The sequence below is a fragment of the Bacillus norwichensis genome (genome assembly GCF_014836955.1).
Lineage (GTDB): Bacteria > Bacillota > Bacilli > Bacillales > Bacillaceae_C > Siminovitchia > Siminovitchia norwichensis.
Map to the genome: position 1 here is coordinate 1 of NZ_JACSPV010000029.1, position 55769 is coordinate 55769.

Here is a 55769-nt window from a genome sequence, read left to right on the forward strand (position 1 = left end):
TTGCACGCAACTCCAATCTTTGCTTGTTTCTAGACAATTCAAGTATAAAAGAATTGGATGTTTGCGTGTGTTTTTTTGTGCAAATTGTGTGGTAACCCCAACATTTAGTATAGAGCCCGAAAACATAAAAGCCGGCACGCTGCCGGCTTTTATTTAAATTCTATATTCGTTCACATATGACGCCGTTGCGTCTGATTTTACGTATTATTCCTCAGATTTCAATGAAGCGATAAATTCCGCTAGCTTGTCTAGATCTTCATCAGACCCTTGATACTGATCTGCTGGCATCGTTCCAGTACCATTATGAGCAATATCTTTAATCTCATCTGCAGAGAGATCTAAATCAACTAAAGCTGGGGCAGCAGGACCGCCTTCAAGGTTTTCACCATGACAGTTAATACAGCTTTGGCCTGCATAAACCTGGTAGCCTTCAGAATCCTGATCAATTTCTACATCTGTTCCCTCTACAATTTTACCTTGTTGTTCAGCAGCAGCCCAGTCATGAGTTACCACAGATTCCCATGTCAGATAAAAAACTGCAGCGATACCTAATAGCATAAACCCTGTAGCAAATGGGCGCTTTGAGGCACGGCGTTCTGGACTACGATCCAAGAATGGTGCAAGCAGCAGGCCACCGAATGCAAGGCCAGGAATAATTGCAACACCAATGATGTTGAATGGACCAGAAGCAAATTGGTATTTGATTAATTGATAAAGAAACAAGAAGTACCAGTCAGGCATTGGGATATAACCAGCATCCGTCGGGTCAGCAATACGTTCAAGTGGTGCCGGATGGGCAGCAGTCAAACATAAGAAACCAATCAGGAAAACAGCCCCTACCATCCACTCCTTTAACAGGAAGTCAGGCCAGAACGCTTCGGTTTTACCCGGGTATTCGGAATAATCTTTAGGAGTGTTCGGCATCTTTTCCGCTGGAATACGGGAGTCGCCGACAAACTTCATTCCTTTTCCTCGTTTCACAATGTCCCCTCCTTAATACATCGATTAATTAAATCTGCAATAATGGGCCAGTTTTTATAGTGGACCAGAAATCCCTTGTCTTCTGATTAACACAAAGTGAACTCCCATTAAAGCAAGCAACGCAGCAGGTAGGAAGAAAACATGAATCGCAAAGAAACGAGTCAATGTTTGAGCCCCAACAATGGTTGGATCTCCTGCTAGTAAAGTTTTCATAGGAACACCAATGAATGGAAGTGATTCGACGATATCCAATGTAACCTTTGTTGCAAATAGAGCTTTCATATCCCATGGAAGCAAGTAGCCTGTCAGTCCAAGGGCTAACATGACAAAAAAGATAAGGACTCCGACAACCCAGTTAAGTTCACGAGGCTTTTTATATGCTCCTTGGAAAAACACTCGCAGTGTATGTAAAAACATCATAACGATAACAACACTGGCTCCCCAGTGATGCATCCCGCGAACGATTTGGCCGAAAGCCACTTCGTTTTGAAGATAATAAACGGATTCCCATGCGTTTTTGATATCAGGAACATAATACATCGTCAAAAACATTCCTGATAAAATTTGGATAACTGTAACAAAAAATGTTAACCCGCCAAAACAGTAAACAAACGCAGAAAAATGATGTGCCGGATTAACATGCTCAGGCACCTCATGGTCTGCAATGTCTCTCCATATCGGCGTAATATCCAAACGCTCATCAATCCAGTCGTACATTCTGTTCAGCAATGATTACGCCTCCTTTACTTCTTTCTTACAAATGGGTTTTCTACTGGATTACCCAACATTAAAAAGCCGTCTTTTTCCTTAACCGGATAAGCGTCAAGAGGCCCCCTTGGCGGTGTTCCCGGAATGTTGTTACCGTCTTTTGAATAAAGACCGTGGTGGCATGGACAGAAGAACATATCTGGGTGATCTTCATTTCCCGCCCAGTTAACCGTACAGCCTAAATGTTTACAAATTGGAGAAAGTGCTACTATTTCGCCTTCCTTGTTTTTATAAACCCAAGCTGTTTGTGTAACGTCGGAAGTGTACCAGGCATCTTTCTGTTCATAGCTAAAGTCTACTCGAACAGGCTCTTCAGTAATGTCAGCAATCTTTTGGTCAGTCATTTTAAAATCACCGCTAGCTTTCGCTGATAAAACAGGATCCACTGCAAACCGAACCATCGGCATCAGCATTCCAGCCGCCATGAATCCGCCCACCCCCGTCAGCGTATAGCTGAGAAATTGGCGTCTTGTTACAGGATTCTTGCTCATCCTTTTCCCCCCTCTGTCAGTAAGGTAAGTCCATCGGACAAATTATTGCGCACATTTACAAACTGGGACATAATTATGATATATCAATACAACTGGAAGGTCAATAATATACCATTCCAATACGTGTCAACTATGTGGCGATTTAATAGGATGACTGCCACCCCTTAACAATCTCTTTCATCAATTGTTTAACTTGGTCTTCCATGATAGATTGCTTATATTGATCATCCATATTATTTAGCGGTATAGATGGGATGAACAATAAAGATTCAGGTGCAAGTTGTTCCATACTTCGCCAAATTTGGTCAGATGTCAGGAAAAAGACAAATTTGAACCCGCTGTCTTTAATCATTTTCTCCCATTCAAGCAGATCTCCGAATTTCTTACTCTCCTCGTGATCACTGAGATATGTACACGCCGGTAAAAAAAGCATCCTGCCTTTGAACTGCCTTTCAAGGTGCAAAGACAACAGCTGTATGAATTCTCCTTGCTCAACCGATTGCTTTATGCTACGACCAAGGGAAATCGGAATGAGCGGAACAACCGCTGTGTCAATATATTCCTTCTCCTCCAAATAGACCTCAATATCATTTGTCTTCCATTGCATTTTCAACACTCCTAGTATGCTCTTTATAACTGCTTACCATTCTAACAGAATTAAAAATACGAAACAAAAAAAAGCTAAGAGCTTTTGAGTTTGGAGAGCATTTTCAAAAGTTCATACCTCTTCATCTAAGCATGTATGATTTTCTAGAGTCTAACCACAATGGTTGATGAGGAACGACCCCTACGGAATTTTCCTTATGCTTGTCTCTGCTTCTCCATGTTTTCTTTATCTCGTCCGGATGCGTCAGTCTGTACGTCGCTATACGAGCGCTTCCGCTTTTCTTATTGTCCAGCTCCAGCGCTCAGCGACTAGCAGACTTCCTCTTCCTTCCTACGATAAGTCAACATCGGCTCGCCTCTGGCCTCGCCGTGTTTCCTTTATCTCGTCACGATGCGTCCAGTCTGTACGTCGCTATACGAGCGCTTCCGCTTTTCTTTTAAAACACAATAAATCCTCCAGTCACACCGGAGGATTTATTGCTGGTCTCTTAGTTCTTTCAGTCTTAGGGACAATTCATTAAAGCTCTGTTGATCATATTGGTCAAGCGCTTCGTCAATTGCTTTCAACAGTTTGTTTTCCTGGTATTTTCTCAGGCTTTCTTTTAAAAATTGTTCCGCGATCGATTTATCTTGTTCACTTATAAAAACGGTTTTCTTCACGAATGGATTTTCTTCCAATACCGCGGCGTATTGGTGGCTTGTATTGGATGCGCGAAAATTGATCTGGATATAAATGTCCTCATCCCTGTTCAAACGGATATCATGAAACGATTTTTCCGCGTCTGTCGTCATGATATTATCTTTGTAAAAACGGAATGGGACCTCCTTTGTACAATGAGTAGACATGATCAAACCTCTTGGGCAGAATTGCGCTTCCTCAACAAAGTGGACTTTTTCCATTAACTGATCATGACTCATTAAATAGTTCAGAATCCAGACAGATTCCCTTCTTTTTAATTGATACCTATTTAAAAACCAGCGAATAAAATCTTTTTTCTCGTTGACAGATACAGGGGTGGCCATTATAATCCCTCCTCTGCGATTTTTATTCTACGGCTACTCCTCAAGTCGATCAATAATTGCATGCCATTCTTCATTCGAAGGATCCAATGAGCTTAAACGCCTGAACACAGCTGCCGCCTCGCTCCTCATTCCTTCTTCCATTAGAAAAAATCCATAGTCCTTTAGAAAATCAGCGTTGTTTTTAAGTTCATTATATGCAAGCTTGTATTCATTTAATGCCTCTGAATAATTTTCTACCCGCTGGTAACTAAAAGCAGCATCCCAATGAAGCTGAGAATCATCTGTATCTTTGATATTCGATAAGACTTCCAATACATCTTCATATCTTTCCTGGTGCAACAAGAGTTTGTTGAGAAGACTAGCCGCTTTTGTTGACTCGGGATCCAGGGCAAGCGCCTGATGAAGAGCATCTTCCGCTTTTTCCCCTCTGCCGGCTTTCATTAACAAACCAGCAAGGTAAATGTATAATTCAGCATTATATTCATCTGCTGCCAAACCATGTTCTGCTGTTTCGATTGCCTTGTCTAGATCACCCAGCTGATCATGAGATTTTGCCAGGTATAGATAAAGGGCGTGATATTCATGATCCAGCGTTTTTAATTCTTCAAAAGCATTTTTCGCCTTCTTGTATAGCCCTGCCTGAAAAGATGTCAAACCATAGCCGAAGAGGACATTTAAATCTTTATAATTTTCCAGCGACTTCTCATAATAAGGAATAGATTCCTCAAAAGCACCTCCAGCACTCAGTGCCTCTGCCAGCCTTGCATTTATATCATTGCCGCCTACCGTTTCTTCTCCAGCTTTCAACAGTCTTTGATAAGATGTGACTGCTTCAAGAAAACGTCCCAGCGACATATATAGTTCTGCCAGCGCAAAATCAATCACAGGCTCTTGACTGTACATTTCCTTTGCTTTGAGAAGCTTTTGCTCACTGACTTCATATAACCCCTGCATTTGATATAAATCAGCTTCCAAAAGCAACGCCGCTGCATAGTTTGGATCAGTTGGATCAACCGTCTCCAAATATGGATAGGCTTCCTCATCTTTTCCCAGGTCAATCAGTAACTCGGCCAATAATATCCTTAACTCATTTTCTTCGGGAAACTCTTCAAGCAATGCTTCATATAGTTCCTTCGCTTCTTCCAGGAATCCATATTGGGCCAACTGTTCCGCAAGGTAAAATTTTTCTTCCGGAGAACCGGATTTCTTTACTTTATTAAAAACTTCTTTTGCCTTTGACAGATCCTGCAATTCAATATATTTGAGCACTAATTCGGCATCATTCATTCAAATAATCCTTTCAGAGAAAGTGAATGTTTAATAATATTTCTACAACAAATATGAAATATCCTCTTTTTTATAGTTGAAAATAATGAAAAACAATTAAGTTTTATTTTTTAATATAGTTGTTCATTGAGTCAAATACTTGTTCAAGCACATCTTCTTCCACTTCTTTTAGTACTGGTTTTCCTATAGCTTCCAGTAAAACAAAGCGCGGACGCTTGGCAATTGTCTTTTTATCCCGTTGCATGCCCGTATAGGCTTCTTCAAAAGAAAGATCCTGCGGAATCTCCAATTTATAACCAAGGCCTTTCACCCATTCTTCAAAACGTTCGATAGCGAAAGACAGCCCAAGCACTTCCTTACTCACATGCAGGGCAAAAACGATTCCTACCATGACTGCCTCACCGTGGGTGGTTTTTCCATATCCAAGAGAGGATTCTATAACATGTCCCAGCGTATGGCCTAAGTTGAGGACAGCTCGAAGTCCATTCTCTTTTTCATCTATCGAAACAATGTTTGCTTTTATTTCCATTCCTCTTTGCAGCACATGCGTTAGTTGTTCGTCATTCATTTCATGCAGATTTTGTATTTCGTTCATGAGCAAATTTAATAGATCGGAATCGGCAATCAACGCATGTTTTACTGCTTCGGCAAAACCGGATCGTATTTCATGATCAGGAAGGGTCTTAATAAAATCTGTATGATAAATGACAGCTTCAGGCTGATGAAAAGCTCCGATCATATTTTTACCAAGAGGATGGTTAATGGCAGTCTTTCCTCCGACCGCACTGTCGTGCGCCAAGATCGTTGTCGGAACCTGAATAAATGAAATGCCCCGCATATAAGTCGCAGCAACAAACCCGGCAAGATCACCCACTGCACCGCCACCAAAAGCTATGATACATGACCTTCGGTCAAGCCCTTGTTTAAGAGCGAAAGTCTGGCATGATTCATAGACGGACATTTGTTTTGCTTTCTCTCCAGATGGAACTGTGTAGACTGAATGATCCACAGTGTCAGGCAATGCTGAACGGAGTTTGTCCAAATGAAGACGACCGACTGTTTCATCTGTAATGATCAAAAGGTTTGTAAAATTATTTTTTTGAATCACTTTTGGAAGCTCATCTAAACCATTTGGTTTTATATAGATTGGATAGCTTTTTGATGCTGTTTGAACTGCAATTTCCATTCAGATCACCTCGTTATTCATTCTATTTTACGACTTTCCGACAAAATTTGAAAGAATAAAAAACCACCTGCCACGAAGCAGGTGGAGTGAAAATTAATAAATCCAGTTATTGCTGAGTTTAGAATACTCGATCAGTTCACTTTCATTGAAGAACAGACCAATTTCTCTTTTCGCACTTTCAGGAGAATCAGATCCGTGAATAATATTTTTGCCAACTGTTACGCCAAAATCTCCACGGATTGTACCAGGAGCCGCATCAGCCGGATTTGTAGCTCCCATCATTTGGCGAGCTGTCGCAATGACATTTTCACCTTGCCATACCATTGCAAAGACTGGTCCGGAAGTAATGAATTCTACTAATTCACCAAAGAAAGGACGCTCTTTATGTTCACCGTAATGCTCGGCAGCTAATTCGTTTGAGATGTTCATCAATTTTGCTCCAATTAGCTGAAAGCCTTTCTTTTCAAAACGTGAAACAATCTCACCAATCAATTCTCTTTGAACCCCGTCGGGTTTAACCATTAAAAATGTTTTCTCCATGAATGTCACTCCTGCCATAATATCTGTATCTTTTTCCTTAAAACTCAAGAAAGATAATATCATTTTTTTTATCAGCTGGCAAATATTGAAAAACAGCTCAATATCTTCTTTTGCCAATATAATGAGCAATTTCCTTCAGAGGCCTTTTAGCCTTGCTTTCAGGAAGCTCAGCTAAAATATCAAGGGCTTTGTCAAGATATCTTTTACTAAGCTCGCGAGATTGCTCAATAGCTCCTGTATCTTTGATCAGCTTAATAATACGACTCATTTCTTCTTTACTGGTTTCATGAGTTACTTTTTCAATTTCCACTTTAGCATGAGGATCGCACATTGCGTATAAAGCTGGAAGTGTCACATTTCCCTGACGCAAGTCGTCACCAGCGGGCTTACCCAATTCCTCCTCGCTGGAAGTGAAATCTAAAATATCATCGGTTATCTGGTAAGACATGCCAATAAAATACCCGAATCTATAGAGTCGGCGGTAAATGGATTCATCTGTGTCTCCTGCAACCGCGCCCAGCTCACAGCTAACTGCAATCAGAAGAGCCGTCTTTCTCTTGATTCTTCTTAAATAATTTCGTAAAGACTGATCAAATTGGTATTTATCTTTTATCTGTTCAATTTCTCCAATACAAACCTCTACAATGGCCTTGGATAGTTTCTTATGTAAGAGCGGATTTGGAATGTCGGTCATATATTCCAACGATCTAGCCAATATATAATCTCCAGTATACATGGCCGCGCGATCATCCCATATATAATTAATAGTCGGCAGACCTCTTCTCATGTTTGCATCATCGATGATATCATCATGAACAAGCGATGCCATATGAATCAACTCAAGAGCCATTGCTACATTTTTGACTGTTTCAATGCGATAGTCTCCAAATTTTGCAGACAATAAGACAAATACTGGGCGTATTCGCTTGCCTCCTGCTTTAAGCAGCTTGAGAGATGCATTCTGCACCAATTGAGAATTTGAAGAAACAGCTTCTTCAAGCTCTTTTTCAATTAAGTCTAAATCAGATTTAAAATTCCTATAAAGCCAAGTCAGTTTCATAAAATTTCCACCCAGTTAATCTAATTTCTGCTTTACGCCGATATGTGCTGCTGCAGCTCCTCCGCTGAAAGGTTTATAAATAACATCCACAAAGCCGGCACGCCAGAACATTTGAGCTAGCTCATCCATCCCCGGAAAATCTCGCGCCGACTCTTGCAGCCACGAATATTCTTTATAGCTTTTGGCAAAGACCTTGCCGAACAGCGGCATAAGAAAACGGAAATAGGCATAATAAACCTGCCTGAATACCGGAAGGGTTGGTTGAGAGGTTTCCAGACAAACAGCCATTCCGCCAGGTTTTGTCACACGATACATTTCTTGTAGCACCTGCATGTAATCAGGAACATTGCGAAGTCCAAATCCAATAGTTACATAATCAAAGGTGTCATCATCAAACGGAAGCTCCATCGCATTACCTTGAATTAAAGTCACTTGTTCCAAGCCTTTTTCTTCCATCTTTTCTTCGGCAACCACAAGCATGTTCTTACTGAAATCAAGACCGACCACACGTCCATCTTTTCCTGCACTCTCCGCAAGCGCAACAGTCCAATCACCGGTTCCGCAGCAAACATCAAGGGCACTGCTTCCTTTTTGAACATTCATTTTTTCCATCGTAATCCGTCGCCACTTTTTATGCTGCTGAAAACTGATAATTGAATTCATCCTGTCGTAATTTTTGTGTATGTTTTCAAATACATTATGTACGCGTTCTTCTTTAGACTGCATTTTTCGTGACCTACCTCCGACTGTTTATGTTGCTAAACGCTTATAATTATTAGTCAATTCCTTTATGCGACCCAGGAAAATGTCCGGCAGGCCCGAAACCCGTAACGATTCTTCCAATAGCACTGTTTTGCTCTGAGCTATATAACTTGAGCAAATCTCTTTTAAGGCATGTAGGTCGCGCTGGGACAAATTAGATAGAGGGATAGATTTTTTTTGAGGCAAAGAGAAGTGTTTAAGGCCTTCAAAAAGTATTGAATAGTGGCCACTGTTAAAACTCTCCATCTCTGCAAGCAGTTTTTTCAAGTATAAATGCTCTACAAAAAGATGAATATGCCGAGTTGTTTTGAAATGTCGGCAAAATTTATCAATAACAGTTATTACAATTTGTTTGAAACCTGCCATAAACGAATCCAAATTAGCTGCTTCCAGCCTATAGATGGATATTTTATGTTCGTTGATCAGTTTGATCGCGTTAGCGAGAGTTCTGATCAAATCCGAGTCTTCAATTTCAGCGAGGGTTTGATAATATAAACCACTGAAATAATCTCCTGCCAGAACAGATAACTGTCTTTCCGTAAGTGTTTTCTGCTGGTGAGCTACCTTATCATGTATATCAAGCGCAATCTGAACAAGCATAGCAGAAATAACTTGTTGTTCGTATCTTTCAACGGGGATCCGTGTTTCTTCCATGGCTATTAACAGCATAAGGATACGGTCTTCGTCTATTTCCGGAGATTCGATATGTTCAAAAAGAAAATGATGATACATTTTACTTTCTATCATTTTCTTTATCGAGTCCGTCTTTTGTTCATACAAACATAGAGCCATTTCCGTAATCCCCATTTCTTTGCATTTTAATTCCCAATTTAATTCTATTCATTATAGCATAACAAAAGCATATAGCACGTATCTACACCGGCTATAAAATGTGCCGTTTTAAAGACATTTCATAAACTGCTCATACCTTTAGCTGCCGCTTTGAACATTATTCACAACAGCTCAACTGCCTTACAGTTTTGTTTCAGAGCTTAAAAAGACCAGTATCTAAAAAAGTCTCATTCTACTCTCTCTTCTTTTTGGACATTTTAATTACTTTTTTCACTATCCACTTCTCCGTAAGCAGTGAAAATTTTTGCATTTCCTCTAACCTTTATAGCAGAGGTATGGTCGGTGAATTGGGCAATGAGCACTTCTCCTTGATCAAGCTTTTCCGCATGATGAAAGCGTGTGTCTGTTCCCCTCGTCAGCCCCATCACGTTTACTCCGTTTTCAAGTGCTTTAATTACTACAAAGTCAGTTTGATTGTTTGAGCTCTTCATTAATTTTCACCCCAAAACTCATTGCTTAATCAATGTCAAAACTTCATTGCGGGATTGGCTGTCCTTCAGGAAGATTCCCCGAACAGCGGACGTAACAGTTTTGGATCCCGGCTTTTTCACACCGCGCATCGTCATGCACATATGTTCGGCCTCAATGATGACCATGACTCCATGTGGCTCCAGTTTCTTCATGACCGCATCCGCTACTGTAGAAGTAATCCGCTCCTGAAGCTGCGGACGTCGCGCCACTGCTTCTACGGCACGGGCCAGCTTGCTCAATCCGGTTACCCGACCGTTCCTTGGTATATAAGCGACATGTGCCTTGCCGAAAAAGGGAACAAGGTGGTGTTCACATAATGAGTAGAAAGGAATATCTTTCACAAGAACTAATTCCTCGTGATCCTCTCCGAAGATCGTTTCAAAATATTGTTCCGGATCAGTGTTGATTCCTGAAAAAATTTCCTCATACATTTTAGCGACACGCTTCGGTGTATCGAGCAAACCCTCTCTTTCTGGATTTTCTCCAATTGCATCCAAAATCATTCGAACCGCTTCTTCGATTTTCTTCCGATCAATATTACCCATATTAAAATCCTCCCGCAATAGTAAAACACTAATAGAGCAATATTAACACATATGATGGATAAATAAAAAGGAATCGCCACTTGGCAATTCCTTTTTAAACACTCAAACAATGTATGTAATTATTTCACAGCGTCTTTAAGAGCCTTACCTGGTTTGAAAGCAGGCACTTTGCTTGCTGCGATATCAATTTCTTCACCTGTTTGAGGGTTACGGCCTTTACGGGCAGCACGCTCACGAACTTCAAAGTTACCAAATCCGATCAAAGAAACTTTGTCGCCACTTGAAAGTGAGTCTTGAATGGATTGGAATACAGCCTCAACAGCTTTTGTAGCATCTTTTTTAGATAGCTCAGCTGCTTCCGCTACGGCATTGATCAAGTCAGTTTTGTTCATTATGTTCACCTCCTCCAAAAGGAATAATTACCTTTACTACTACCTCTATTACATGTGTAATCAATTTTTTAGATTTCTAAACATCTTTATGCTAGAAATCGTAAGAAATGCTTTTGAATCAACGCTCTAGGAGCATTTCTGCTTAAAAGATTATCATAATCAAATAGTGATAGCAAGAATAAATCGCGGAATAATTGAAAAGACACCGAATTACTGTCATTTCGGCGTCTTTTTCTATATATATATTCGTTTTTCTGAAAAAACCTGATAGTTTTCATGGACTGTCCTTACAAGATAATAGCGATTAGGCCTCCAGATCCTTCATTAATGATTCTTTCTAAGGTTTCTTTAAGTTTATATCGTGCATTTTCAGGCATCATAGCAAGCTTTGCCTGGATACCTTCCCTGACTAAAGAGCTTAAACTCCGGCCAAATATATCGGAATTCCAAATGGAAAGGGGATCGTCTTCAAAGTCCTGCATCAAATACCGGACCAGTTCTTCACTTTGCTTTTCAGTTCCAATAATTGGCGCGAATTCAGACTCAACATCAACCTTAATCATATGGATGGAAGGAGCAACAGCTTTTAACCTTACCCCGAACCGGGCCCCCTGCCTGATGATTTCCGGTTCATCCAAGCTCATATCTTCTAAGGAAGGAGCTGCAATGCCATAACCTGTCTGTTTCACCATGACTAGCGCATCGGAAATTTGATCATATTCTCTTTTAGCATCGGCAAATTCCTGCATCATTTCTAGCAAATGATCTCTACCTTTAACTTCTGTGCCTACGATTTCTGTTAAGACTTGATCGTACAGTTCATCTGGCGCAAACAAATCTATTTCAGCAATCCCCTGCCCCATATCAACTCCGGCCAAACCAGCACTTTCAATGTATTCAAAATCATTGAAGTTTTGAACCACCAAATCAACATCTCTCAGTCTTTTTATATCTTTGACTGTTTCCTTCACAGCCTCCTGATAATCCATCCGAAGCCAGTGATTTTCTTTTAAGACCATTACCCAGCTCGGAAGGTTTACATTTACTTCAAGTACAGGGAATTCATAGAGTGCTTCCCTTAACACGTTTAGGACATCCTGTTCCCTCATATTTTCCACCGACATACTTAATACTGGAATATCATACTTCTCTGCCAATTCGACGCGTAAGCCTTCGGTTTCAGGATGATGCGGCCTAGACGAATTCAGAATCATAATATACGGCTTTCCCACTTCATTAAGTTCAGCAACAACTCTTTCTTCTGCCTCAATATAGTCATTCCTTGGTATTTCCCCAATCGTACCATCGGTTGTGATTACAATTCCGAGCACTGAGTGCTCCTGGATTACTTTACGCGTTCCAATTTCCGCTGCCTCGTGGAAGGAGATTTCTTCTTCGTACCACGGTGTGCGGATCATTCGCGGCCCATTTTCATCCTCATATCCTTTGGCTCCGGGAACAGTATACCCTACACAGTCCACCAAACGAACATTCACTTCCAAGCCGTTATCCACTTGGACTGATACTGCTTGATTCGGAACAAATTTCGGTTCAGTTGTCATAATGGTTTTCCCGGCTGCACTTTGAGGCAATTCATCCTGCGCCCTTGCCCTGTCTGCTTCGCTTTTTATATTAGGCAAAACGGCAAGTTCCATAAATTTTTTAATGAACGTGGATTTTCCAGTCCGGACGGCCCCAACGACCCCCAGATAAATATCCCCGCCCGTTCTTTCTGCGATATCTTTAAAAATATCTACCTTTTCCAAGAGATTCCCTCCTAACTTTAAGTTCAAGGGACAACATGATCCCATGCCCGTATATCATCAAGTCAATATATTTGTATGATGTTGTCCTAATCAAATATAACTTCAATAATAAAAATCCTTCTTCCACAGTATATTTTGCAGAAGAAGGATTATGACTATTTCCCCATATAAACAGGTTCATTGTTTTCATCGACTGTATAAGGCATTGAAAAAGCAGGTACAATCGGAGAATCCTTATATAGTATCTTTCTAATATCTTCACCAGGTGAAAAATCTTTCTTTTCATCTTTCAAAACCTGATAGAGATCAGAAATATAATCAACATAAATTTCGCCTTTTCCGTTAATCACAAACGGCAAATTATTATTTGTATAAGGTGACGTGTAATATTGCTCCTCTTTATATCCCAATTTTTTCTGATCAAGAGAATATACATTATCGGCAACCTCTTCTTTAAAAGGCGGATAGCCCTGCGACCGGATTCGCATGTAAAACTCATTTACTTTTTCAGCCAGTCTTACATCAAAAACTTTCACTGTTGGATTGGTTTCCACATCTATTAAGACATATTGAAAAACCCCGCCGCTCTCATAGGCATTTCCGGGATGTGTCTCCAAATATTGAGGGATCAGCTTTTTAAATTCTATGGGATATTTTTGATAAATAGGCGTGTCCGCCTCTTTTGTTTTTATCGGAAGCAATCCACCCGTGTCTTCTTGAAACTTTTCAACAGATCGTTGAACAGTGTCGATTTGTTCTTCGTATGGTATGTTATTCTCCGCTTTACGATCCTGAGGGTAAAAGCACCCACTTAAAAGCATTGCAATCAATAGTAAACAAAATCCTGCCATCCATTTTTTCAATGATTGGCTCACTCCTTATCCATCTAATATGCGACAGCTGTTTCTCAGCCTGTCGGCCCTGTCAAAACAACAAAAAGCATGAGGAGCCCGCCTACGATCATAAATGCCCAAGCAACAAAAGCTGTAATAACTTTAAAAAAACCATTGTTCAATTTGAATCGGCTTATGTAAATAATCAGCATCGCAAGAGCCAACAACCCCATTGCCACTATGGAAATCCACATTTTTTGCATTGATAAAGACATTTTTTCCCCTCCATCACCGAGTAAACAGTCGAAATTATTATAGCATATTCCCTGCAATAACCTGCTCATAAAAAAATGAAGCAATTGTTTTTGCTTCAAAAAAATAAAATAAAGACATTGAAACCCTGTCCCCCGGTTATGCGAATGTTCTCTCTAATAGCATATGATTTATTATAAATAACGCATCATCGTATGCCTAGTTGATCATTTTTGTTCCATTTGTTCACTTAAGATATCCACCAGTTCCTCCATCTCATTTTTCTTGATTCTCTGCATCAATTGATCAACAGCTTCCTTTGGATCCACATCTTTAAATAAAACATTGTACAACGCTTCTGTAATTGGCATATTCGTTTCATATTTTTCAGCCAACTGGTGAGCCGCTTTCGTTGTACGAACCCCTTCTACGACCATTCCCATGCTTTCTAGTACTTCATCAAGGTTCTGCCCTTTGCCAAGCATGTTACCAGCTTTCCAGTTTCTTGAATGTACGCTTGTACACGTAACGATCAAGTCCCCAATACCGGCCAAACCAGAAAATGTCAGCGGGTTAGCCCCCATTTTCGTGCCGAGCCGTGAAATTTCAGCAAGTCCCCGTGTGATCAATGCGGCTTTGGCATTATCACCGTATCCGAGACCATCTGAAATCCCGGCCGCAAGAGCAATAATGTTTTTTAACGCTCCGCCAATTTCCACGCCAAGCAAATCAGGGTTTGTGTAAACGCGAAAATGCTGATTCATAAATAAATCTTGAATGTTTTCCGCAGCAACCATATCTTTCGAAGAAACAGCTACGGTTGTCGGATGACGCAGACTCACTTCTTCTGCATGGCTTGGACCTGATAAAGCGACCACAGCATTTAACAGGTCCTGCGGGACTTCTTCTTCAATCATTTCCGAAATTCTTTTCAGTGAGTCTGGTTCAACCCCTTTGCTTACATGAACAAACACCATCGGCGCTTTTATGATTTTGACAATACTCTCCATTGTTTCTCTAATCGCTTTGGTAGGCACTGCAATAACAGATGTCTCAACATCTTCAAGCGCCTCAGACAAGGAATGGAAACCGGTAATATTGTCCGGGAGAGAAATTCCAGGCAAATATTTTTGGTTTGTCTTGCGTTCATTTATTTCCGCCTGCTGTTCTTTGGAGCGCATCCACAAATTCACCTGATGTCCGTTATCTGCCAGTACAAGGGCCAATGCCGTTCCCCAACTCCCCGCACCAATGACGGCAATTTTCTTTTTATCTTTTGCCATAAATTTCACCCGTTTCTTGATTATTTTCTCTTTCGCGCAATGATTTTTAATGGCGTTCCTTCAAAAGGGAAAGCTTGCCTAATCGTATTTTGAAGAAATCTCTCATATGAAAAATGCATGAGTTCTGGATCATTTACAAACACAACAAAGGCAGGTGGTTTTACCGCAACCTGAGTAGCATAATAGACTTTGAGCTTCCGCCCTTTATCCGACGGAGCAGGATTCATTGATACGGCGTCCAAAATCACTTCGTTCAATATACTGGACTGCATCCTCATCGAATGGTTTTCGCTTACCGTTTGAATGACTGGAAGCAATGTACCGAGACGCTGGCGTGTTTTTGCTGATAAAAAGACGATTGGTGCATAATCAAGGAATTGAAACTGGTCCCTGATATCCTGCTCAAATTTCCGCATCGTTTTATCATCTTTTTCCACTGCGTCCCATTTATTGACGACAATAATAATAGCTCTTCCAGCATCATGAGCATAACCCGCAATTCTCTTGTCCTGTTCACGTATCCCTTCTTCTCCATCCAGAACAACCAGGACTACATCGGAACGCTCGATCGCCTTCAAAGCTCTTAACACACTGTATTTTTCAGTTTTTTCGTAGACCTTCCCTTTTTTTCTCATTCCAGCCGTATCAATAATAACGTAATCTTGGCCATCATATCGATATGAGGAATCAATCGCATCTCTGGTTGTCCCTGCAATCGAGCTGACAATCACCCTTTCCTCTCCAAGTAGAGCATTCACCAATGAAGATTTCCCAACATTCGGCCTGCCAATCAGGCAAAACTTCACAACCTCGTCTTCATACGGTTCACCCTTATTTTCAGGAAATTTGTTCACTACTTCATCTAGCATGTCACCAAGGCCCAGACCGTGGGAACCTGAAATCGGAAATGGTTCTCCAAAACCCAATGAGTAAAATTCATAAATATCTGCTCTCATTTCTGGATTGTCCACCTTGTTTACAGCTAATACAACCGGCTTCTTTGACCGGAATAAAATCTTACCGACTTCTTCGTCGGCGGTCGTTACACCTTCGCGTCCATTAACAATAAAAATAATAACATCTGCTTCCTCAATCGCAATTTCAGCCTGCTGACGAATCTCTTCTAAAAAAGGAGCGTCACCAATATCAATTCCACCAGTATCAATGAGATGGAACTGATTGGTCAGCCATTCTCCCGTTCCGTATATTCTGTCTCTTGTCACACCAGGTTCATCTTCCACAATTGAGACTCTTTCGCCGACAATCCTGTTGAAAATTGTTGATTTTCCAACGTTTGGTCTGCCGACAATAGCCACTGTCGGTAAAGCCATTCTCATCACTCACTTCAAACAAATTATTTATCATTTCATGCCGGTATAAACCAAGCATACCATTCCACAATAGTCCTTTTTCATCGTATCACAGTGTTTTATCATGCGCCATCTCAAAAATGAAAATGTCGAAACACCGACAATAAATGATCATTCTAACTAAATAATGCGCAATTAATGAACCATTTGCTTTTTCTCTTTAAAACCATCTTTAACAGCTTTTTTGAATCCTAACAGAAGTCTTCTCGCCGCATGTACTGTCAAAAGCGTCGAAACAGTTAGAGCAATGATATCTAAATAATCATTTGAGCCGATTAGATAAGGCATCCGCCATTTTAAAAAAAATACCGATAAAAACACTTCTGCCTGCAAAGACCCAATCACAATGGCAGCACATCGATAAATAAAGGAAGTGGGATATAACATCCATCCAAACACTAGCAAGCCGACGGTAAGTAAAATTTTTCGGTCAACCAGCACCCACACTGGATCGTAAAGTTCAAGGAGATAAAAACCTACATATCCAAGCATGATGATCATAACAGAAAAAAATAAATAAATCTTTTTTAACCATGTTCCTTGGCACACAAGCAAATAAGCTGAAAAAATAAGAGGAAAAGAAGCTGCTCCTATCTGAATAGAATAAATTGTAATTGATTTAGAATGCAATATGATCAACATTAATGCCACCATTGCAATAGGGAAACGGAAAGTCTTTTTTTTATCCAAAATAAACGTCGCAGTGATCCAAGCACCCCATGCTAAAAATAAAAATATGATTCCAGGCATAAAAATCACCTCCATTTCTTCCATTATGGGAAAGAATATGGAGGTTTAATCATACAAAACGCCATACTTAAACCAAAGGTAAACTAACTTTTTCAGACTGGAAGCCAGCAGAAGAACAGATATGGGGTCCATAACACTGACAAGAAAATAACCTTCCGCTAAAAAAACGGAAGGTCTGCATTTTTATTCTTTATTAAAGTCTTTCAATTTGTCACCAATCATATCGCTGAGCTGGAACCCTTTTGTTTCTTCTGGAGCTTCATATTCTTGCTGTGTATTATCCTCTTCAAGCTCTTTCATACTAAGGGACATGCGCTGCTCTTGCTCGTTCGTATCAAGTACTTTAACCTTTACAGTCTGGCCCTCCTGCAGAACTTCATGCGGAGTTCCGATATGTCTATGAGAGATTTGAGAGATATGGACAAGTCCTTCTACTCCAGAGAAGACCTCCACGAATGCACCAAAAGATACAAGTCTCTTTACAGTTCCTTCCAGAACCGCACCCCTGGGAGCTTTGTCGGCAATATCCGCCCATGGTCCAGGAAGCGTTTCTTTGATGGAGAGAGAAATTCTTTCGTTGTCTCTATCCACAGAAAGAACTTTGACTTCCACTTCGTCACCTTCACTTACTACGTCCGAAGGCTTCTCTACATGATGATGCGCCAACTGAGAAATATGAACCAACCCATCGACTCCACCGATATCAACAAATGCACCGAAATCAGTAATTCTTTGAACGGTTCCTTTCATCGTTTGACCGACTTCCAATTTCTCAAGCAGACCTTGTTTTTCCTTTTCTTTTTCTTCTTCAACAACCGCACGGTGTGAAAGGATTAGGCGGTTCTTTTCTTTATCAAGCTCAACAATTTTAAAAGCGAGCGTTTTTCCTTGGTAGCCGCTGAAATCCTCGACATAATAGTCTTCCACTAAAGAAGCAGGTACAAATCCACGTACACCTAAGTCTACAACAAGGCCGCCTTTAACTACCTCATTTACTTCTGCTTCGAATACTTCATTATTTTCGAAACGCTTTTCCAAAGTTTCCCATGCATTTTCAGCATCTACTTTTCTTTTGGAAAGAACAAGGAGATCTTCCTCCACTTTAGTCACGATTAAATCAAGTTGGTCTCCTTCAGAAACTACATCTGATGCTTTTTCCACATGGAGACTGGAAAGTTCGCTTATTGGAATAATTCCATTCAACTTACTGTTTTCAATGTCTACAAGTACTTGCTTTTCTTCGATTTTTGTAACGGTTCCTGTTACTTTGTCACCTTCAGTAAATGTTTCCACTTCAATATTATTCATATCCTCTGACACTGTTTACTCCTCCTATCCAGCTAATGAAATCGTGCAAGAATTCATTTCTCTCCGATTCATAAAGAAAGAAATGAAAAAACCCTCACATTTTATAAAATCATCTTCTTATTAACTTCTTATAAATAAAGTGCTTTGTCAAGCAATACACGTTAACTCTAATGCGTCTCGGTTAATTTTTTTATTTCATTCATTATAATTTCAGTTGCAGCCTCGACCGAAACCTTTTCCTTCTTTAATTCGGAAAAATCTATCGGCTTACCATATACGACTCTTAATTTACCAAAAGTCTTATAGGGACCTATGATTGCGCAAGGTATAATTTTTGCATCGGATCTCAATGCGAAGAAACCTGCTCCTGCTAGTCCCTTGCCAATCTCTCCTGTCTTGCTGCGTGTCCCTTCTGGAAAAAGCCCCAAGACTTCTCCCTCTTTTAATAGAGCCAGCCCTGTCCTTAAAGCTCCTCTATCACTCATCCCTCTTTTTACGGGAAAGGCTTTAACATTTGGCAAGATAGATTTCAGAATAGGAACCCGAAACAGCTCTTCTTTAGCCATAAAAGAAACAGGACGGGGGCACGTAATACCTACAACGGGCGGATCAAGATTGGATATATGGTTCGTACATAAAAGGACCCCGTCTGATTCCGGAAAATTTTCCAGCCCTTTCACTTCAATTCTGTAAAAGGGGCTCAATAAACCCTTAACCACTGCTCTCGCAAAATGATAAAATGTCACGACCGTTCGATCCTTTCTTTTGCCAAAGCAATGATACGTGCGACCACTTCTTCGATAGATAGCGTTGATGTATCAATCTCAACAGCATCTTCCGCTTTTACCAGCGGGGATACCTCCCGTTCAGTATCAATTTTATCACGAAGCATGATTTCTTCTTTTAATTGCGCTAAATCTGATGGATAGCCTTTTTCTATATTCTCTTTGTGGCGACGCTCCGCACGTATATCAACACTTGCCAGCAGAAAAACTTTCAGCTCGGAATCCGGCAATACTTTTGTCCCGATATCTCTTCCATCCATTACCACTCCGCCTCTTTTTCCCAGCTCCCGCTGCCGGTAAACCATCTCTTCACGTATTGCCCCATGTGCAGCGACAGTAGAAACATTGTTGGTCACATTTGAATTACGAATCTCTTTGGTGACATCCTCCCCATCCAGAAAAACTGTCTGGAGGCCGCTTTCTTGGACAAGCTCTATCGTAGTTCCTTTAAGTAGATGAGAAAGAGACTCTGAATCATGGAGATCCGTCCCTTCCACCAAAGCCTTATAGGTAACTGCCCTATACATGGCACCTGTGTCAATGTATATGTATGAGAGTTTTTCTGCGACTATTTTCGCCACAGTACTTTTGCCGGCTGCTGCCGGACCGTCAATGGCAATACTAATTTTCTTTGTCAAACTTTTCACCTGCTTGTCTGTTTATATACCAACACTTATTTTACCATAATTAGCAACAGACTATAGCACTTATTTAACAATTAAACAAAAGTGAAGACAGGAATACTTGCCTTCACTTTTGATCAAAAACATCCAGCTTATTTTCCTCCACATCTACACCCACACCCTCATATGAATAAATATTATTCAAGCTTTTTATAAGAGGAGTGTGGTTTAAAAAGCCTTGGACAATAAATAAGATTAAAAGGTGAAAAATAATTAGCTTATAAAGAATTCTTTCAAACATTTCCCGTTCCTCGTTTTTTTCTTAGTATGTTTCAAAAACGAGAATCTTATTCTGCTTTATACGTATGTCCAGAAAAGACTGATTAATTGGCTTTCCTAGGGATGTAGCCTTTTTTTTCGATCAGAAAGCTGCCTCTCAAAACAAAATCGAGTAAGCAGCTGTTGATCGGCATGGGGAGGATCAACATATTTTAGAGAAATAAGAGTCAATTCATTTTTTGGGAATGTTCGAATTACTTCGCATAAAAAAGCTAATGGTAGCTGTTCTCCTGGAGCTATTTGAATGGAAAATTCAATCGTCCCCACTTCCGCTGGCTGAATATTGACTTCAGGCGGCAAAACCACTGCGCACCCCCCGGCGCTTATATCACTGGAGACTGAGGTAAACTTTAAGTCTGAACTCGGAAAATCAAGCGCGACCGGAACCGTTGCATTTACTCTGACATATTCGCGACGCTGCACTTTATTGAAAACCCCTTCTTCCGGCAGTGCAAGCTCAACCAAAAGGACGGTGCTTTTTTGCACACCTGTGACTTTTGACTCAAAAGAAAAGGAACTAGTACTATCACAGGCGAATTCTACCACTACTTTAGTGCCAATAGATAAAAATGCCGGTTTGCTGTCTGTCGCACCCAAAGGATAGTAAATACACACCTTCTCTTCATACAAATCGGCGACCTTACTCTTGTACCTTTTTACAACCCCATTATTGTCTGTCTCAATAGTCAAATCCATTCCAATTGACAACATATTCATACACTTCCTGTTCATTCCAATGACTTTATTATACATCATCTGTGAGCGTTTTCCACTATAAAAAAGCAGCCTGACTAGGCTGCTTTTTTATAGTAAATCTTCATAAATAGGTTCAGCATTTTTCAATTTGTCAACTTTTTCTTCAATACCGCTTTCGGCATTAATATACATTCGATACGTATCATTATGGTCCATTGTACCTAAAAACTCATAGCAAAGCACTTCTTTTCCCAGATCGTTTACAATCACCGCTTGTCTGTCTTCTAGTACTTTTAAATTAGGGTTTAATTTAGAACGCGCTTCTTCCAAAGTCAGACTCGGTTTAGGCAATTTTCTTTTTTGACCGCCCTTCAAATAATCGTCTGCTGCAAACCCAATGATTTGTCCATTATCAAGTGCTACTTTCACTTTGATCGACTCCGGGTAAATTCTGACTCCGTCTTGGCTCGTTACATATGTAAACAGACCGACGGAATTATACTGTGTACTTTCGGACATTTCAAGATCCTTATAATCATGTCTTTTAAGGAAATCATTAGCTTTGTTCATGGCCTCATTTAGGCTCACCTGCGGTTTATTCACTTCTCTCGAATCAATAAACCAGATTGGATAACCGCCTTTCTTTGTGACGTCCATTGTTGCTTCATGACCTCTGTTATTAGCTAGTACGACATTGTAAAAACCATAAGCGGAGCCTTTTCTGCTTTCAGTGACTTCTACCTTTTTCGGCTGATTGATCCCGCTATATTTTTGGGCCAGGGCAACCGCTTCTTTTTTCGAAATTTTTTCTCCCTTTAAATTCTTATAATTTTCATCACGCTTTTGAAAACTGACGATTGATGGATTTTGAAGGTTTTTTTCATCATAACCTGTTGCATGCTTTTCAACTGTTTTAAATCCATCAATAATTACGTTATCAGTAGCTTCCTTACCTGATGCGAGTGCGAGCTCAACATCCATCCAACGAAGATTATTTTTTAAAGTGAGGTGTTGGACTTTTCTAAGCTCATTCCTTATTTCTTCACTTTGTTTGTATAAGTTTTTCAAAGTCTTCTGCTCATCTTTTGAAAGCGGTTCATTATCCAGGTTTCGAACAGCTGTCCTGTAGCTGAACGTACCGATATTGGAAAGAAATTCTTCCGTTTTATTAAAAGGAAGTAAAGTAAGAGGCAGCTGTCCCACCTGACTGCGAGCGTCGGATGTAATCCGCCATACATCTGCCAAAGCGGGAGATAAAGATGAGCTGGAGTTCATCGCGATTGTCCCGCCGAGCTTTTCATGCAGCAAGTCCATATGATAGCTCAAGTCATGAAATGCCCGTTGGTAGTTATTTTCGGCATTTATCAAAATCGTATTTTTTTCCTGGTGCTCTTGGTAACCCCAAGCCCCTGCCCCGATTACAGCAACTGCCAGAACAATTAATAGTATATTTCTGATCAAACCTTTCCACCTCCTCAACTACAGAAAATATGTTTACCGATTTTTTTAATTTGTGGCCTTGACCAAATCCATGCACTTGTGGCAGTATCCGGATTAAAATAGTAAAGGGCGTTGCCCGAAGGATCCCATCCGTTTATAGCATCTAAAACCGCGCTTTTGGCTGTTTCGTTTGGTGTCAACCAAATTTGACCGTCGGCTACAGCCGTAAATGCACCAGGCTCAAAGATAACGCCGGAAACGGTATTAGGAAAAGAAGGGCTATTCACTCTGTTTAGAATGACTGCAGCTACTGCAACCTGTCCCTCATATGATTCACCCCTTGACTCTCCATAAACAGCATTCGCCATGAGCTGGATATCATTTTGTGAAAAGCCCGCAGGCGTATTGACTGCAGTGGGCGTTGTAGGCTTTGGAGCTGCTCCTCCACTTTCTTGTCCCTTACCTCCATAATAGGTGAATTTTTTTCCCTTGTTCACCTGCTCCTTCACATATTGTTTATCATATTTTGATGCTTTTACTAATTTTGCTTTTGTATTTTCCCCAGCAAGACCATCTACTTTAAGGCCAAAATTATTCTGAAAATTCCTGAGTGCCCAGTACGTACCCCAACCGAAAACCCCATCTATTTTTCCATGATAATATCCGAGGTATTGAAGCCTTGCCTGGAGTTCGATTACATCATCACCAACCGCACCTTGCTGTATGACTTGGTTGGTGAACGCCTCTGGCTTTACTCCCGGAGAGGCTGTTACTGCGACAGCACACAATAAAACAACAACTATTATTTTGCCCCATGCGGCATACTTCATGCTGTACACCCTCCATAAAATAATTTCATGCCGATAGTATTTGGATTCGGAGCCTTTTTATTCAATTTGATTCAAAAAAACTACACTTAGGACAAATACAATAAAGGCCATTCAACTTTCAAGCTAAAAAGAACGCATCTGTCCAAATCAGACTGATGCGTTCTTTTCCTGTATTTTATTACCATAATGCTTTTTCGTAAGCAGATGAGCATGTTTGACTTTCCTTAAGCCAAGCCACCATAAAAACAGCATAAACGGTAGGATATAATAAAGCCAATTTTTCTCAGAAAGTAGAATAAAGTCATATAAACCATGTAGCAAGAAAGGCACAAAAAAAGAATAGACAAGCCATCGTTTTTGAGTTCTGTTCGACTGGAACTTCGCCTTACCAAGATAATATCCCATGATAACACCAAACAAGGCATGGCTAGATACAGGCAACAAAGCACGGCCAAGTGCAAAAGATACTCCATTCGCAGTCAGGTATAAAATATTCTCAACGGAAGCAAAACCGAGGGAAATACTTGCCCCATATACAATTCCGTCGAATGGTTCATCAAACTCGTCATGCTGATAAATGGCAAAGAAAAGTACAAACCATTTGAAAAATTCCTCAAAAAGGGCCGCTGATAGAAATGCTGACAGAAAGCTGCCTTGAATAATCTCTTCTGTAGACAAAATATATTGAACAAACATTATTGGAAAAGTAATAACGGCACCCATTAAAAATGTTTTGAACACCGTTAATATGGGCTCTTGGTCATATTGATCCCTTAAATAAAAATAGCTTAACAGCGCCAATCCCGGGGCAACACCAGCTGAAACTACCACCAGCATACACAGCCCTCTTTCTTTTTCATTTCTTACATCGTATCATGGAAAATAGAGTTTGAACATGCATTGAAGTAATTTTATATGGGAGTTGAGAAAATGAAACATATACTTGTTATCCATACAGGTGGGACCATCTCTATGGAAATAGATTCCGAAAATGACACAGTCAATATCGGGGCAACCAATCCTTTAACAAAAGCAACAGAGGAACTACATAAATTGGCAAACCTGACTGTTAAGGAACCTTTACATAAGCCCTCTCCTCACATCACAATAGGCGATATGATTACACTCAAATCCGTGATAGAGTCAGAATGTGCAAACGGAGGGATTGAAGGTGTCGTTATTACTCACGGAACAGATACAATGGAAGAAACAGCTTTTTTCCTTGACCTGACTCTTGAAACGGACATACCAGTCATCATGACTGGCGCCATGCGCTCTAGCAATGAAGTTGGATCAGACGGATTATATAACTTTATGGCCGCTATTCGCACAGCTACCCATGAAGATTCCAAAGGCAAGGGCTTGCTTGTCGTTTTCAATGATGAAATACATACTGCACGCGAAGTGACGAAAATACATACTACGAACGCCGCTGCTTTCCATAGTGTCACAACCGGGCCAATAGGAACAATCACAAATAAGGCGATTCATTTCCATTACGCTCCCCTTCAACAACAAAAAATAAAAATAAAAGAACTCACAAAGAAAGTCGGTCTAATTAAAGCGTATGCAGGAATGGACGCCTCTATTTTAAACGCATACCGTGAATTGAAATATGATGGAATTGTAATCGAAGCGCTGGGCCAGGGCAACCTACCTCCTGCTGTAGCTGAAGGAATTGAAAAACTTCTTTCTGAAAACATCCCGGTTGTCCTTGTCTCCAGATGCTTTAAGGGAGTTGTACAGGACACTTATAGCTATCCAGGAGGCGGGGGAGAACTGAAGAAACTGGGTGTCATTTTTTGCAAAGGGCTGAACGGGCCAAAAGCACGCCTGAAACTGCTCGCCGCCCTAACGCATACGGATAACCTAGAAGTATTGAATGACCAATATTTCTCTAATTGATTTTCTAGTGTTTCACTAGGCCAGTAATTGGAAGGTTGGAGCCGTTATAAGAGAGTTGGAGCCGTTATAAGAGAGTTGGAGCCGTTATAAGAGAGTTGGAGCCGTTATAAGAGAGTTGGAGCGCACCATCGCCCAAAAAGGGCTCGGCGCGCTCCAAACCATTCCAGTCACAACTGGAATATAAAGAGCATCCCGGTCAGTTAGACTGTCGAGATGATGCAGGGGCAGCTTCTCTATTTCTGATGGTATCCGCAATCTGACTGCCATGAAAGCGTCCATTTTCAATAAATATCTCATTGGCATTGTTACCCGCTGCGATGACGCCAGCAATAAATAAATCAGGGATGTTCGTTTCCATTGTTTCAGGATTAAACGCCGGCCTTCCCGTCAATTCATCTATTTGTACGCCCATAGCTTTTATAAACGAGTGATCCGGATGATAGCCGGTCATGGCAAATACAAAGTCATTAGGAATCTCTTCTTTCCCCTGTTCTGTAACGTAGATGACGCTGTTTTCCGTGATTTCTTCGACTTCTGCATTGAACAGCATTGTAATCCCGCCATTTCTTGCTAAAGCTTCAAAATCTGGAAGCACCCATGGCTTTATACTCGATGAATATTCACTTCCACGATATAGAACCGTAACTCTTGCTCCTGATTTTTGAAGTTCAAGAGCCGCATCAATCGCAGAGTTTTTCCCACCAATGACAGCCACATCTGTGTCAAAATAAGGGTGCGCTTCCTTGAAGTAATGAGAAACTTTATCGAGGCTTTCTCCCTTTATTCCCATTAGATTTGGGTTATCATAATACCCTGTTGCAATGATCACATAACGGGCTTCATAAGCGTTGCGATCTGTAGTAACCTTAAAAAAGCCATCTTGCTTTTTAACAGATTGAACCGTCTCAAATCTGTTGATTCTTAAATCTTTTCTTCTAACCACTTCCCGGTAATAGGTAAGGGCTTCATTCCGTTTCGGCTTCCGGTTTACTGTCAAAAACGGAACATCACCTATTTCCAGCTTTTCACTAGTGCTAAAAAAAGTTTGGTGGGTCGGATAGCGATAGACAGCATTTACTATATTCCCTTTTTCAATAATTAAAGGATTTTTGCCTATTTGCTGCAATGAAATAGCCGCAGACAAACCACATGGTCCTCCGCCTACAATAATACAATCCTCTTGCTGCATGAAAACAGACTCTCCTATCGTAAGAATTATAAGAAAAGCAAAAGGCGCGTTGCCTTAAGCGACAAGCCCAAAGCGAATTTGGATAAGTAAGTTCCTCAGTCACCACTGGGAAATGGCTTGATCCTTGCGAGGCTGGGCACTTGCAGGCTCAGGACGCGACATCCTGTCGCTTCGCTTACACTAGTACATCCCTGTACGTCGGCTGGCTCAGAACGCGACACCTTGTCGCTTCGCTTGCACTAGTACATTCCTGTACGTCCTAGTACATAGATAAACCTTCCTTTAAATAAAGTTTTCCATAACAAGCTATACTTTTACTCATTAAAAAATCTCCTTTCTTTATGATAGGAGATTTCGACTTTTCGTGCAAAAATAAAGTTTTAAAAATGGTCATTGATTAACGAAAATGCCTTTTCCTCTATAATCTTGACTCCATATTCCTCCAAATACGCTTCTGACAAACCCGCTTCTTCACCGTATTCACTGCAGAGGCTCTCGATCGTATCATGAATTATGGAGAAACCATCCATTTTTAAATAATACAGATCTCCAAATGCAAACAAGGTACTGCTTGCACAGTCAATATCTAATGAAGTCAACCTTTTTACCAGTAAGATGATATGATCAAATTCTTCAAATCTAAATAGGAGTCCTTCATCCTTTTCAACTTCCGGCAACTCATCTTTTATTATCGTATCATGCCAGGTCTCTTCTTCTTCTAAAGTCAAAATCAGAACGAGTTCCCTAGAAGTTAAGGAGAAAATCTCGATGGAGACGGCACCAAAATCATTGAGTTCGTATATCCTGCTTGCTTCATCCAACATTTCATCAAATAAAACATCCCATACAAAGGAGTCTCTCAGTAGCTCATCTTGCAAAAAGCCCTTATTCGTCAACTCTTCAAATGTGATTGAATACTTAATTTTATTTGATGATATTCTCTCCAGCTTCATTTGACCCGCCCCCCGAGGAATACTGTTATCCTCATACTATGAAGGAGAAGCCGGATGGTTCATGGACGTGGTGGATAACCCCTGATTTCTTTTGACAATAATAAGATGGGTTTCGGCAGGAGCACCAAGTCTTAGAGGCAACAATGAGGTACCATAGCCATTGCTGACAAACAAAGTTGTCGCTGGAGATTTCTTGATTCCGCCTTTTTCATATGGGCCAAATCCAAATAAGCGTATTTGTCCACCATGCGTATGCCCGCTTAAAATAAGAGGTACATTGTCTGCTTCTGAGACCTCTTTTGCCAGCTCTGGATTATGGCTAAGCACAATCCGGAATGCAGAATGGCTAATTGAATAGAGCACAATCCGCATTGTTTCACTCGTATCCGTGAAGTCAGTCCCGACCAAGACTACCTTTTTATTCGATCCTGGCAAAAATGCTGCCTCGTTTTTTAAAACAGTTACATCAAATTCTTGAAAAATCTTTTCAAGCTGTTTTAGATCAACCTCATAATCATTGTTTCCCCAAATAAAATAAGCTGGGGCAATCTTACTCAGCTTTTTCAAATTGTCTCTGACTCTCGAAAAAGGAACCCCTTTTTCGGTCAAATCTCCTCCGATGATGACAACGTCTGCCTTACCTTTTACCTCATTAATGACACTGTCATGAATTGTCCTGCGATGAATATCCGAGATGAAAAATAGATTCAAGTCATCGACCTCTGATGGATATTCATTAAAATACAATACATGCACACGGACAGAATTCGCAAAAGCCGCACGAACCATCATAAAAAGGAGAAATAGCCCACCTATAAACACCGCCGCCAACAAAAACTCTGTCATGCCATCACCTTTATTTTTCAACTCTCCTACCTATGAGCAGGATGTTCTACGGTCCTCATCTTAACATATGCCAGTATTTAAAAAAACAGTCTTAGCTTTATAGGAGTTTGGAATCAATGCGCTGGAGCAGGATATGGCGCTAGATCAATTTCTGTTGCAAAGTTAATTTTAATCAATCATTTGAAACTCCTTATACAAACAGTCAGAGCATTGGATAGTGGGCAGACCTATTAAGCGCCGATCTGCAACGTTAAAGCAAATTACAGCTAAAAAAAAACGATTCTCTTACAATGTTATGAATCGCCTTTTGAAAAATCGGGATTCTTCGACCATTTGATCAATCATGAATTAAGTGAAAGTAGAAAACTTATGCCTTGAATACAAAATCATCCAGAGAAAAACGAAAAATCATTTTTCTCTGGATGATTTATTTTAAGGGATCTTTAGACGGATCCGTTTCCAATGACAACTCAAATTTTGGCAGATTCAAATAATTTTTGAGAAAGAAGATAGGCGATCGTACCAATTAGAAGTGTTTCAAGCAGCGGCATTGAATTAATTTCTCCAAATTCCACTGATTGACTGTGGCCACCCTTTATTGCATAGAAATCCGGGGTATAAAGGGCAGTTGCAAGAGCACCTAAAAGCATGGGTAATGCCATATAAAGCAGAATAAAACTAATTAAAAATACGAAATACTTCTTCAATATCAAATCACCTCTTTTTGAATACTTTGTCACTTTACTATATTATACTTTCTTGTTCAGAAAGCCTTTCGCTAATCTAACATTATTTTCACTAGCTAATTAGTTAGCTAATAGTTCTTATTTTTACTCATAAAAAACACAGCACAGCCAATACCGTAATACAGAGTTGAACCACCAGTTCTGGTAAGAGAAGTTTATTCGCCTCGAAATGATTGCCACTATATATAAATTAACTAAAGATGCCACTCCTAAGCAAGTGAAATTGCTGGGACTCACTATGTGAATCATGAAAAAGCATTGTTCCGCTGGTTATCCTTTGGCAGCGACCTATATCTAGGCCAAATTCAAACCCTTTGTGTTTATAAACAAAAAAACATGTCACGATTCTTCCTTAACAAACTACTTCTGCTTTTTTTTGAATAACACAGAATCTCCAGTAAAGAAAATTGCAGAACATGCTACAGTTATAGCCACTGTTGATACTTCTGAGGGATAGTATTTAATGGCTACTACTAATGCTATTAAAAATATAGTACTATGAAATATTAATCGTGTTTTGCTTATTTGTGTTCCCTCCCATGCTTTTTCCCTCTAACTCACTCAAAGGCCACCTGCATATGGAATGATTGAATAATTTCATTTCACATATTTTTTCTACTTCTACATAAATAAATATTCAGTTATTACTTAGGGTTAATGATCCGATAACGTTAGAGAATGGTCCATAGTTGCATAAAGTAAGGAGCCGACACATGTCCCAAGAATGAAAAGTGAAACATTCACCGCAATTTGTATTTACATAATTTATTTTCAGCACAGGCTCTTCGATTACCATTCCAACTAAAAGTGAAAAATGCAAGAATTGGAAAGTAAATAATCATTAACGTTCCACTAAAATAAAAAATAGAATAACCCCATTTTCAAATATTGATTCTATTTAAAATTATAACGCAATTCCCCGACATTTTTCAGATCATTTTGTTGAAATCCACGCCTTCTTTTCCCTTAAAGCCTTGTAAATATCCCCCCTAAAAACGACGTTCCCATTATTTAATTAGACAGCGAGTATTCTTACAGGAATGTTTGACCGTATATCCCAATATAGTATTAAGGATGACATTTAGAAGGAGGTATTTCGGTGCCTACACATTATAAGACATACAAGCCGTATATCAGTCCGTTTGATCCATGTCCGCCTATTACGGTGAAATCATATTCCACTCCTCCCCATCTTTATTTAGGCTTCCAGCCGCCTAATCTGCCTCAGTTTCCACCAAGGGAAGCTTTGAGGAACGGGACACTTTGGAAGGTGTTTTATGATTCTTACTATAGCCCTTATGAAAGAGCAAAGGAGGGTTCTGACACATGAAGCAAATGCCTCCGGAATATTACAAGCAATTGGAGGAGCTTCAAGTAATGGATTTTGTCATAGTTGAATTGGCTCTTTACTTGAATACCCATCCAGGCGATATGGATGCTATCCGTCAATATAACGAGTATATAAAAAACCGAAAAGCTTTTCTAATACCATTCGAACAAGAATTCGGACCCATCACGAGCTTCGGCTACAGCTACTCTAAGTATCCTTGGGAGTGGAAAGAATCCCCATGGCCATGGCAGGTGTAAATTAACAAAACGTCATTCAAGGAGGTCCTCCCTTTTATGTGGGTGTATGAAAAAAAGCTGCAGTATCCAGTCCGCGTAAGTCAATGCAATCCAATGCTGGCAAAATTTTTGATTGAGCAGTATGGAGGTGCAGACGGTGAACTGGCAGCAGCTCTTCGATATTTAAATCAGCGCTATTCCATTCCGGATTCAGTGATCGGACTTTTAACAGATATTGGAACAGAGGAGTTTGCTCACCTCGAAATGATTGCCACTATGGTATACAAATTAACAAAAGACGCCACTCCTGAACAAATGAAAGAAGCAGGCCTGGGAGCACATTATGCGAATCATGATAAAGCATTGTTTTACAATAATGCTTCTGGCGTTCCTTGGACAGCTAGCTATATACAGGCTAAAGGCGATCCAATCGCTGATTTGTATGAGGATATAGCCGCTGAAGAAAAAGCCCGTGCGACGTACCAATGGATTATTAACATGAGCGACGATCCAGACTTAAATGATGGATTGCGCTTTTTAAGAGAACGGGAAATCATTCATTCCCAACGCTTCCGAGAAGCCGTTGAAATTTTGAAGGAGGAGCGGGATAGAAAGAAGATATTCTAGTGATAGCTGATCTTCCTCTTAGTTGTGATAGCTTGAAATCACAATGCTTTCCGTCACCACCTATGATACAGGGGGGCAGTTTCGCCCTCTTCCACCTTTATTGTTTATACTCCTTTACTTGAAGATTGCTTTACGCTTAGGAACTTTCTTTCAATTTTTTTTGTCTTCATGGGGTAACCGATATAATAGCCTTGTGCATAATTACAAGTAGTCCCCAATAAAAACTCCAAGTCCGCCTTTGTTTCTACTCCCTCAGCGACCACTTTTAAATCCAAATGTTGGGCTAATGTTAAAATACACTGCACAATAGCCGCATTCCCTTTATTGGTTGCAATGCCGGAGATGAAAGACTTATCAATTTTTAAAATATTAATTGGATATTTTTGCAAATAGCCAAATGAAGAATATCCAGTACCAAAATCATCTATTGATATTTTAACTCCCAGTTTTTTTAAAGCATGCAGCCTCTCAACTGTAATTGAGTGGTCCATAATGGCTATGCCCTCGGTGATTTCCAATTCGAGATATTGTGGATGAAGTTGTGTTTCATTTAAAATACGTGAAACGGATTCAACAAAGTTATACTCATTAAATTGTTTCATTGATACATTTACAGCTATTGTTAAGGGAGGAAAACCTTGTTCCTGCCACTTTTTATTTTGCCGGCATGCTTCTCTCATAATCCATTTCCCAAGCGGTTGGATTAAATTAGTTTCTTCTGCCAATGGAATAAACTCAGAAGGTGGAATATAGCCAAATTCTTTGCTGTTCCATCTTACTAATGCTTCTACCCCGGATATTCTTTTGTGTTCGAGATCCAATTGAGGCTGAAAATTCAATTCAAATTCATTATTTTTTAAAGCCATTCGCAGTTGTTTCTGCAAAGTCACCTTACGTTGAAGGTTCTGATTGATTTCTGGAGTGTAAAATTCAAATCCATTTTTTGTTTTTTCTTTCACAGAATACATAGCAGCATCAGCATACTTCATCAATTGGACGGCATGTTCTCCATTTTCTGGATATAAACTGATACCAATGCTGGGTGTAATAAATAAACTATATTTTTCTACTAAGATGGATTGTTTAAATAGATCAAGAACATCATTGGCCAGTTCTGAAACTGATTGAATCGAACAATTTTGAAAGATGAAAGTAAATTCATCCCCGCCTATGCGGTATACCCTGACATCGTGCTCGCATTTATTGATAACCGATTGAAGTAGGCATGATATTTCTATTAAAAGTAGATCACCTATATCATGTCCCAACGTATCGTTTATATTTTTAAAACCGTCTAGGTCCATATAGAAAAGAGCCAATTGATTATTCTGTTTTTTCGCCGCCTTTATTGTCTGGCACAAATCCTCATCGAAGAGCCGGCGATTTGGCAATTGAGTTAAAGAATCATGATAGGCAAGATTTCTAATTTTCTCTTCCTGCTCCTTTAACTCGGTAATATCAGTCGAAACCCCCAAAACTAGATTGTCATCGATGGTTTGAATAGGTATTTTAAATGTTTTCAACCATTTTTTATTGCCATATTGATCTTGTATTTCTTCCTCATGTACAATAAGTTCATTTGAGTTCTTACTTCCTTCCTTCGAAAGCTGATTTGAATTTTTTTCCAGATTTGATATACCCACTTCAGTTTGACCAATCATCTCTTGTGAGTTTAAACCATGGAAATCTGCGAAGGCTTTATTTGCTAATGCGTAGGTTCCATCCTGCTTGATAGCATAAATATAGTTTGGGTTTACATCAATCAGCTTCTGTAAAAAACTCCTTTGATTGTCCAATGCTTCGTTCATCTTATTTACTACTTGGACATGCAGCCGTAATGAAAGAATAAAGATAGAAATCGCAAAAAATCCGACAGCAAATCCACTTGGATACAATCTGGTTTCCGGAATAATGTTTAACATTCCAAAAGCATATCCTACCGTTATCGCAATGATGAAATAGAGAAGGAATGACTTATATTCATCATTTTTCATTTTCAAAATCAGCATAACACAAGCTACAATACTAACAACAAATAGGGCTACGTTTGAATGGAATGCCCATGAATGTGGGCCATAAATAGGGAAGTAAAAACCCGCATGACCATCTGTTTCTATCCAAATAATGTCCTCAATGGCTTTTTTGCTCCATCCCATTAAATAAACGATAAAACTCCAAACATAAAATAAACATACAACATATTTGTTAACGAACAATTTCCAACCGATCCCGAGATCATTCGTTCCCAATTCTTTTTCAATTGAATAAGCGAAATGAAATAATGCCGGCGATAACATAATTGATCCAATCCTAAGAAGCCTGAACAGAAAATCTATTGTTTCTTTAGTGAGGAAAGTGTATGCATACAAAACGGTTACATCAAATTGCCAAATACTTGCAAAAAATAAAAAGAGGAACAGAATGCGTGACAGCTTTTTCTCTTTAAGAATTTTCAATAATAGAAAACCAATTAATAAGGGAATAACAGCGATTAAAGTAGATATGAGTAAATTCATACTTCCACTCCCCATAAATCAAATGCACCTTGGCGTATTTTCGCCCAGATTGTATTGAGCTCTGCTCGTTACATTTCCTTCGAAAATCTGTGGCATCCGCCGGCGTCTTTAACTTTATTCAGCCGGGGTTTTAACCCCCACTAAATGGAATATTGATATGCTTTCATCTTACTATTTACAGAAGCGGAAGACTTCTGCTGTGTGAAGTCAAACCTAAAATTTATTAATCAGAATGCATGTATTGTTACCGCCAAGACCATGTGAGGTTACCGCAACTCTGTTCACAGGTTGATAAATCGTTTCATAAACAATCGGTAAATTTTCAAATCCTGTCCCCTTTGTAAATAAAGTAGGAGGAATAAAATTATATTCCATAGAAATTAAAGCAGAGATAACTTGCATGACTCCCATAGCTCCAAATGAGTGCCCAATTGAGCCTTTAATTGACGAAATGGGTACAGATCCCCCGAATAAATGCTGATGAACGAAACATTCTATTTGATCATTCACATGCAACCCCAACGCCTGACTGTTTACATAATCAGGAACTTGGTTGTTTACCGCCTGTTTCATAGCACTGAGCATCATATTACCTGAAGTATCTTTATGAAACATTTGTGAGCCTTCATTATTGGATGAGATGCCTTCAATCCTTCCATAAATGGTTGCTCCTCTTGCTACAGCCTCCTCTTCTCTTTCCATTATAAGTATGCCAGCTCCCTCGGCCATCACAAAACCTTTATGATCACTCGAAAACGGCACCCCGGTTTGCCCAATTTCTTTATTGATTTCCACCTGACGTAATTTATTAAACCCGAATGTGGACCATTGGCCAAGAGGAGCATCAGCGCCTCCAACGATACATATATCCGTTTGCCTCTGCTCCAATAGCAGCTTACCTAACAGAATCGCATCCAAACCTGCGGTACATCCGGTCGTCAGCGTAAATACATGCCCATTCGTACCAAGATGTGATGCAACGGAAGAGGAGATTGTATGAGAATCCACTATTGTGACCCCGTGAAGCGGATACTTCTTAAAATCAGTCGCCCAAACCGAATATTTTTCAATTTCCTTTATACTGCCTACCGCGGTTCCGATAATGACGGACATCCGAGAAGGGTCTTTTCCTTGCACTTCAGCCATCTCGATTGCATCATCAGCTGCAGCCATTGCAAGGCGGCTTACTTTTGAATAACGCTTGTAATTTCGTTCCTTTATTGTTAAAAATTCATGAGGGATAATACCCGCAACAATATTAGAATCATTAGGCCCTATTCCTTCTAATATATCAAGTTTACAAATCCCTTTTTCCAAGGTTTCTTTAAACCCTTCTTTATCATTAATATCCGGAGCTTTTATCCCATACCCCGTGATAACAATATCCCCCATGCAATCACCTGGATTTCTTTTGTTTTTAAATTTCATTATTTATCCTTTTCTGCCATTCACCCATATCCTTTTAAAGTTAATATTTTACTATATTTCATGTAAACAGTCGATTTTAGTCAAACTCCATAACTTTATATTTTTAGACTCATCTCCTGATACCAAGTTCATTTTACAGAGTATTCAACCGAAAGATAAACACATACCTTTATAAGAAAACTAAAAAAGTGAGAAAAACCAAACCTGCGTACTTAAATTGAAAGTACCCAAGCTTGGTTTCACTAACTCACTTTAGCAGAAATACGATTTATTGAATTTCTTTAATCTCCTGAATCTGTTTATTTCGATTGGACCCCAATCAATTGTGCTTTCCTGATCTCTTTTGCCGCTGTTACCATGTTTTTAAGGGCAGCAATGGTTTCTGTTTCTTTTCTTGTTTTTAATCCGCAGTCTGGATTAATCCAAAACTGACTGGATGGAATAGTTTGCAATGCACGGTTAACGTTAGCCTTTAGTTCTTCTTTGCTTGGAACGCGTGGACTATGAATATCATAGACACCCAGTCCGATTTCTTTATCGTACGTATTTTCTTCAAAAGTGGAGATCAGTTCTCCATGACTTCTGGAGGTTTCAATAGAAATTACGTCAGCATCCAACGCGCTGATAGCTTCGAAGATATCCTGAAAATCCGAGTAACACATATGTGTGTGAATTTGGGTGCTGTTTTGCACAGAGGCTGTAGCGAGCTTGAATGAATTTACTGCTCTTTTCAAGTATTGATCCCATTTCTTCACTTTGAGCGGCAGGCCTTCTCTTAATGCCGGCTCATCAACTTGGATAATCTTGATCCCATTTTTCTCAAGCTCTTCGATTTCCTGACGAAGTGCCGCTGCAATTTGATCTAAAACGTCAAATCGGGAAATATCATCCCTTACAAAGGACCAATTTAATATAGTGACTGGTCCTGTCAGCATTCCTTTTACTTTTTTCTCGGTCAGCGTCTGTGCATACACACTTTCCTTCACTGTCATAGGTTTATTAAATGAAACATCTCCAAAAATGACTGGTGGCCTGACACATCTGGACCCATATGATTGAACCCATCCGAATTTTGTCACTAAAAATCCATCTAATTTCTCACCGAAGTATTCAACCATATCCGTACGCTCAAATTCACCATGAACTAATACATCCAAACCGATCTCTTCCTGAATATCGATCCATTTCTTAATTTCACTTTGAATATATTCTTCATATGTCTTATCAGTAATATCCCCTTTACGCCATTTCAGCCTTTCCCTTCTAACTTCAGCCGTCTGCGGCAGACTCCCGATAGTCGTTGTTGGCAGTAATGGAAGCTGAAGCTGTTGCTTCTGTATGTTAATCCTTTCCTGAAACGGGAGCTTACGGTCAGTGCTTAATCTACCTGTTAGATTTGTATCTGTCTGTTTTCGATAGTCTGAACGATTCAACGCCTCAATCGCGTTTACACTTTCTTCTATTTCTAAAAGAATCGTTTCTTTCCCGCTTCCAATCCCTTTGGCTAAGAGTGCAATTTCATCCAGCTTCTCGTCTGCAAAGGAAAGAACGTCTTTAATAATAGGATCCAAAGTTTTTTCACTTTCTGTCGTTACAGGCACGTGAATCAACGAAGAAGAAGGCTGCACAATAATTCTTTCTTTATCAACGATGTTTCCGATTGACTCTAACAGACCGAACTGGTGATTAAGGTTCTGACGCCAGACATTCCGCCCGTCGATTACACCAGCAGCAAGTATTTTGTCTTTGGGAAATCCATGCTTGCTTAAGAGATCTAAAGAATGACCATGCACAAAATCAAGGCCAATTGCCGCTGCTGGCAAATTCACAATAAACTCGTATGAGTCGACTGATTCAAAATAGGTTTGAATAATAATGTTGATTTCCGGTATCTCTTTTGCAAACGTCTCATATACATATTTGGCTTGCTCAAGATATTCTTCAGTCAATGCAGTTGAAAATATCGGCTCGTCAATCTGAATCCATTTAACCCCGGCCTCTTTCAGTTCCTTTATAACTTGTATATATAATGGCAGAAATTCCTGAACAATTAAAGGGAATTCTCCGTCTTCATACCCTTTTCCCAGTTTAATAAATGTGATTGGTCCCAATAGGACTGGTTTTCCCTCGATTTCCAATTCCTCTTTTGCTTCTTTGTAGAAGCTAAGCAGACGATTCTCTTTTAATGAGGGCTTCGATTCATTGAATTCAGGAACGATATAGTGATAGTTTGTATTAAACCATTTCGTCATTTCCGATGCTACAGCATCCTGATTTCCACGCGCAATGGAGAAATAAGTCTCCAATTGAGTTCTTGTACCGTCCTCTTTGAATCTCTTTGGAATCACTCCAAACGTAATCGATGTGTCAAGAACATGATCATACAATGAAAAATCCCCTACCGGAATCAGGTCGATCCCTTTTTCTTTCTGCTTCCTCAATCCTTCCAAACGGATTGCTTTCGTTTCCTCCAGCAGTTCTTTTTCAGAAATTTCCCCACTCCAAAATTTTTCCAGTGCCTTTTTCCACTCTCGCTGCTCTCCGATTCTTGGATAACCTAAATTTGAACTTAAAACTTTTGCCATGCTATTTCCTCCTAAATTCATTTTTTATGATAAAGCGAATTGAGTTTGTTTTTTCACATCCAATTCCTTTGTTCGTTGCTGAATATATTTAGCTAATTCTACACTCAACTCATAACGAATGAACGGTGTGATTAGATAGATTCCATTAAAATACTCAATAGCCGTGTCGATTAATTTCTTTGCTATGTCCAATCCTATTTGGAGCGCCTGCTCCGGACTTTTGGCGACGGCCATTCGTTTTCTCGTTTCGTCTGTTAATTTAATACCCGGAACTTCATTATGAAGAAATTCGGCATTTTTCGATGAAACCAGTGGCATAATCCCGATATATATTGGAGCCTTAATATGTTTGGTCGCTTCCCATGTTTCAATAATTTTTTCCCGGCTAAATATAGGCTGTGTTAACACATAGTCCGCTCCAAATTGAATTTTTTTCTCGAGGCGCTCCGCTGATTTCCCAATATTATGAACATTAGAGTTAAAAGCCGCCGCCACATGAAAGTTTGTTTTCTGCTTAAGAGATTTTCCGGAAAAGGAGATTCCCTCATTACATTGCTTAATAAGCTTAATTAGATCAAATGATGTTACATCAAAGACTGAGGTTGCGCCTGGAAAATCTCCTATCTTCGTCGGGTCACCAGTGATCGCTAATATATCCCGGATTCCCAATGTGTGCAAACCCATTAAGTGAGACTGCATCCCAATCAAGTTACGGTCACGGCATGTTACATGAACAAGCGAAGAAAGACCGATGTCCCTCTTGACGAGCGATGCCATTGTTTTATTGCATATCCTAGGGGAGGCAAGAGAATTGTCAGCCACTGTCAAGCCATCGATACCGGCTTCTTTCAATGCTTTCGCCCCTTCGAAAAATTTCCGTGTGTCCAAATCCTTTGGAGTATCGAGTTCTACAATAATCGAGCGCTTCGTTTTGACTTTCTCAAATAACGTCAATTCATCAAGCTTTTTTGTTTCTCCTATTTCAATTCTTGCTTGCTCTTTGACCTTCTTTTTCTTAACCGGTATTAGTCCCTGTATGCCTTCCTTCATAGATCGGATATGAGCAGGAGTTGTTCCGCAGCAGCCTCCCATCAAACGGACTCCTTCATCCCTGAAATGGGCTGCAAACTTCTTGAAGTATTCCGGCTCAGATTTATAAAGCAACTTTCCATTCCTAAACTCCGGAAGACTTGAATTCGGATATGCTGATAAAAAGGCTTTTTCAGGAATAGGGACGGTCTCTAATGCTTTTAGCACATGGTACGGACCCAACCTGCAATTCACTCCCACCACATCAGCTCCTAAATCCTCCAGACGTTTAATAGCTTCAGATAGCAGAATTCCATTTTCAAGGACTCCAGGCTCATGCATGGACACATTTGTAATGATCGGTATATTGGTCACTTGACGCGCTATCTTGAGTACAGTGATTAGTTCATCAAGGTCATAATACGTTTCTAATAGGAGACCGTCCACGTGCTCAAATAGTAGACAATACAGTTGTTCTCTGAAACTTCTTTTAATCTCCTCAGATAGCTCTGAGTAAAATCTTGCCCCATGAATTCCACCAATCGTTCCAACGACAAAGGCGTCCTTTTTTGCTGCTTTTCTTGCAATTTTAACTGCTTCACTGTTGATTTCCTTGACGCGTTCCTCCAAACCATATCTGTTCAGTTTAATGTAATTGGCGCCATAAGTGTTTGTTTGAATCACTTCTGCGCCAGCCTTCAAATATTCTTCGTGAATATGAAAAATATCATCTGGGTGAGTGAGATTCAATTCTTCGAAACAGCGGTCTATCCCGTATGAATAAAGCAGGGTTCCTGTCGCTCCGTCACCAATCATTATTCTTTCTTTTAAACTATCTAACAGATTCAACTTGACTACCTCCTCTGTCTTTTGTTGAAGGCGCCAATCCATTTTTTTCTAATTGATTGAAAGCTTGCTCCAAATCTGAAATCAAGTCATCTGCGTGTTCAATCCCTACTGAGATACGCAAAAGACGGTTGCTAAGCCCATAGCTTTTTCTGGTTTCCTCTGGAATATCAGCATGTGTCTGTATTGCCGGGTATGTAATCAAGCTCTCCACACCCCCCAGGCTCTCAGCAAAGGTGAAAATATTTAATGCGCTTAAAAATGGAGAGACCCTTGATTCATTGGCGATTTCAAAGCTGATCATTCCCCCCTTCCAGGCAATTACGGCTAAATTTCGGATATCTGTTTCCTTCATCAATGGGTTTGTAGGTGTTTCAATAAATAGCGCTTTCGTATTGGATTGGATTGGATCAGTTGATGAATGCTTTCATGTTCTTGATCCCAAAATGAAAATTGGAGATGATAATTAGTTGAAAACCATTCAAACATCCGATAAGAGCCACCATACAAGTCTCTAATTGCGATAATATGATCTTCGGATGTAAATAAGGAAAAAACTAATTGAATCGCGCTCATTCCAGAGCTACAGGCAAATCCCCGATTTCCCTTCTCCAATTCTGCTATTGATCGTTCAAGGATATCGCGTGTGGGATTTCCAGTTCTGATGTAATCATAGTCATTTGACAAGCCGATATGCTGATGGCGATATGGTGCTGATAGATAAATGGGAGCGTTGATTGCACCAAGCGGCTCTTGTCTGTCATTCCCCGTTTGGACAAGCAGAGTTTCCCTTTTTAAAGACAATGTCATTCTCCTTCCTCAATGAGATATCGAACCCTTTTTCACAAGAAAAAGGCCTTCCCAACAAGAAGAAGCCCCAAATTAATAGGTTTCTTCTCATCTTCCAAGTTGTTTCCAACTTGATGGATTTAGCACCTTTCCGCATAAAGCGGTGGTTGCTGAGGCGTCACAGGGCCATTCCCCTCAACCTCTCTTGATAAGAAAAAAACTGCCATATCAAATTTTATTCATCCCCAAAACAACAAAAAACCGAAAATACAATCCTAGAAAGGTTGTATTTCCGGTTGACCGGTCAATACTTTTTTATTGTGTTGGTAAGATCAAATGCGCCTTGGCATATTTCGCCCAGATTATATCGAGCTCCACTTGATAAATTTCCTCTGAAAATCTGTGGCATCCGCCGGAGCTTTGACTTTATTCAGCCGAGGTTTGAACCTCCACTGAATGGAATATCATTATGCATTCATCTCGCCACTTACTGAAGTGGGAGACTTCCGCTGAATGAAGTTAAACCGAATTATATCCGGTTAACTTTTGTTTGTCAACAGCGTTTGCAAAAATATTTCACACCCATCTGAGCAAGATAGCTTCTATAATTATTTCACTTACTTTCGTAATATAGATTAATATCGTACTTCTTTTTCATCTCATCAAAAACGCGATGGCGGCTGCTCCAATGTTCCTCATTCCATATATCATGGCTTTTTTCGATAATTTCACATCTTAAATCATGGAATTCAGTTTCAGCTTTCTCTTTTTTCTCAAAATAAAATTTTAACGCTCCAAACAAAAGAACCCCCAATAAAAAGAGAAAAATAAGATGGTTTGTCCCTAACAATGCAGTAATACTGTTAATGATTGAATTGCCTTTTGGAACAACGACGAGCGGGTAGCTAATAAATAACAAAGTCAGACAATAGAGTATGAAAAATGACAGAATAAAGAAGTGAGTATTTTTATAATGATCATATTTCACTTTTCTCTCAATTAAATGCAGCATCATTTTTTTTGTTGCTTCGTCCACTTGCTCATCTAGTGTAAGCCTAACTTTGTCCATACGATCCCCCCATTAGAAAAGCGAAAGACGCATAAATTTGATGTGGGAGCTCTTCAGCTGCCACATCAAAGCTGCTCATTTCAATTACATCGTAAAAATTCTTCATGCGGCTTTAGTCGAGGAAAACATACGCTCCTTAAATAAGCTATACCGCATGAGCGCTTTCTTCCTGAACGTGGCTTGATTATTGCGCCAGTGCCTGACCAACTTAAATCGCGTCCTGTTTGCACCATTGGCACTGGAACGCTCTGTCTCGCATGTTTGGACTCAGTTCCGTACGATACCGTATAAAAAAACTGTCGACGCCCGGAGAATACTTCCCAAGATTCAAAATTTGATAAAAACATCCTGAACTTTTTAGAATACCGTTCAGAACCTGGGAACCCTAATGCACCTGTTTCAAATAAAGCGCAATTCTTTTATTCAATCTATCTAATTTTATATTTTCAAAAAGCCCCTCATCTTCATCATATGAGGGGCTAATCCATTTTATGAAACTATTAGGGCAGTGGAATAGTCAATGTTTGCCCAACACTGATTTCATTCCCTGCAAGTCCATTTGCCTGCCTTATTTTTTCAACACCTGCTTGGGAGCCATAATATTTCAGAGCAATCCGGAAAAGGTTCTCTCCCTGCTGGACTGTATGATAAGTGACCTTCCCTTGAGTATTTTCATTGTTATTGGCCTGATTTTGTTCTTCCTGTTGTTTCGGTGGATTTTCATGTTCTGCTGCTTTAGCCTGTTCTTCTTTCTTTGCTGCTTCTCTCTTAGCCGCCTCTTTTTTGGCGGCTTCTTTTTTAGCTGCTTCTTGCCTAGCTTTTTCTTTCTCTGCAGCCTCTCTTTTAGCTTTTTCCTTTTTGGCGGCTTCTCTTTTGGCCGCTTCTCTTTTTGCTTTTTCTTTCTCAGCTTGCTCTTTTTTGATTTTTTCTTGTTCGTTTTCCTCTTTTTTATCGGCTTTATCGGTTTCCTTTTCTTTTTTAGGCTCTGCTTCCATCACTGAATCTTCTTCAAAAGAGACCTCTTCCCCTGAACTGCTATTTGCAGGATTCGCTTTAGAGCGATCCCCATTATTGATGATGGACAGTATTACGATCGGAAGCATCAGTAAAATAAGTAAAAGAACAAGCGGTATAGATACTTTTTTCTTCTTTGTATTCCCATTCTGAGCTGTATCCGGCTTTTTCTTTTCTCTATGATAATCAGCTCTAGAAGGGAGCGCATCCTTTCCTGCATCCTGTTCGTTTTCGTTATCGGCCATTTGCCGATTTAGACGATTTTGATTCATTTCCATTTTTAATCCCCTTCTTTTACAAATCCTTTCGGAAAGAACCGAACTTTATATATATCCCTAACAAAAAGTCTATCGTAAAATGCATGGCGATTACCGGCCACAACAGCTGCCCCGCCAGGTTATAGACTATGCCTATCCAGAAGCTCAATAAAATAACATTCATCAATAAATACCAATGAGACCAATATCGCAAATGGATAATAGCGAAAATAAGGCTTGCTCCCACAAGTCCTACGGTTGTTTGCACAATCCCTCTAAACAACAGCTCTTCGGTAAAGGCAATGACGAAGGCTACAATAGGAATTTGCCAAAAAGGCATCGACTTAAAAATTTTATTATTGATCCCGCCATCGTCGTAATACTTTTTCGGCAATAGATTCATCATGATTATATCAATGCCTACTACTACTGCACCATTAGCAATCCCCCAAACAAACCACTTAAAATCGAATTGGAATTTCTGACCAACTTCAGCCATATCAAAGATGAAGGCCCCTATTACTAAGGAAATCCCCAGTAATATGAATTGAGTCAAATATAAGTGGAATGTAAGCTCCCGATGAGTCATCTGTTCAATGAGCTCTGACTGCCTGCTTTTTCTCATGAAAAATCACTCTTTTATTAGACCAATTATCTATCCATCATATGTAGGGGGTGCTTGCCCTTTATTCCCCAGCACTCCAAGTATGCACGATGCCTTATTGAACATTTTTTGTGAAATAATTTTTATCATGCTGATCTTTGCTTTGAATAAAAAAGAAAAGGTTTCTTTAATTTTATCACGAATCTGTTTTTTCGACTATGTTCTCTACGATCTTCCGTGGAATAAAATAGTTCGACAAATTCGTTACAAATTTCTTTTATGTTGAAATGTTGTTTCCAGAGGATTAATATATGTATAGAAATAAATCTTCATGCCAATTATGTTACCCAAACAACATTGACATAGATGAGTGATAGGAGGATTATAAGTGGCCAAGTTTACAATGGTCGACCAAGACACCTGTATTGCCTGTGGTGCTTGCGGAGCTGCTGCTCCTGATATATATGACTATGACGACGAGGGATTGGCATATGTCGTCCTTGATGACAATAAAGGCATTGCGGAAGTTCCCGATATTTTGGAAGATGATATGATAGATGCGTTCGAGGGCTGCCCAACTGAATCTATAAAAGTTGCCGACGAACCATTTGACGGAGATCCATTGAAGTTCGAATAGATTTTAGAGAGTCTCTCTAAAATGTTCCGACAGTATATCAGTTGGAGAAAACAGTTTTTTTGTTTTTCTTCAACTGATTTTTCTATTTTTTAGGTTTTTTCTCTTAAGAGCTGCTAATGGATGACGAATCTCCGAGATCTTCAACAATTCATCTCCTGGCCCTTTTTCTTACCTTCAAAGCTGTACTTTAAGAAAATATTCAGTTTGGCTGAATTAAGCCGGCTGCTTACTTCGATGGAATACTAGCTGCGTTAGCCTAAAAGGTGTAATAATAGCCTCTTTGACTGACATGCTGTCTGAGAAAAAGAATACTCTCCATATTAGATCAATTACTGAGAATGCTCTCCCCCCACTTTCTTTTGTCCCACTGTTCGTGACTGCTTTTATTTAAAACCCCAAATGCTCGGCATCTTACTTTACGAGCATTAGTCACCGCTTTTATGAGAACAGCAAAGGACGGGTATTAAACCCGCCCTAAACTCCTCCTGTTTTTCTGAAAATTCACTTTAAATTGCTATATCAGCCTCTTTTTCCAACCGCTGTTTTTTTGCCTTTTTAAAATAAAATAGCTCATATACTACGGGGATGATGACTAATGTCAGTAACGTCGCTGCAGACAATCCACCAATCACCACTACAGCTAGCCCTTTTGAAACAATGCTTCCCATTTCTTCCTTACCGATCAAAAGTGGGATCATGGCAAAGATAGTAGCCAAAGCGGTCATGATGATCGGACGGAACCTTGTAGCACCAGCCTCAAGCAAAGCTTGTCGTATTGGCATTGTCTTTTCATTCTGCCTTACCCGGTCGAGTAAAACAATTGCATTTGTTACAACAATTCCTATCAGCATAAGTGCCCCAATCATAGCGCCTATATCAATAGGTGTCCGGGAAATAAGCAATCCTAGAATGGCACCGATTAAAGCCAACGGCAATGTAAACAAAATAACAAGCGGGGCCCGAAGCGTTTTAAATGTGAGAACCATAATCAAGTAGACTAGGCCAATAGAGACTGCCATCAATTGGAATAATTCCATAAACTGTTCTGACTGTGCACTTGCTGCTCCCCCATATTCTAGTGAAACCCCATCAGGCAAAGACAATTTCTCCGCCTTCATATTGACTTCATTCGCTATTTTAGAGAGATTTTTTGAGTCTGCCTCCACATTAACCCGAACGTATTCTTTGTTGTCTTTCCGAAGAATACTTGTTGGTTTCTCCGCTCTTTCAATCTTTGCAATGGATGAAAGCTCCACAGTTTTTTCATTAGCAATGACAGAAATATCCTTTAATTCATTTTCTGAAGTTGGATGGATAGAGCTGTCAAGCATAACTACAGTATCTTTCCCTTCCAGCTTGATCATACCAATTGGAAATGGGTTCAGCATCGTCTGCACTTGCTTCGCCACTTCCTCTGTGTTTACCTTCTTCTGATTGACATTAATATCATAGACTGTTTTTAGTTCATTTTGATTGCTTGTAACTTTTTCTACTCCATCGATCCCCTTAACTTCATCCATCACTAGCTTGGATGCTTCGATTAGTTTATTGGCGTCGTTTCCGACTACATCCAATGTGATTGTTGAATCACTAAAGTTTACAAGGGTGGCAAACATTATATCGAAGTCTGCTTCTGTGTATCTTTCTTTTTCCTTCTCTATCTTTTCCATCACTTTTTCGGTATCTGCATCTTTCTTCATCACTACGTGGAAGCTTCCTTGATTTTGTGAATTAATCTGGCTGAATTGTGCGTCCTCCGGATTCGAGCCAAGGAAAGTAATCACTTCTTTCACTTCAGGCTGATCCATCAAAAAGGACTCAAATACAAGAACTTCATCCTCTACTTTTGAAAAAGGAATATCATCTGGATAAACCATGCTTACGGACACATCATTATCCGCTGCATCAGCCGTCCCTTTCGGCATAACAGCATACATGCCTACCGCTCCGATAAAAATAAACAAAGATAGTATAAGCGGCACCCATTTATGCCTTAAACTCCAATCCAGTACTTTAATATACCGTTTCGGTTTCTTGTACACTGGCATTTTGCCCTGCTTCAACATCCGTGAACCCATAAGCGGAACTACGACTAATGCAACAAGAAGCGAGGAAAGGAGCGCATATGTAATCGTCAGCGCAAACGGGAGTAATAATTCTTCAAGTGACTTCACGAGTCCCATTGGTAAAAATACAGCAACAGTTGTCAATGTCGATGAAGTGATTGCTGCTGCAACCTCTTTTGTTGAGGTCACAATGACTTCTTTGGAAAAATCTCCGTTCTGAGCTTTTCTGAATATGTTTTCGATCACAACAATACTATCATCTACCAAGCGGCCCACGGCTACGGCAACTGCGCCAATCGTCAATACATTTAGCGTAATTCCGGATTGTGAAAGCAAAAATAGAGTTAATCCAAGAGATAACGGGATGCTCACAATGGTGATGAGTGTCATCCGAAGATGTCGCAAAAAGACAAAAATAACAATTGTGGCAAATAAAGCACCAATAAGTACCGCCTGCATCATGCTATCTACAGAATTAACTATAAATTCAGAAAACGAAATAAGCATAGACGCCTCGATTGCAGGATTAAATTCCTTATTCACCTTCTTCATTGTCTCTTCTACTTTTTTACCAACTGAGACAGCATTGGCATTGGACTCTTTATGAAGAAGCAATGCTACAGCTTCCTCTCCATTCACTCTTGTAAAAAATGTTTCACTTGAATCATTAATACTGACCTTAGCAATATCTTTCAGACGAATTTCCGAAGCTAATTGCAGGTTCTCAAGTTCTTTTATTCCATTTATCTTTCCAACCACTTTCAAATTGGCTTTTCGGTTGTCAATGGTTTCTTCGCCCACTGCCACTGCAAGATTCTTTCCTTGGAGAATCCCCATCAAAGCCTGAATAGGAATATGGTAATCAGTCATTTTTTTCTGATCAAGTGTAATATTCACCTGCGTCTGCTGTTTCCCATATACAAGTACATCAGATACTCCCGAGATGCCCTGGAACATCGGAATAATCTCATTTTCTATTTTCTCCATGTCATCTCGGTTGATTCCTTCGGGAAAGGAAAGCCCGATTTGCCATAAAGGAATCATATCCAAGTTTAACTGAGACACGATTGGTTTTGTATATCCCTCTGGCAGCTCAATAGTAGCTAATGCCTCTTGAACCTGAGTTTTAGCTTCTTTCATATCTACCGAAGGATCTAATGCAATATCTATGGATGAATACCCATCCGCAGACGTAGAAAATACATGTTTTTTACCTTTCACCGATCCAATCGCTTTCTCTATAGGCTTTGTGACTTGTTCAGCCATGGTATCTGCATCGGTCCCCTGCCCCATGACAATGACTGTTACTGCAGGGTTATTTGCAGAAGGCATAAACTCCTTTGGCAATGTAAAATAACTGAGTGTTCCAAGCCCTAAAATCAGGACAGTCATCAAAATGACAGCTGACTTATTTTTTAAGGCCCAATTTGTAAGTCTAATCATTCATTTCCCCCTCAAAAGTATTACTCCCACAACATCAGTATAATTTATTGACTGATTTATCATATAGACTAAAGTCGTAATTTTCCTTACTCCTTTGTATTTAGTTAGAGGAGAAAACCGTATACCACAAACTCAATTCCCCCCATCATATGACGTAGAACGTCCCTCTAGTTTGCAAAAATTCGTATTATTTTCATTATTTTTAAAGCAATAATGAAAAGAGCCAACAATGAAAAGCTTCATTGCTGGCTCTATTGAAATAGCTATTTTATATATTCCGATAAACAACTTGCTTATCAATCCAATTACGCATGCGGCTGTATACAAGTAAAAAGATGAGGGTTACAATGAGCCCTTTGATTATATTAAATGGCAGGATAGCGGCTACAACCAGCTGGCGAAGATCCGAAGTTGACATTGGGTCCCAACCAAGCAAGATTATATAGGCCGGCAGAATTGCCACATAGTTCAGGATACTCATGAAAACTGCCATAAATATGCTTCCAATGGTTAACGATACAGCTAATCCCCATTTTATTTTCAGTTTTTTAAACACATAATAAGTCGGTAATACAAACATCGTTCCTGCCAGGAAGTTCGAAAAGTTTCCAATTGGAATACCGGCTTCGCTACCGATCATTAAATAATCAAGAATATTTTTAATCAATTCGACTATTATTGCTGCAAGTGGACCGAACATCAACGCAGCGATCAATGCAGGAATATCGCTGAAATCCACGGTGAGATATGCCGGAAACGGCGGAATTGGGAACTTAATGAGCATCAGTACAAAAGACAAACTGCTCAGCATCCCGATTGCTACAAATGATCTCGTATTAAATTTTTTCAAAATCCTCTCTCCTTTGAGATTCACCCCATGTTGAAGAAAGGTAAGCCGAATTTCACTGCCTAAAAATGAAAAATCCCTCAAATTTTTAACTTTTGAGGGAGGATTAAGGCATCTCTTAATAAACGTTCAAATTCCTGCAATTTGAACGTAAAGCGGCTACCTTCATCTTCTCCCATCCAGACTATACTGTCGGCTTTGGAATCGCACCAAATCCTGCCTTTATCAGGCTCGCGGGCTCAGAGACCTATGCTCATTACCGCCGGTCGGGAATTTCACCACGCCCCGAAGATGAATCATATATGTTATTAAGCTTCATTATACATCAAGAGTTTGAATTTGTGAAGATATTTGTCTAAAAACTATAGTTTGCCTGTCTTAATGACGTCATACACCTTATTGATTTAGCTGAACCAAGCTTTTATCAAATTCCTTCGGCTTCTATCAATTTGTTACGCATGAAACAAGATTAGACGTCAATATTCAGCAGATTTCCTCATTTTCTATTTGGCAAAAACAAAGTAAAGGTTGTTCCTTCACCAAGCTTGCTTGCCACTGTCAGTTGGCCATGATGCGCGTCAATAATATTCTTGGCGATGGCAAGTCCAAGACCTGTGCCGGCCCTTCCTCTCGTTCTCGCTTTGTCCGCCTTATAAAAACGTTCGAATACAAACGGCAGATCTTCCTCTGGTATCCCTGTACCATCGTCTTGCACCGAAATGGTAAGACCGCCTTGTACGCTGGATTGAGTAACGACTATTTTGCCATTTTCATGCGTATGCCTTATCGCATTGTCAATTAAATTCGTTAGCACTTGTTCAATTTTATCAGGGTCGAGCGAGAACATGATGTTTTCTTTATCTAGATGGCTTTGCAGTTTAATTTTATTATCCCGCGCGATTGTTTGAAATTTAAAAGTAATCCTTTCGACAAATGCTCCGACATCCACTTCTTCAAAGTTTAAAGTAATGTGCCCTGCTTCCATTCTCGCCAAATCAAGCAATTCATTGACAAGCCTTCCAATCCGAAGTGATTCATCGTAGATAATTTTAATGATTTCTTGCTTTTCCTCTTCAGAACCGGCAATATCATCTATGATTGCTTCACTGTATCCCTGAAGCATGGCAATCGGAGTTCGAAGCTCATGAGATACATTCGCCACAAAATCAATTCTGAGTTTGTCCAAACGGCGTTCCTCTGTCATATCTCTTATCACTGCCACTGCACCGCGCACACTCTTTTGATCATGAGTATAAAGCGGACTGACAATCACCACATAGTACCGCCCCTGAATCGTTAGTTCACCAGTATGTTCTTTTTCATCAGCTATGGCCTGTTCCAGCAAATCCGCCATTTCAGGTGGAATCGGATTCGCTTCGTTACCATCAATGGGCCATTGCTGCAAAAACCTTTCGGCTGGAGGATTTGTAATCAAAATAGTTCCGTCCCGACTGAATGTCATAACGCCATCAGCCATACTGCTCAGAATGCTTGTCAGCTGTTCCTTCTCCTGCCTTAAAACATTCATATTAAATTTCAGGCGTTTCCCCATTTGATTGAAGGCAATGGCCAACTCTCCAATTTCATCCTGACTTAGAAACGGTACCCTTGTATCAAAATTCCCCTTCGACAATTCGAATGCAGCTTCTTTCATTTTACGCAGGGGCGCAGTAATACGCGTAGATAAAAAGAATGCGAAGATGGTCGTCAACACAATAGCGATTCCTGCTGCCAATAAAATGAGATTAGCTGTCTGTTTCGTCGTTTCCTTCAGAACCCCTAGTGATTGATAGATGAAGATAGCTCCAGTTTCCTTATCATTCAGATGAAGCGGAACACCAGCCACGAGATAATTTCTAAATCTGCTGCCTGGATCATGAAGATCAGACAGAGAGAGTTCTTTCTTCACCACTTTTTCTTCTGTAAATACAGTGCTCAGTTCATCATCGTTCAAGAACACGTAGGAAGGAATTTTATTCTTTTCCTCGATGTTGGGAGAATAATGAAATTTCTCTTTATCATAGGCAATGGCGACCCTCATCGGAGCGTCCACAATTTCAAATACAATTTCCTCACCGAGTCCATCATTCCGGTGAGATTCAATAATTCCTGATATTTTTTCAGCTGTATCTGACAAGCTCTTTTCAATTTGGTTTACATGATATTTCTCAAAAAACTGTATCAGTAATATGGTAAGAATAATCAAAACAAAGGAGACCAGCAGCAGAATGGTCATCCATACTTTTCCAACAACACTGCGCCAAAGTCTCATTCATTTCCTGCCTCAAATTTATAACCGACTCCCCAAACAGTGACAATCATTCCTGCTGCTTTTTCCGATACGCGGTTTAATTTCTCGCGCAATCGCTTAATATGAGTGTCTACTGTTCTTAAGTCCCCGAAAAATTCATATTGCCATACTTCTTTTAACAGATGCTCGCGGTCAAACACCTTATCAGGTGATTTGGCTAGGAAATGGAGAAGCTCATATTCTTTCGGAGTCAAGTTCACTTCTTTTCCATCAGCTGTAACCCGGTGAGCATCATGATCAATTGATAAATGCGGATAGACGATAATATCTCGCGCTGTCGGGTCAGTTTGAAGAAAGCTTGTTTGAGAAGACCTCCTTAGAACAGCTTTTACCCTTAACACCACTTCCCTCGGACTGAATGGCTTGACAATGTAATCGTCTGCCCCAACTTCAAAACCCTGCACTCGATTTGCTTCTTCGCCTTTTGCAGTCAACATGATAATCGGAGTGGCCTTTTCTTCACGTAATTCCTTACAAACTTCAATACCGTCTTTTTTCGGCATCATCAAATCAAGTAAAATACAATGATATTCGTTCAGAAGTGCTTTTTCAAGCGCCTCTTCACCATCAGCCGCCTCATCAATAACGTAATTCTCACGTTCAAGATACATCTTTAATAATCTACGAATACGATCTTCATCATCTACAACCAAAATTTTGACTTCTTGTTCCATTTTCTTTCCCCCTTGGCTTCATCTTAGCGTACTTACTTACTATTGTATAAGAAAAACGCCCACACCTAAAGAGTGAGGGCTTTGAGCAAAAAATTTCGCCATTTATCATGCATAGGAATGAAGACCTGCAATAATCAAGTTGACGAATACAAGATTGAAAATGATAATGGCAATCCCAACAACCGCAAGCCATGCAGACCTTTCTCCATGCCATCCCCTTGATAATCGCAAATGAAGAAATGCGGCATAGAAAAGAAATGTGATAAGTGCCCATACTTCTTTCGGATCCCATCCCCAAAATCTCGTCCAAGCAATCTGGGCCCAAATCATTGCAAAAATGAGGCCCCCCAGGGTAAATACTGGAAATCCAATTAAGACTGACCGATATCCGATCTCATCAACAAGATCAAGGTTAACATTTTTGACTAGCGGTTTTAATAACAAGCTGACCCGCTTTCTGGTAATAAGCCGAATCAGTAAATAAAGAATTGTACCAGCAATGACCGTCCAAATAACAGTATTGAGTTTCTTAGCATTCACAATAGCCGGCATCGTTACAAGCGGGCTCATGCGATCCTTGGTCAGGAGTTCCCCTTCATGGGGTCCAACAAGAGCAGGCAGTTGATAAGACGTTTCTGCTGGAGTGTCATTTTTGTCCACCCATGCAAAATCTGCATTATAATGCGCTAAATTGAACGATGTTGAAATAATGATAAAAGCAATAGTCGCAACAACACAGTACATGATAGCCTCAAGCCAAAAGGATCTCTTATCCTTAACTGTAGGGTCAACAGATTTTAATAGGTAAATAATGCCCGCTACAAAGCTGATGGATAAAATCGCCTGTCCTGCTGCCGCTGTTGTAACATGGATATGAAGCCAGTCACTTTTCAATGCAGGAATCAGCGGACTAACATCCCTTGGAAACATGCTTCCATAAGCAATTAAAAGAAAAGCTGTCGGCAGGGCAAACAATCCGAGCACATTCAGTTTATAAATAAAGAACAGAAGAATGAAGGCACCAACAACCATCATTCCAAAAAAAGTTGTAAATTCGAAAAGGTTACTGACAGGTGCATGCCCAGCTGCAACCCATCTTGTAATGAAATAACCTAGCTGGGATAAGAAACCAATCACTGTTGCAATGATCGCAAGCATTCCCCAACGGTTAACTCCCGTCTGCTTTTCCCTCCCCCGTTTATCACGGATGGCTCCGCTGAAAAGGAAGGTTGCAACAAGATATAATATAAGTGAAGCATATAGCAAATTGCTGCTTACCTGGAGGAGTCCTGTCATCATGTATTCCCACTTTCTTTTCCTGTATTTTCTCCCGTCTGATCGATCACATCTGGTATAGATGTATCTGTAATCAAATCAGATATATCTTTTTTCAGCCCATGCCAGTTTTTATTTGTATGGCCGGCAATTAAAATTTCTTCATCTTTACGCTGAAGCCAGATTCTTCGGTGCATCCAGAACGAGCCTTGAATGACACCAATCATGAAAATAGCACCGCCGATTCCCAGAATCCATAAAGTCATGTCTTTTCTAACAGTAAGCGCTGTTGCATTTCTTGTGTCAATACCTTTGAAGGTCATTTTATAGTCAGTTTCGCCCAACGGCTCCACCGTTTGCTTAATGGCTGTAAAACTGACTTCTCCCTTCGGATGTTCTGGTGAGATCATATTAAACACAAAAGCGGGATTGTTCGGATTTGGTGATTGAGTTTCAGGCTCCCCATTCTCGGCAAAGCCGGAGAAATCTGGATAATAGCCAACTAGCTCAACTTTATATCCATTGCCCAAATCATAGCTGTCCTTCGGATCAAATAAATCGATTGTCACATCTCCATAACCCTTTTCCTGCTTCTTGTTCATCAAGGTAAAAGTCATTGATTGAAACTCATCTGCCCTGTAGCTTGTTTGATAGATAGCGAAGTGGTCGAACTTCAAAGGTTTATTCACAATAATTTTTGCTTTTTTCACTTCGACAAGCTCGCTGTCTGAGCCAAGAGTCTCTTCAGGATCCCGTTTGTATAGCACTACATCAGATTGGAATTCCTTTACTACGGAACCCACTTTCTCCAAGGCAGAATTGTATACTTCCTTGTCTTTTTCCTTATCATAAAAATCAACTGTGAATTTTTTATTTTCCAAGGCATATTCGTTATTTGTCCCAGGAATTGTTTTTGTTTCTCCGTCACGTAACCAAAGCACTTCATCGATATACATGCCAGGAACGAATCGCAGCATTCCTCCAATCAGGAATATGATGAGTCCAATATGGTTGACATAAGGACCCCACCTTGAAAACCTTCCTTTTTCTGCAAGGATACTTCCGTCTTTTACGCGGATATGATACTTTTTATCCTTAAGGCCCTTTTTGAACTTTTCAATGTCCTCATCAGAAATATTTGTTTCCTTACGATTAAAAAGTCGCTGCCTCTTCAAGAACCCTTCGTGGCGGTCAACCCGTTGGTTTTTTAATGCTCTATGAAGCGGAACCGCTCTGTCCAAACTACAGATGACAAGGGAGACCCCTATTGAAGCAATCAACAGCAGATACCACCAGGAGCTATATAAATCGTGTAAACCGAGCCAATAATAGATCTGGCCCAAAGTACCGTATTGTTCGCCATAATATTGAGCTGGATCCGCATTTGGCGGTATGTACATTACTTGGGGAAATATAGTTCCAAGCGCTGAGGCAATCAACGTGATAACAATCAGCCAAATTCCCACTTTGACCGAGGAAAAAAAGTTCCACGTTTTATCAACGAAAGTCTTATTGTACGTTTGTGACCGACGTGCGCTCCCTTCATAACGCATGTCATGGAGTTTTCCCTTCTTTGCCTCATCCGTGAGGGCACGTCCACATGATTCACATAGGATGGTCCCGTGCGGATTGACATGGCCGCAGACACATTTTACTTCTTTCATAAATAACTAGCTCCCCTTAGGTTTGATACTCTCCATCATTTCCCTAATTTTTTGCTCTGTTAATTGACCTTCTTCAACTTTTATGACCTTACCTTCAGGACTAACAAGAAGGGTGGCCGGTAAATTGAAGACACCATACATATTCATGATATCTTTGCTTTTGTCTTTTAAAACTGGAAAATCCAGTCCATGTTTTTCCACAAATTTATTCACTTGGAATTCAGGCTCGCCAACATTGACCGCCAATATTTCGACTCCTTGGTCTTTGAATTTAGCGTATTGATTATTCATATACGGCATTTCCCGCTCACATGGCTTGCACCACGTTCCCCAGAAATTCAAGAAAACACCTTTCCCCTTATAGCTGGACAATTGATGCTTGTCCCCATTCAAATCTTCTAATACAAAATCTGGAGCCATATCTCCAGCCGAAATCCTTGATCTTGAGTCCTTCGTAAAGTTTGCATATAACGTATAAATAACAGCAGCCGTCATGACAGTTAAAATAACTGTTCTGATAATCAAACGACGCTTCTTTTTCGAAGCCATAAGAATCAACCCAACCTCCTTGAAGCACAAATATTCAACACACATTATATCACTATATAAGTTTTGTTAAGGCTTTTGATATGAAGGTTATGTGAATATCGAACAATTCCTATCTACATCATTGCCCTGTTTTGGCTAGAACTTTCAACCTTTTGACCTCATGAGGAGTTAATTCCCTGAATTCCCCTGCATTTAGACCATGCAGATTGAGAAAAGCAAGATTTTCCCGTTTTAGCTTCATTACAGGATGCCCTATAGCTTCCAGCATTCTTCGTACCTGGCGGTTTCTGCCTTCGTGGATGGTGATTTCCACAATCGCACTATTCTTTCTCTTATCTGCCGTTTGGAGCTGTACTTTTGCTGGAGCTGTTTTTCCGTCTTCTAGAACAATTCCTTTTTCTAATTTTTTCAAGACTTCACGTGCTGGGATTCCTTTTACTTTGGCTACATAAGTTTTCTTGATTTCATGCATCGGATGTGTCAATAGATGAGTGAATTCACCATCATTGGACAAAAGCAAGAGTCCGGACGTATCATAATCCAGTCGTCCGACCGGATACACCCTTTCAGTAATATGTTCAAAGTAATCTGTAACAACTTTGCGGCTTTTATCATCTTTAACAGCGCTGATTACTCCCCGCGGCTTATAAAACAAAAAATATCTTTTTTCTTCTCCCACAAGCGGGATGCCATTCACCTCTATTTTATCCGCTGGACCCACTTTCGTGCCAAGTTCAGTCACAACTTGACCGTTCACTTTTACTTTTCCTTCAATAATTAATGTCTCTGCTTTTCGGCGTGAAGCTACTCCAGCTTGAGCAATGACTTTTTGTAATCTTTCCATTTTCTCACCTCTAGGGATGCTTTTTCTGTATGAATTATTGCATACAACAATAGAAAATCAAAGAATCTTAGCTTCTAGTCATCATTTCTTCAAAAAGTAATGATATTTTCTTCACAATCAAAACCACCCGTGAGAACGGGTGGTTTGCTCTGCGGCTGAAAGCCTTTGTTGCTGGCCAGCCCTGAAAGGGCACTGAAAAGTTCGCCAACCGCACTACTCTTCCGGCTAACCCTAAAAGGGTTCCCCTATCT

At 40.0% G+C, this 55769-nt stretch carries 53 protein-coding genes, 2 pseudogenes and 2 riboswitches; of the genes and pseudogenes, 6 read left to right on the forward strand and 49 right to left on the reverse strand.

What is annotated here, in order from left to right; translation table 11 throughout:
* Nucleotides 1-204 precede the first annotated feature (204 nt).
* The 28 genes from H9631_RS14870 to prsW form a co-directional block, all read right to left on the reverse strand.
* The gene (locus H9631_RS14870) at nt 205-981 is read right to left on the reverse strand and encodes a menaquinol-cytochrome c reductase cytochrome b/c subunit (protein WP_191814135.1); all 777 of its coding nucleotides are present in this window, start codon (nt 979-981) and stop codon (nt 205-207) included.
* Between the two features lie 54 nt (nt 982-1035).
* The gene (gene qcrB, locus H9631_RS14875) at nt 1036-1710 is read right to left on the reverse strand and encodes a menaquinol-cytochrome c reductase cytochrome b subunit (protein WP_120117399.1); all 675 of its coding nucleotides are present in this window, start codon (nt 1708-1710) and stop codon (nt 1036-1038) included.
* Nucleotides 1711-1724: 14 nt separating this feature from the next.
* Complete coding sequence (locus tag H9631_RS14880) at nt 1725-2240, reverse strand: QcrA and Rieske domain-containing protein (RefSeq protein ID WP_191814137.1); 516 nt, start codon at nt 2238-2240, stop codon at nt 1725-1727.
* Nucleotides 2241-2382: 142 nt separating this feature from the next.
* On the reverse strand, nt 2383-2847 hold the full coding sequence (locus tag H9631_RS14885; protein ID WP_191814139.1) for a YpiF family protein: 465 nt from the start codon (nt 2845-2847) through the stop codon (nt 2383-2385).
* Nucleotides 2848-3320: 473 nt separating this feature from the next.
* Nucleotides 3321-3869 (reverse strand): ReoY family proteolytic degradation factor, encoded by a 549-nt coding sequence (locus H9631_RS14890; protein WP_191814140.1) that lies wholly within the window; start codon nt 3867-3869, stop codon nt 3321-3323.
* A 33-nt stretch (nt 3870-3902) separates the two neighbouring features.
* Complete coding sequence (locus tag H9631_RS14895; RefSeq protein ID WP_191814142.1) at nt 3903-5156, reverse strand: tetratricopeptide repeat protein; 1254 nt, start codon at nt 5154-5156, stop codon at nt 3903-3905.
* A gap of 103 nt (nt 5157-5259) precedes the next feature.
* Entirely contained in the window at nt 5260-6342 is a 1083-nt protein-coding gene (gene aroB / locus H9631_RS14900) for a 3-dehydroquinate synthase (protein ID WP_191814144.1), read from the reverse strand.
* 93 nt (nt 6343-6435) lie between these two features.
* Nucleotides 6436-6882, reverse strand: coding sequence for a nucleoside-diphosphate kinase (gene ndk / locus H9631_RS14905; protein WP_191814146.1), 447 nt, complete (start codon nt 6880-6882; stop codon nt 6436-6438).
* A 97-nt stretch (nt 6883-6979) separates the two neighbouring features.
* Entirely contained in the window at nt 6980-7942 is a 963-nt protein-coding gene (hepT, locus tag H9631_RS14910) for a heptaprenyl diphosphate synthase component II (protein WP_191814148.1), read from the reverse strand.
* Nucleotides 7943-7957: 15 nt separating this feature from the next.
* Nucleotides 7958-8668 (reverse strand): demethylmenaquinone methyltransferase, encoded by a 711-nt coding sequence (gene menG, locus H9631_RS14915; RefSeq protein ID WP_191814150.1) that lies wholly within the window; start codon nt 8666-8668, stop codon nt 7958-7960.
* A 24-nt stretch (nt 8669-8692) separates the two neighbouring features.
* A complete protein-coding gene (locus H9631_RS14920) occupies nt 8693-9451 on the reverse strand; it encodes a heptaprenyl diphosphate synthase component 1 (RefSeq protein ID WP_191814152.1) in 759 nt (252 codons plus the stop codon).
* Nucleotides 9452-9753: 302 nt separating this feature from the next.
* On the reverse strand, nt 9754-9987 hold the full coding sequence (gene mtrB / locus H9631_RS14925; RefSeq protein ID WP_120117390.1) for a trp RNA-binding attenuation protein MtrB: 234 nt from the start codon (nt 9985-9987) through the stop codon (nt 9754-9756).
* Between the two features lie 18 nt (nt 9988-10005).
* Nucleotides 10006-10572, reverse strand: a complete 567-nt coding sequence (folE, locus tag H9631_RS14930; RefSeq protein ID WP_191814153.1) for a GTP cyclohydrolase I FolE — start codon at nt 10570-10572, stop codon at nt 10006-10008.
* 119 nt (nt 10573-10691) lie between these two features.
* Nucleotides 10692-10964: an HU family DNA-binding protein gene (locus H9631_RS14935; RefSeq protein ID WP_191814155.1), complete on the reverse strand. Its 273-nt coding sequence runs from the start codon at nt 10962-10964 to the stop codon at nt 10692-10694.
* Between the two features lie 287 nt (nt 10965-11251).
* Nucleotides 11252-12730: a stage IV sporulation protein A gene (gene spoIVA, locus H9631_RS14940; RefSeq protein WP_191814157.1), complete on the reverse strand. Its 1479-nt coding sequence runs from the start codon at nt 12728-12730 to the stop codon at nt 11252-11254.
* Nucleotides 12731-12885: 155 nt separating this feature from the next.
* Nucleotides 12886-13593: a hypothetical protein gene (locus H9631_RS14945; protein WP_225221070.1), complete on the reverse strand. Its 708-nt coding sequence runs from the start codon at nt 13591-13593 to the stop codon at nt 12886-12888.
* Between the two features lie 44 nt (nt 13594-13637).
* Nucleotides 13638-13838, reverse strand: a complete 201-nt coding sequence (locus tag H9631_RS14950) for a DUF2768 domain-containing protein (RefSeq protein ID WP_191814159.1) — start codon at nt 13836-13838, stop codon at nt 13638-13640.
* 204 nt (nt 13839-14042) lie between these two features.
* Nucleotides 14043-15098: an NAD(P)H-dependent glycerol-3-phosphate dehydrogenase gene (locus H9631_RS14955; protein ID WP_191814161.1), complete on the reverse strand. Its 1056-nt coding sequence runs from the start codon at nt 15096-15098 to the stop codon at nt 14043-14045.
* A 20-nt stretch (nt 15099-15118) separates the two neighbouring features.
* The gene (der, locus tag H9631_RS14960; RefSeq protein ID WP_191814163.1) at nt 15119-16429 is read right to left on the reverse strand and encodes a ribosome biogenesis GTPase Der; all 1311 of its coding nucleotides are present in this window, start codon (nt 16427-16429) and stop codon (nt 15119-15121) included.
* A gap of 174 nt (nt 16430-16603) precedes the next feature.
* A complete protein-coding gene (locus H9631_RS14965; RefSeq protein ID WP_191814166.1) occupies nt 16604-17218 on the reverse strand; it encodes a YphA family membrane protein in 615 nt (204 codons plus the stop codon).
* A 183-nt stretch (nt 17219-17401) separates the two neighbouring features.
* Nucleotides 17402-18538, reverse strand: coding sequence for a 30S ribosomal protein S1 (gene rpsA / locus H9631_RS14970; RefSeq protein WP_191814168.1), 1137 nt, complete (start codon nt 18536-18538; stop codon nt 17402-17404).
* A 155-nt stretch (nt 18539-18693) separates the two neighbouring features.
* Entirely contained in the window at nt 18694-19272 is a 579-nt protein-coding gene (locus H9631_RS14975; protein ID WP_191814170.1) for a lysophospholipid acyltransferase family protein, read from the reverse strand.
* Nucleotides 19269-19949 (reverse strand): (d)CMP kinase, encoded by a 681-nt coding sequence (gene cmk, locus H9631_RS14980; RefSeq protein WP_191814172.1) that lies wholly within the window; start codon nt 19947-19949, stop codon nt 19269-19271. The genes H9631_RS14975 and cmk overlap by 4 nt, the downstream gene beginning before the upstream one ends.
* Nucleotides 19950-20061: 112 nt before the next feature.
* Complete coding sequence (locus H9631_RS14985) at nt 20062-20235, reverse strand: DUF5359 family protein (protein WP_191814174.1); 174 nt, start codon at nt 20233-20235, stop codon at nt 20062-20064.
* Nucleotides 20236-20330: 95 nt separating this feature from the next.
* Entirely contained in the window at nt 20331-20984 is a 654-nt protein-coding gene (locus H9631_RS14990; protein ID WP_191814176.1) for a flagellar brake protein, read from the reverse strand.
* 93 nt (nt 20985-21077) lie between these two features.
* A complete protein-coding gene (gene ypeB / locus H9631_RS14995; protein ID WP_191814178.1) occupies nt 21078-22430 on the reverse strand; it encodes a germination protein YpeB in 1353 nt (450 codons plus the stop codon).
* A gap of 14 nt (nt 22431-22444) precedes the next feature.
* Complete coding sequence (sleB, locus tag H9631_RS15000; RefSeq protein WP_191814179.1) at nt 22445-23239, reverse strand: spore cortex-lytic enzyme; 795 nt, start codon at nt 23237-23239, stop codon at nt 22445-22447.
* Nucleotides 23240-23386: 147 nt separating this feature from the next.
* The gene (gene prsW, locus H9631_RS15005) at nt 23387-24076 is read right to left on the reverse strand and encodes a glutamic-type intramembrane protease PrsW (RefSeq protein WP_191814181.1); all 690 of its coding nucleotides are present in this window, start codon (nt 24074-24076) and stop codon (nt 23387-23389) included.
* A 93-nt stretch (nt 24077-24169) separates the two neighbouring features.
* Between prsW and H9631_RS15010 the strand changes: the two genes are divergently transcribed.
* Nucleotides 24170-25144, forward strand: coding sequence for an asparaginase (locus H9631_RS15010; protein ID WP_191814182.1), 975 nt, complete (start codon nt 24170-24172; stop codon nt 25142-25144).
* A gap of 196 nt (nt 25145-25340) precedes the next feature.
* Here the strand turns inward: H9631_RS15010 and H9631_RS15015 are convergent, their stop codons facing one another.
* From H9631_RS15015 to H9631_RS15030, 4 genes are all read right to left on the reverse strand, one after another.
* On the reverse strand, nt 25341-26333 hold the full coding sequence (locus H9631_RS15015; protein WP_191814184.1) for a YpdA family putative bacillithiol disulfide reductase: 993 nt from the start codon (nt 26331-26333) through the stop codon (nt 25341-25343).
* Nucleotides 26334-26713: 380 nt separating this feature from the next.
* Nucleotides 26714-27286, reverse strand: a complete 573-nt coding sequence (locus tag H9631_RS15020; RefSeq protein ID WP_191814186.1) for an adaptor protein MecA — start codon at nt 27284-27286, stop codon at nt 26714-26716.
* Nucleotides 27287-27322: 36 nt separating this feature from the next.
* Nucleotides 27323-28153, reverse strand: a complete 831-nt coding sequence (locus H9631_RS15025; RefSeq protein ID WP_191814188.1) for a metallophosphoesterase — start codon at nt 28151-28153, stop codon at nt 27323-27325.
* A gap of 449 nt (nt 28154-28602) precedes the next feature.
* Nucleotides 28603-28839 carry a hypothetical protein gene (locus H9631_RS15030; protein ID WP_191814189.1) on the reverse strand — a complete coding sequence of 79 codons (237 nt, stop codon included), beginning with the start codon at nt 28837-28839 and terminating at the stop codon, nt 28603-28605.
* 187 nt (nt 28840-29026) lie between these two features.
* On the opposite strand from H9631_RS15030, the pseudogene H9631_RS22895 reads away from it, so the two are divergent.
* The 4 genes and pseudogenes from H9631_RS22895 to H9631_RS15045 all read left to right on the forward strand — a co-directional run.
* Nucleotides 29027-29142: pseudogene (locus tag H9631_RS22895) on the forward strand (spore coat protein CotJC); the annotation flags it as partial.
* An 835-nt stretch (nt 29143-29977) separates the two neighbouring features.
* Nucleotides 29978-30208, forward strand: coding sequence for a spore coat associated protein CotJA (locus H9631_RS15035; protein WP_191814191.1), 231 nt, complete (start codon nt 29978-29980; stop codon nt 30206-30208).
* Nucleotides 30205-30465, forward strand: coding sequence for a spore coat protein CotJB (locus H9631_RS15040; protein ID WP_191814193.1), 261 nt, complete (start codon nt 30205-30207; stop codon nt 30463-30465). The genes H9631_RS15035 and H9631_RS15040 overlap by 4 nt, the downstream gene beginning before the upstream one ends.
* 36 nt (nt 30466-30501) lie before the next feature.
* Complete coding sequence (locus H9631_RS15045) at nt 30502-31071, forward strand: manganese catalase family protein (RefSeq protein WP_191814195.1); 570 nt, start codon at nt 30502-30504, stop codon at nt 31069-31071.
* A 104-nt stretch (nt 31072-31175) separates the two neighbouring features.
* Here the strand turns inward: H9631_RS15045 and H9631_RS15050 are convergent, their stop codons facing one another.
* The 8 genes and pseudogenes from H9631_RS15050 to H9631_RS15085 form a co-directional block, all read right to left on the reverse strand.
* Nucleotides 31176-33587, reverse strand: coding sequence for an EAL domain-containing protein (locus H9631_RS15050; protein WP_191814197.1), 2412 nt, complete (start codon nt 33585-33587; stop codon nt 31176-31178).
* A 213-nt stretch (nt 33588-33800) separates the two neighbouring features.
* Nucleotides 33801-35015, reverse strand: a complete 1215-nt coding sequence (locus tag H9631_RS15055) for a beta-ketoacyl-[acyl-carrier-protein] synthase family protein (protein ID WP_191814199.1) — start codon at nt 35013-35015, stop codon at nt 33801-33803.
* 299 nt (nt 35016-35314) lie between these two features.
* Entirely contained in the window at nt 35315-37600 is a 2286-nt protein-coding gene (gene metE, locus H9631_RS15060; protein ID WP_191814201.1) for a 5-methyltetrahydropteroyltriglutamate--homocysteine S-methyltransferase, read from the reverse strand.
* A gap of 24 nt (nt 37601-37624) precedes the next feature.
* Nucleotides 37625-39478 (reverse strand): bifunctional homocysteine S-methyltransferase/methylenetetrahydrofolate reductase, encoded by a 1854-nt coding sequence (locus H9631_RS15065; protein WP_191814202.1) that lies wholly within the window; start codon nt 39476-39478, stop codon nt 37625-37627.
* Nucleotides 39462-40285: pseudogene (locus H9631_RS15070) on the reverse strand (PLP-dependent transferase). Before H9631_RS15070 ends, H9631_RS15065 begins: the two are co-directional and overlap by 17 nt.
* An 84-nt stretch (nt 40286-40369) precedes the next feature.
* A riboswitch (SAM riboswitch) is annotated at nt 40370-40479 on the reverse strand.
* 398 nt (nt 40480-40877) lie between these two features.
* Entirely contained in the window at nt 40878-41333 is a 456-nt protein-coding gene (locus H9631_RS15075; RefSeq protein WP_191814204.1) for a DUF2663 family protein, read from the reverse strand.
* A gap of 500 nt (nt 41334-41833) precedes the next feature.
* Nucleotides 41834-42625 carry a LysM peptidoglycan-binding domain-containing protein gene (locus tag H9631_RS15080; protein WP_191814206.1) on the reverse strand — a complete coding sequence of 264 codons (792 nt, stop codon included), beginning with the start codon at nt 42623-42625 and terminating at the stop codon, nt 41834-41836.
* 16 nt (nt 42626-42641) lie between these two features.
* Nucleotides 42642-43229, reverse strand: coding sequence for a CPBP family intramembrane glutamic endopeptidase (locus H9631_RS15085; RefSeq protein ID WP_191814208.1), 588 nt, complete (start codon nt 43227-43229; stop codon nt 42642-42644).
* 367 nt (nt 43230-43596) lie between these two features.
* On the opposite strand from H9631_RS15085, the gene H9631_RS15090 reads away from it, so the two are divergent.
* Nucleotides 43597-43845, forward strand: a complete 249-nt coding sequence (locus tag H9631_RS15090; RefSeq protein ID WP_120115089.1) for a ferredoxin — start codon at nt 43597-43599, stop codon at nt 43843-43845.
* A 506-nt stretch (nt 43846-44351) separates the two neighbouring features.
* Here the strand turns inward: H9631_RS15090 and H9631_RS15095 are convergent.
* The 9 genes from H9631_RS15095 to H9631_RS22415 form a co-directional block, all read right to left on the reverse strand.
* Nucleotides 44352-47354, reverse strand: coding sequence for an efflux RND transporter permease subunit (locus H9631_RS15095; protein ID WP_191814210.1), 3003 nt, complete (start codon nt 47352-47354; stop codon nt 44352-44354).
* Between the two features lie 268 nt (nt 47355-47622).
* Complete coding sequence (locus H9631_RS15100) at nt 47623-48204, reverse strand: ECF transporter S component (protein ID WP_191814212.1); 582 nt, start codon at nt 48202-48204, stop codon at nt 47623-47625.
* A 160-nt stretch (nt 48205-48364) separates the two neighbouring features.
* Nucleotides 48365-48498, reverse strand: a riboswitch (FMN riboswitch).
* A gap of 199 nt (nt 48499-48697) precedes the next feature.
* Nucleotides 48698-50473 (reverse strand): ATP-binding protein, encoded by a 1776-nt coding sequence (locus H9631_RS15105; RefSeq protein ID WP_191814214.1) that lies wholly within the window; start codon nt 50471-50473, stop codon nt 48698-48700.
* Nucleotides 50470-51186, reverse strand: coding sequence for a response regulator transcription factor (locus H9631_RS15110; protein ID WP_160707273.1), 717 nt, complete (start codon nt 51184-51186; stop codon nt 50470-50472). The genes H9631_RS15105 and H9631_RS15110 overlap by 4 nt, the downstream gene beginning before the upstream one ends.
* A gap of 105 nt (nt 51187-51291) precedes the next feature.
* On the reverse strand, nt 51292-52485 hold the full coding sequence (gene ccsB / locus H9631_RS15115) for a c-type cytochrome biogenesis protein CcsB (RefSeq protein WP_191814216.1): 1194 nt from the start codon (nt 52483-52485) through the stop codon (nt 51292-51294).
* The gene (gene resB, locus H9631_RS15120) at nt 52482-54125 is read right to left on the reverse strand and encodes a cytochrome c biogenesis protein ResB (RefSeq protein WP_191814218.1); all 1644 of its coding nucleotides are present in this window, start codon (nt 54123-54125) and stop codon (nt 52482-52484) included. The genes ccsB and resB overlap by 4 nt, the downstream gene beginning before the upstream one ends.
* Nucleotides 54126-54131: 6 nt before the next feature.
* On the reverse strand, nt 54132-54674 hold the full coding sequence (gene resA, locus H9631_RS15125; protein ID WP_191814220.1) for a thiol-disulfide oxidoreductase ResA: 543 nt from the start codon (nt 54672-54674) through the stop codon (nt 54132-54134).
* A gap of 118 nt (nt 54675-54792) precedes the next feature.
* Nucleotides 54793-55518 carry a pseudouridine synthase gene (locus H9631_RS15130; protein WP_191814222.1) on the reverse strand — a complete coding sequence of 242 codons (726 nt, stop codon included), beginning with the start codon at nt 55516-55518 and terminating at the stop codon, nt 54793-54795.
* A gap of 67 nt (nt 55519-55585) precedes the next feature.
* Nucleotides 55586-55769: hypothetical protein (locus tag H9631_RS22415; protein WP_225221071.1), on the reverse strand; the 184-nt coding region annotated here is incomplete at its 5' end.

What these genes read in the sequence shown, in the direction of transcription:
- H9631_RS14880 (WP_191814137.1), bottom strand. Translation starts at nt 2,240, where the DNA reads ATGAGCAAGAATCCTGTAACAAGACGCCAATTTCTCAGCTATACGCTG.
- H9631_RS14885 (WP_191814139.1), bottom strand. Translation starts at nt 2,847, where the DNA reads ATGCAATGGAAGACAAATGATATTGAGGTCTATTTGGAGGAGAAGGAA.
- H9631_RS14890 (WP_191814140.1), bottom strand. Translation starts at nt 3,869, where the DNA reads ATGGCCACCCCTGTATCTGTCAACGAGAAAAAAGATTTTATTCGCTGG.
- H9631_RS14895 (WP_191814142.1), bottom strand. Translation starts at nt 5,156, where the DNA reads ATGAATGATGCCGAATTAGTGCTCAAATATATTGAATTGCAGGATCTG.
- aroB (WP_191814144.1), bottom strand. Translation starts at nt 6,342, where the DNA reads ATGGAAATTGCAGTTCAAACAGCATCAAAAAGCTATCCAATCTATATA.
- ndk (WP_191814146.1), bottom strand. Translation starts at nt 6,882, where the DNA reads ATGGAGAAAACATTTTTAATGGTTAAACCCGACGGGGTTCAAAGAGAA.
- hepT (WP_191814148.1), bottom strand. Translation starts at nt 7,942, where the DNA reads ATGAAACTGACTTGGCTTTATAGGAATTTTAAATCTGATTTAGACTTA.
- menG (WP_191814150.1), bottom strand. Translation starts at nt 8,668, where the DNA reads ATGCAGTCTAAAGAAGAACGCGTACATAATGTATTTGAAAACATACAC.
- H9631_RS14920 (WP_191814152.1), bottom strand. Translation starts at nt 9,451, where the DNA reads ATGATAGAAAGTAAAATGTATCATCATTTTCTTTTTGAACATATCGAA.
- mtrB (WP_120117390.1), bottom strand. Translation starts at nt 9,987, where the DNA reads ATGAAGAGCTCAAACAATCAAACTGACTTTGTAGTAATTAAAGCACTT.
- folE (WP_191814153.1), bottom strand. Translation starts at nt 10,572, where the DNA reads ATGGGTAATATTGATCGGAAGAAAATCGAAGAAGCGGTTCGAATGATT.
- H9631_RS14935 (WP_191814155.1), bottom strand. Translation starts at nt 10,964, where the DNA reads ATGAACAAAACTGACTTGATCAATGCCGTAGCGGAAGCAGCTGAGCTA.
- H9631_RS14950 (WP_191814159.1), bottom strand. Translation starts at nt 13,838, where the DNA reads ATGTCTTTATCAATGCAAAAAATGTGGATTTCCATAGTGGCAATGGGG.
- H9631_RS14955 (WP_191814161.1), bottom strand. Translation starts at nt 15,098, where the DNA reads ATGGCAAAAGATAAAAAGAAAATTGCCGTCATTGGTGCGGGGAGTTGG.
- der (WP_191814163.1), bottom strand. Translation starts at nt 16,429, where the DNA reads ATGGCTTTACCGACAGTGGCTATTGTCGGCAGACCAAACGTTGGAAAA.
- H9631_RS14965 (WP_191814166.1), bottom strand. Translation starts at nt 17,218, where the DNA reads ATGCCTGGAATCATATTTTTATTTTTAGCATGGGGTGCTTGGATCACT.
- H9631_RS14985 (WP_191814174.1), bottom strand. Translation starts at nt 20,235, where the DNA reads ATGTTTGAAAGAATTCTTTATAAGCTAATTATTTTTCACCTTTTAATC.
- H9631_RS14990 (WP_191814176.1), bottom strand. Translation starts at nt 20,984, where the DNA reads ATGTTGTCAATTGGAATGGATTTGACTATTGAGACAGACAATAATGGG.
- sleB (WP_191814179.1), bottom strand. Translation starts at nt 23,239, where the DNA reads ATGAAGTATGCCGCATGGGGCAAAATAATAGTTGTTGTTTTATTGTGT.
- prsW (WP_191814181.1), bottom strand. Translation starts at nt 24,076, where the DNA reads ATGCTGGTGGTAGTTTCAGCTGGTGTTGCCCCGGGATTGGCGCTGTTA.
- H9631_RS15010 (WP_191814182.1), top strand. Translation starts at nt 24,170, where the DNA reads ATGAAACATATACTTGTTATCCATACAGGTGGGACCATCTCTATGGAA.
- H9631_RS15015 (WP_191814184.1), bottom strand. Translation starts at nt 26,333, where the DNA reads ATGCAGCAAGAGGATTGTATTATTGTAGGCGGAGGACCATGTGGTTTG.
- H9631_RS15020 (WP_191814186.1), bottom strand. Translation starts at nt 27,286, where the DNA reads ATGAAGCTGGAGAGAATATCATCAAATAAAATTAAGTATTCAATCACA.
- H9631_RS15040 (WP_191814193.1), top strand. Translation starts at nt 30,205, where the DNA reads ATGAAGCAAATGCCTCCGGAATATTACAAGCAATTGGAGGAGCTTCAA.
- H9631_RS15045 (WP_191814195.1), top strand. Translation starts at nt 30,502, where the DNA reads ATGTGGGTGTATGAAAAAAAGCTGCAGTATCCAGTCCGCGTAAGTCAA.
- H9631_RS15050 (WP_191814197.1), bottom strand. Translation starts at nt 33,587, where the DNA reads ATGAATTTACTCATATCTACTTTAATCGCTGTTATTCCCTTATTAATT.
- H9631_RS15055 (WP_191814199.1), bottom strand. Translation starts at nt 35,015, where the DNA reads ATGAAATTTAAAAACAAAAGAAATCCAGGTGATTGCATGGGGGATATT.
- metE (WP_191814201.1), bottom strand. Translation starts at nt 37,600, where the DNA reads ATGGCAAAAGTTTTAAGTTCAAATTTAGGTTATCCAAGAATCGGAGAG.
- H9631_RS15075 (WP_191814204.1), bottom strand. Translation starts at nt 41,333, where the DNA reads ATGGACAAAGTTAGGCTTACACTAGATGAGCAAGTGGACGAAGCAACA.
- H9631_RS15080 (WP_191814206.1), bottom strand. Translation starts at nt 42,625, where the DNA reads ATGGAAATGAATCAAAATCGTCTAAATCGGCAAATGGCCGATAACGAA.
- H9631_RS15085 (WP_191814208.1), bottom strand. Translation starts at nt 43,229, where the DNA reads ATGAGAAAAAGCAGGCAGTCAGAGCTCATTGAACAGATGACTCATCGG.
- H9631_RS15095 (WP_191814210.1), bottom strand. Translation starts at nt 47,354, where the DNA reads ATGATTAGACTTACAAATTGGGCCTTAAAAAATAAGTCAGCTGTCATT.
- H9631_RS15105 (WP_191814214.1), bottom strand. Translation starts at nt 50,473, where the DNA reads ATGAGACTTTGGCGCAGTGTTGTTGGAAAAGTATGGATGACCATTCTG.
- H9631_RS15110 (WP_160707273.1), bottom strand. Translation starts at nt 51,186, where the DNA reads ATGGAACAAGAAGTCAAAATTTTGGTTGTAGATGATGAAGATCGTATT.
- ccsB (WP_191814216.1), bottom strand. Translation starts at nt 52,485, where the DNA reads ATGATGACAGGACTCCTCCAGGTAAGCAGCAATTTGCTATATGCTTCA.
- resB (WP_191814218.1), bottom strand. Translation starts at nt 54,125, where the DNA reads ATGAAAGAAGTAAAATGTGTCTGCGGCCATGTCAATCCGCACGGGACC.
- resA (WP_191814220.1), bottom strand. Translation starts at nt 54,674, where the DNA reads ATGGCTTCGAAAAAGAAGCGTCGTTTGATTATCAGAACAGTTATTTTA.
- H9631_RS15130 (WP_191814222.1), bottom strand. Translation starts at nt 55,518, where the DNA reads ATGGAAAGATTACAAAAAGTCATTGCTCAAGCTGGAGTAGCTTCACGC.